We start from the raw sequence: 57238 nt of genomic DNA on the forward strand, positions 1-57238 counted from the left end.
GAGCGCCTGCACTCGACGCTGCATTACGTAAGTCCGATGCAATACGAGCAGAACTGGCAAAGGCAACAACCCTAGATACTCGACCCCGACGCCGGGTTAAGGGATACGTTTCTCGGGGGCAAGGTCACCATTCGTGTAGGTGATTATGTCTTAGACAAACTCAGCGGTGAAGTTTTAGGGGAGTACACCACTCACCCAATGCCCGAGGTTCCTTATGATTATCCATCTGCTCGAAACTGCAACCTTCCACCTAAGCCTACTATCTGTCTCCTTACCCCTTGCGAGCAATCTCCTAATAAGCAGACTGTAGCGACAACAAAAATCAAAGTTAAGAGAGGGCCTAAGCCTAAGACCATGCTCAACCCTTATGCTAAGCACTTCAAGGTGGCACACAGCGAGGAGCATCCTTGGCTTGATGATTACGTCTACGGCTCCTGTATGACAGCAGGGGGAGTTAGCAATGGTACAATGAATACTAGCCCCTCTCATGTACTGAACGCTTGTATGCTAGACATCGTGAGCACTGAAATAGTCATAGCCACTATCCACCTAGAAGGACTCACACCCATGAGTCCCCAGCAAGCACGCAGAGTATGTCAATGCGCTAGACACGCAATCAGTGGTATGAGCTTCTTCCTTGAGCGTAACCCTAGCATCAAAGGGCTACTAGAATTTGAAGTTAACTTCGCTGACTTCTACCTTTCCCTATCCAAACATTAATACGCTCGGATATATAGAGAGGAACTATCCTCCTTCTTACGATAGACCTACCAGTCTACGAATGTGACACACAGAGACAAGGGGAGCTACCGCTCCCTCTCTGACATATTTAATACGCTCGGATATAGAGAGACATCGAGATACCTGTCACGCAGTGACGCTTAGTGATTACTCGCTGAAGAACAGCCTAGCTATAGGCTAGGACTTAATACGCTCGGATATATAAGGAACTTATAGATGCCCCTTGAACTGATCAGCGTCAGTATTACTTTTTCCCAAAAATCCTTAAAGACTCCTTAAGAGAAATTGGGAAACCTTAGCGTCAGCAAGCTGACAGGTGCTATTCCCTTCTTAGGAAATTAATCTAGACACCATCCTTAGACTACCATCTACCGATGGACCTACTTAAAAGCAAAAGCAACGTCAGCGTAGCTGACAAGAGCACGCATAAAAGAGAGGATCAAAAGCGAACTACCTACCAGTATGTATTGCTCTTGATCTTTCTTTATTGCGTATGCCACTACGTGGCGTGCTCTTGCTTCTGCTGTCACGCAGTGACTCCTGCTGAAAGCCCACTACTAACCTCACACACTTAAAGAGAACAACATGAACATTCAAGACAAACACAAACAGCAATACGTAGAAGCTTACTCACACATTGAGCTAGCCAAGACACTTGGAGTTAGTCTAGCCCTGCTAGATAGCCATGCAGAAAACCAAGGATGGAAAGAGGAGCATCGACTCTACTGGTTCGACAAGTCACTTGAGTCATTGAAGTATGCGCTTAACGAAGGAAGCATTCCTGCTGTCAAGGAACTACTTAAGATTGCTGGTGTAACCAGACCAGTGGGCCGACCAAAGAAACAAGACATTGAAGGCCATCTAGCTAAGGAAGCCAAAGTGACCGAGGAATGGGAAGCTGACTTCCGAAGACTGACCCTAGTGTCACCAAACTGAGAGAATTATTTATTAAAAGAGGTGGGGTGCATTGCATTTTTAGGCGTACAACCATATCAGCCTATTGCTGCACGGCATCAAAACGAACCTCGGTCAGCAGATTACTCCCACCTTTAGAGGTCAAACATAATGTATACTTTTGCAGGAACTTACTTTCTGAAGCTAACCATCTGCATAGCGATGCTTTGACCTCATTAACCTCGAGACTTTTAGCCCCATAGTGGTCGCGCAATAAATCCTGAACCATTCCAGCAGCCAAATCAGGCAAGCTTAATAAGTCATTAAAGTATGAGGACTCTTCGAACGACTTTGCAAAGCCAACTAACTCAAATTTCTTTCCTGAATATTGATGAAGCATCGTCATGAGATGGTGCTGAGCATGCTTAAAATTTGCGCCATTACCATCTTCGTTTATGGCATCCCTGTCGCTCTGCCAAAATATTTTATGCCGCTCCTCACATAGCAAGTCAAGTAGCAACACGAGCGGCCCATAAATACGATACATTTTTTCTAACCGCTTATACTTCCACTTACCTGCCCCCACTGCGGCCGCTGATTTCTCTAAATTTTCTTGACCACTTTTCTTATCCACACCAAACATCGTGGAAATAGATGCATCTATGGCCACAGTAACAAGAATACCATGCAGAAAGTTATTAGCTGCATTCAAATACTCCGTAATTGCTCTGCTCGTAGGACCGTAATTGATATCTTTGAAACTTATCTCAGTGGTACCCAAACTAAACTTAGACCTAATCAACCTACTCTTTTCATTGAAGCAGCCAATCTTGTCGGCAGATACAAAGAGAAAAGAATAGGTACGAAACGCAGCACCTGGGTGCTCACCACCGTAATCGGAGAATACAAAAACACCTTTGTCTTCTGAGAAATCTGGCAACGACCCTAGGCTTTCGAGCTGCATGGCAAGTAGGTTTAGGTAGCCAGTCCAACCGTCCTTGGATTTGCTCAGCCTGAAAGGTCCCGCTTTGTAAGGGGGAAGACTGAAGACCATCGAACTCGCTCCTTGGATCGCAATGATTGGCTGAGTGTAGCGGTTTCTAGCAGAAATTTCCGTGACGCAATGCATAAGAAAGGACAGCCCCTAACCCCCTGCCTACCCCTCTCGCCTTGATGGCCCCACGCACACAGAAATTGGCCCTTGCCTTGAGCGTCAAGAAAATTCCACAGAGGGGTTGGGTAGCGTTCAGCCCACAGCAGGCACGTAGCTCAGTTGGTTAGAAGCCTGCCATTGTGAGGCCACGAACAATGAGCACCACCTTAACAAGAAGGTGTTCAAGTCATACAGATCAGTAGGTTAGCCATGGTCGTTCACATTTACTCGTGTGAATGCCACTGTGAACGTTCGTGTGAACGACGATTTGAACGAGAACGGACGTTCCCATTGCGGTGTGTGAACGATGCCTATAGATTGTGAACGTTTTCTCAAGGCAACAAAAAAGGGAACCCTTTCGGATTCCCCTCTCGACCGCCCAGCAGAGCGGATTTTGTCTGGTAGGCGCGATTGGACTCGAACCAACGACCCCCACCATGTCAAGGTGGTGCTCTAACCAACTGAGCTACGTGCCTGCTGTGGGTCGGCATTCTACGGATATTCGAATGCCTGTCAAACGCTTTTTTGCAGTAACCCTCTGAATACCTGAAATTTTTAGCTCCGACCTCAGAGATCCGCTCTGATCAAGCGGCATCCTTGCGAATCCAGCCTGACGCTCGGTCATCTTCCGAACCCTACCTAGCAACTTTACTAGTATCGCTCATCATTAAGCAGTCATAACCTTGTTGGCGCACATACATCTCGAGATTCAATGTAGATACCTATATTGGAGCGCCACAACTTATCAAGCCGCCCAGGAAATCCGATGAAAATTTATGTAACAACATTAACACTCTATAAATTCACGCTTGAGGTGGAGTCATCCGATACCATCGAAAACGTCAAATTAAAGATACAGGACAAGGAGGGTATACCACCCGAGATCCAGCGGCTAATATTTGCAGGCAGGCAACTGGAAGATGCGCAAACGCTGTCAGATTACAATATCCAGAAAGAAAGCGAACTGCAGTTGTTCTTTAGGCTCACCAGTGGAACTGTTTTAGAGCTTTAACCAAACTATCAGCGGTGTACCCATTTCTTCGGTGTTACAGAAAAATTCTGCTGCGCACGGCGAAAAAACAAAAAAGGGTCAGCCTCTCGGCTGACCCTTTTCTTACCGCCCAGCAGAGCGGATTTTATCTGGTAGGCGCGATTGGACTCGAACCAACGACCCCCACCATGTCAAGGTGGTGCTCTAACCAACTGAGCTACGTGCCTGCTGTGGGTCGGCATTCTACGGATATGCGAATACCTGTCAATCTGTTTTTTTGCTAACCCTATGAAATACAGCGTTTTTTGCCAATCTACAGACAATGGCTCTTTTTGCCTGCTGCTGGCAGAGCTTTTATATCTCGGGTACGATTGCCGCCATCGTCAAGAATATTAAACGGAGTCTCAGGATGGCAAATACGTCCTATCCGCAGTCCTACTACGCCGCTTCAGCCAATGCCGCCCCGGAACGTCCCGCCTTGCAGGGCGAGGTCGACACTGACGTGTGCGTCATCGGGGCTGGCTATACAGGCCTGTCCAGCGCGCTGTTTCTGCTGGAAAACGGTTTTCGGGTCACGGTGCTGGAAGCGGCGAAGGTCGGGTTTGGCGCATCGGGCCGTAACGGCGGGCAGATCGTCAACAGTTACAGCCGCGACATCGATGTGATCGAGCGCACTGTAGGGCCGCGCCAGGCGCAGTTGCTGGGGCAGATGGCATTTGAGGGTGCGGCCATCATTCGTGACCGGGTTTCGCGCTATGGCATTCAGTGCGACCTGAAGGACGGCGGTGTGTTTGCGGCGCTGACCAGCAAGCAACTGGCGCACCTGGAAGCCCAGCAACGGCTCTGGGAACGCTACGGCCATAGCCGCCTGGAATTGATGGACAAGCGCCGGATCAACGAAGTCGTTGCCTGCGATCAATACATCGGTGGTTTGCTGGACATGACCGGCGGCCATATTCACCCGCTCAATCTGGCGCTGGGCGAAGCGGCGGCGGTCGAAACCCTGGGCGGCACGATTTACGAGCAGTCGGCGGCCATTCGCATCGAGCGCGGTGCCAACCCTTTGGTCCATACGGCGCAAGGCAAGGTCCGCGCCAAGTTCATCATCGTGGCTGGCAACGCCTATCTGGGTAACCTGGTGCCGGAACTGGCGGCAAAATCGATGCCGTGCGGCACTCAGGTGATTACCACAGAACCGTTGAGCGATGAGCTGGCCAAAACACTTCTGCCGCAGGACTACTGCGTCGAGGACTGTAATTACCTGCTCGATTACTACCGCCTCAGCGCCGACAAACGCCTGATATTCGGTGGCGGCGTGGTGTATGGCGCACGAGATCCGGCCAACATCGAAGCCATTATTCGCCCGAAGATGCTCAAGGCATTTCCACAACTCAAGGACGTGAAGATCGACTACGCGTGGACCGGCAATTTCCTGCTGACCCTGTCTCGCCTGCCGCAGGTTGGCAGGCTTGGCGACAACATCTATTACTCGCAGGGTTGCAGCGGGCATGGCGTGACTTACACGCATCTGGCGGGCAAGGTACTGGCCGAGGCATTGCGCGGTCAGGCAGAGCGCTTTGATGCGTTCGCCGACCTGCCCCACTACCCTTTCCCTGGCGGGCAGATGTTGCGCACACCGCTTACCGCGTTGGGTGCCTGGTATTACAGCCTGCGTGACCGGCTGGGTTTTTAACTTCCCTGACAGTAAAACGGCACCTGATCGGTGCCGTTTTTGCGCGTGCCGCGTTTATTTCATTTAACGCCTCGTGCCAGCGTTCGTTTCGCCTCACCCGCCGCCTGCTCCTGCCCGGACTTCGACAAAGCTTCAGCCGCCTGCAGCCAGCGCTGCTGATCGACATTGGCGGGCAACTGCCGAGGCGACTGAACCAGCACCGCCCAACTGCCGGCCGCTTTCCACGCCGATGTGAAGCTGCTGAAACTCATTGAATAGCGACGATCCATGCCCGCATTCAACAACACGGTCTCCTTTACCCGGTTGTAACCGATCAACACGGCGTAACGCGGGCCTTTCCACAGTGCAGAACCCTGGGCAAAGCGCAGCATCACCGGATAGCCCGCGGAAACCTGAGTCAGCAGGTCCTGCAATTGGCCATCAAGCGGATAGACCATGAACCCGTATTCCCGCGCGACCTCCTGCATATTCTGCTCGAGGTGGTCTTCGGCACCCGGCAATTGCAGCGGTTTGTCGAGCAAGCCGGGCGTGGTCTGTACCTGTTGGTTGGCCAGCATGCTTGCCAGCACCATTGGCCCGCTCTGGTAGGCGTTACCCCGGAAGAACGGCACCGACGTCAGTTCGACCCGGTCCGGAAGGCGTTTCATCTCGGGCGTGACCATTGAAGAACAGCCGACAAGCCCCATGAGCAAGGCTAAAACCAGCCATGAACGTAATGCACCGGCATTACCGGAATAGAAAGAGACCGACAAGATGTTCACTCGCTTAAACTGATGCCGGGCAACCCACGACCCGGCCTGGACACCGATCATAGAGCTCTGGGAGTTCAGGGTATAGTCAGGCACTGCGGCTCATCGGGCAGAATGGAAAAAATAGTTCATAGCCCTGCGCCATTGGTCAATTAACCGAAACATGCTCAGTACTAGACTGTCAGTTATCAAGACCGCAACAAAAGCAGGAAATGTGGAGGCACTTATGAGCCTGGAACTGACAATCGTGATGCTGCTCGCTTCGTGGCTTGCCGTAGCCAGCGCCATGCTGTGGGGCGTGATGCGCATATCCCGCCGCCATCACCAGCCGCGCAGCGCATCGCCACCTGTGGCAAAACGGCCGAGCCTGGTAAAGGCTGTCAAAGTACCCGCTGCTGTGGCCAGCTGATAGTTCGTCGTGCCGCTCGGATACAATTGTCGGCAGTGAAAATGCAAAAAGGTCGACCCGGTTCACCCGGGTCGACCTTTTTTCAGCCTGACCTGCTATCAGTACGCGGACACCTGAGCAGCAGCCTTTCTGCGTCTTGCTCTGCGTACCAGCATGTTCAAGCCTTCGATGGCTGCCGAGAAGGTCATGGCAGCGTAGATGTAGCCCTTGGGCACATGAGCGCCAAAGCCTTCGGCGATCAGCGTCATACCGATCATGATCAGGAAGCCCAGGGCCAGCATGACCACCGTCGGGTTTTCGTTGATGAACTTCGCCAGCGGGTTGGCGGCAACAAGCATCACGACGACGGCGGTGATTACAGCAATGACCATGATCGGCAAATGTTCGGTCATGCCCACGGCAGTGATGATACTGTCGATGGAGAACACCAGATCCAGCATCAGGATCTGCACGATGGCCGCGCTCATGCTCAATGCCACGACCGAACCCAGGGCTTTCTCTTCCTCGGTCTTGACGTCCATGCTGTGGTGAATTTCCGTCGTCGCTTTCCAGACCAGGAACAGGCCACCGGCGATCAGGATCATGTCCTTCCATGAGAACGCCTGACCGATCACCTCGAATACCGGCTCTGTCAGTTGCACGATGTACGCCACGGTGCTGAGCAAACCCAGGCGCATCACCAGCGCCATACCGATACCCAGTTTGCGCGCCTTTTCTCGTTGGTGCTCAGGGAGCTTGTTGGTGATGATCGAGATGAAGATCAGGTTATCGATACCCAATACGACTTCCATAACCACCAGTGTTGCCAGCGCGATCCAGGCTGCCGGACTTGTTGCGAGTTCCAATAGGTATTCCATAGATCACTGCCCTGCCTGAGCCAATATTAGTTGTAAGTCAGCTTTATTTATCGGTCGTGTTTTCGGTTTCAGCCGAGCTTTGTGGTGGCTGCTGCACCGAAAGTTCCTGTTTTGCCTCATCAATCGCCTTGGTTGCGGCTTGATGGGTTTCGTCAATCGCTTGTTTTGCAGTGTCGGCTGCAGCACTCACCACATGCTTGGTGGACGACTCTATCTGATCGCATCCTGCCATTACCAGCAGCGAACAGCCCAGCAATGCAGCGTAAAGGGGTTTATTCATGGCTTCCTCGGTAAGCAAGGCTGGGCGGCGTGCTCCAGCCCGGCGTTGGAAGCGGATTCTAGACATTTTGAAACATACGGAAAATTCGATTTTATAAGGCTTATACTTCGGCTTTACCGAATCGGCAGAAATCATGCTCAATTACCGTCAGCTTCATTACTTCTGGGTGGTAGCCAAAACCGGGAGTATCGTGCGCGCCTGCGAGCAGTTGAATCTCACCGCGCAGACCGTCAGCGGGCAGATAAGCCTGCTGGAGGCGTCCTTGGGTGTCGATCTGTTCCAGCGCGTAGGTCGGCAACTGGAAATGACCGAGGCAGGTCGCTTGGCGCTGCCCTACGCCGAACAGATGTTTCAGTTGGGCAATGATCTGGAAAACCTGCTGCGCTCGCAGCCAGATGAACAACAATTGCGGCTGCGCATCGGGGTAGCTGATGTGGTACCCAAGTCCATCGTGTACCGGCTGATTGCCCCGACCATGAACCTCAGTGAGTCCATTCGCATCACCTGCCGGGAAGATAAACTGGAAAGGCTGCTGGCAGACTTGGCAATCCAGCGTCTGGATCTGGTGATATCGGACAGCCCCATGCCGCAGCACCTGGATATCAAGGGCTATAGCCAGAAACTGGGAGAATGCGGGGTCAGTTTTTTTGCGACCCGTGAAGTGGCAGAACGTATCGGGAGTGGCTTTCCGCAGTGCATGCACGGTGCGCCGCTGTTGATTCCAGGCCAGGAAACCGTCGTCCGCGGCAGGCTGATACGCTGGTTTGCCGAACAGAGCATCCAGCCGCGCATTATCGGCGAGTTCGATGACAGCGCGTTGATGAAGGCGTTTGGCAAATCCGGCAGCGGTGTCTTTGTTGCGCCCAGCGTCATCGCCGATGAGGTGCAGAGCCAGTATGGCGTACAAGTGATAGGCCACACCGATGCGGTGACCGAATCATTCTACGCCATCACCGTGGAGCGCAAGGTCAAACACCCCGGCGTTGTCGCCATCACCGAAAGCGCACGAAACCAGCTGTTTACCGACGCAGGTTAGGCGGCAAGCGGGCCGGAATCACGTCTGATCAACAGCACTGCCAGCACAATCGCAAGAGCGATAATGCCAGCGGCGGCGAAACCGACGTTACCCAGACCGAGATGATCAATGACCCTGCCGCCGATCATCGCTCCGATGCCGATGCCAAGGTTCGCCCCGGCGATGTTAAGCGACGCAGCGAACGCAGGTGCTTGCGGCGCGGCCTTGATCAACCGGACATGACTGACCAGAAACAAGGCTGCCTGGGTGATACCCCATATTGCCAGCGCGACGGGCAAGGCGAACACCGAATGAATGCTCGGCACCACAGCGATCATGCCGACCACCATGAAGGCGCAGAATACCAGGCTGGCAATCAGCGGATGCCGGTCAACCATGCGCCCGCCCAGCGAGTTGCCGAGCAAGCCGACCGCGCCAAACCCCATCAGGCACCAGCCCACCAGGTTGCCGTCGAACCCGGCGAGACGCTCCAGCATGTCCGCCAGATAGGTGTAGGCGGTGAACATGCCGCTGAATACCAGTACCGACAGCAGCACATGCCCCTGCATCATCCGGCTGCGCAAAATGCCGAACTGGTTGAGGATCGACACCGGGTTTTTCTTTGCAGCCGTTCGTGGCAGATAGACCGCCAGCAACAGTGCCTTGGCAAATGCCAGGCCAGCGAGCACCAGAAACGCACTGCGCCAGCCGAAAGCATCGGAAATCAGGGTGCCTATGGGAATGCCGAACACCGTGGCGCAAACGATGCCGAAACCGATTCTGGCAATCGCCCGACCAGCGAACTGCGGCCCGACGATGTCCACGGCGGTCTCACTGGCCAGTGCCCAGAACACAGGCAGCCCCAACGCAGGAATCAGCCGCGCCAGCCCCATCACGGCAATATTGGGTGCCAGCGCTGCCAGTGCATTTGAAAAGCCGAATAGCACAAGGATGCCGATAAACAGACGCTTGCGCTCGAAACGCGAGAAATAGGCAGTCAGAAAAGGACCGAACGCTGCAACCGTGAATGCGAACAGGGTGACCAGCAGCCCCGCTTGCGAAACCGTCACATCCAGATCGCGGGCAACCGCAGGCAAAAGACCGACGATGACGAATTCTGTAGTCAGCACGGTAAAACCGGCGGCCGACAACAGAAGTATGGGCAACAACATGAATACTCCGGAAAAACACTACAGCCCGAAAAACAGGGCTGACACCCCGACAACTCTCGTTCCCACGCTCCGCGTGGTAATGCATTTCGTGACGCTCTGCGTCAGCCAACGCGTGCCAATGCGGAGCATGGGCACGATAGTCAGTCGGATTTGTGCATAACGCCGAGGGGCGAGAACATCAGCGAGGCTTCAGCCTCGCACGCTTTAGAACTTGCCCATGAAGTCACGCTTGCCGATTTCAACGCCGTTATGGCGCAGCAGGTCGTAAGCGGTGGTGACATGGAAGAAGAATTGTGGCAAGGCGTAGCTGAGCAGATAAGCCTGACCGTTCAGACGCTTTTCCTTTTCAGTGCCGGGGCGCAGTACGATTTCGATACCTTCCTTGCCGTCGATCTGCTCGGGCGTGATGCTGCCGATGAACACGAGCGTCTTGGCAAGCAGTGCCTGCAGTTCGGCAAAGGTGGTTTCGGTGTCATCGTATTGCGGGATCTCGACGCCTGCCAGGCGGGCCGAAGCACCCTTGGCAAAATCGACGGCAATCTGCACCTGACGGGTAAAAGGCAACATGTCCGGGAACAAACGCGCCTGCAGCAGCGCTGGCGGCTGGATTTTCTTCTCGGTCGCGTAGGCTTCGGCCTTGGTCAGAACATCGCTCAGCGCATTGAGCATTTGCTGAAAGACAGGAATGGAAGCGGCGTACAGGGAAATAGACATGACATATCCTGATTGAGAAAGGCGCAATTATAGACCCACCTGACGGCAAACACCGTGACACTTTTCGGCGACCCTGCAGATCAGTGCAACAGACACTGGCAATAATGTGCGCCACGCCCTACGCTGATCCACCGCCATCACTCAGGGAAGCGTCATGTCCATTGAATCGCCCTCCTCCGAATCCTCCCCGAATGCCGAGGCCCTGCAACTCAACAGCACTGAAGTGCGTGTTCTAGGCTGCCTGATCGAGAAACAGGCGACCAACCCGGAAACCTACCCGCTGACCCTTAATGCACTGGTGCTTGCCTGCAACCAGAAGACCAGTCGCGATCCGGTCATGAACCTGACTCAAGGCCAGGTCGGTCAGAGCCTGCGCGCTCTTGAGAGCCGAGGCCTGACGCGTCTGGTGATGGGCAGTCGCGCTGATCGCTGGGAGCACCGGATCGACAAGACCGTTGAGCTGGTCCCTGCGCAGGTGATACTGACCGGCCTCTTGCTGCTGCGCGGCCCGCAGACCGTCAGCGAACTGCTCACGCGCAGTCACCGCATGCACGATTTCGAGGACAGCGAACAGCTCGTCCATCAACTGGAAAGGCTCATCGCCAGAGGCCTGGCGATGCTCGTACCCCGCCAGTCCGGCCAACGGGAAGATCGTTACATGCACCTGCTGGGCGATCCGGAGGATCTGCAGGAGCTGCTTGCAGCCCGTCAGCAAGCGCCTGAGCGTAACGCAGCAAACCCTGCTGCCAGCCAGCGTCTTGATGAGCTGGAAGCGCGCGTCGCCGCCCTTGAAGAGCGCCTTGCCAGACTGGAGTGATGCCCGGCGTTCCCCGTCCGGCCCGGCGCGCACGCTAAGGCTATACGCCCCTGGCGAACGCCGCGGCCTGTTTATACTGCTCATCGGTCGGGCGAACGCCGGTATACAGTACAAACTGCTCCAGTGCCTGGATCGCCGCGACTTCATCGCCGCTCACGACACGCTTGCCCAGGCGGCGGGCAGCCTGGATCAGCGGCGTTTCGGCCGGGGTGGCCACAACATCGAAAATCGTCTCGGCCGCATCGATGGCCTGCAAGTCAAACGACAACTCGTCAGCCTGGGCACCTTGCATGCCTAGCGGCGTGACGTTGACCAGCAAGGGTGGTCGCACGCTTCCCAGCTCCGCCTGCCAGCGAAAGCCACACGCCTCGGCCAGGCGTCGACCGGCCTGCTCGTTGCGGGCCACGATCAGGCCATCGGTGAAACCCGCATCGCGCAACGCGAACGCTACTGCCTTGGCCATGCCCCCGCTGCCACGCAGGGCAAATGCGCTGCGAGGGACGGCGTGGCTCTCCATGAGTTGCGCAACCGCGATGTAGTCCGTGTTGAACGCCTTCAAATGCCCATCAGTGTTGACGATAGTATTGATCGACTGGATGGCAGCGGCGGAAGTATCAAGCTCATCGACCAGTTCAATACAGGCTTCCTTGAACGGCATCGAAACCGCACTGCCGCGTATCCCTAGCGACCGAATGCCCGCCACGGCAGCGGCAAGGTCAGTGGGTGAGAAGGTCTTGTAATAGAAGTTAAGGCCCAACTGCTGATAAAGATGATTGTGGAAACGCACGCCAAAGTTGCCGGGACGGGCGGCCATGGACATGCACAACAATGTGTCTCTGTTTGCAGTAATGGGCATACAGGTTTCCTCCAGACGGTAATAGCTTGAATATTCGATAAAAGCGTATGCTACGCACCAGTGAACGCGAGGACACGCGCCGCACACCTTACATAAAATTTACTCAGCACTTTCGCAGATTCTTACAATTTCGATGTCATAGTGTTACCCCGTGGCAGTGCTTGAGAGTGATGCAGGCGCGCGACAACGGGTTGAGAGCGAGGAACAATCATGATTCGTCAAATCCCCAAGATCGCCTTGTTTGTAGGTGCCCTGGCCCTTGCTGGCCAGGCGAATGCTGACCGTGGCTGGGGTGGCCCTGCCGTGGTAGGTGCTATCGTAGGCGCTGCCGTTGTCGGGGCGGCGGTATCTTCAAGTCGCGATAGAACAGTGTACGTAGAGCGCGAGCCGGTTTATGTGCAACAACAGCCGGTCTACTACGCACCACCACCGGTCTATTATCAGCCGGCCCCGGTCTACCAGGTTGTCGAGCGCTACCCACCGCCTCCACCGCCAGGCTACTACCATCGCTACGGGCCACCACCAGGCCCGGGCTATTACTACGGCCCGCCACGCGGCCGCTGGTAACCGAACAAAAAACCCGCCTTTTCAGGCGGGTTTTTCATTCGTGTGCTCACACTATCGCCTGCCGTTGCAATGTACCCGACCCTCGTTGTTATCAATGACCACTATTGAGAGTGTCGATTTCTACCTTTCCCGATCGGCCTCTACAGTAGCTGCATGGATTGAGGAGGCAGTTATGACCAAGGTACACATCATGTCCGTCGTCGGAAGTGCAGTTCCAGCGCCGCTCAGAGAGCGAGGTCTGCTGGCCTGCTGGTACCTGATTCAGGACGGCGAGCCGGTCAGCGGCCCTCTGGCGTCTTTGCCTGTCGCCGAAGAGTTGTCCCGGCAAATGCAGTGCCAGCCCCTCAACAGCTGATTTTTTCTGCGAACCTCGTGCGTTGCTCCGCACATCCCATTGCCCGCCTCTTTAAAGGCGGGTTTTTTTTGAGCCTGGGGAAACAGACGATCAACCTCAGCCGCGCTCGGCCATAGCGGCATTGACCTGACAGCGATGCGCCAGCTTCTGCAGGCGTTTTTCCAGTGCCATGAACACCACACGATCGGTCCGACCACTGTCGAGTTCATCGATCAGGTCATTGGCAACCTGACGCAACTCGTGAGCCAGCACCACGCGATCATCGTTCAAGTCCTGTTTGTGAGACTCGAACAGGCGATGCAGGTAGTCCTGCAACGTGTATTTCAAGCTGTGGCGGTCAGTGGCACGCAGGTGCGTCAAGTTGAGACTGATACGGCCCTGCAATTCGCTCAGTTCGCCACACAGATACTGCATGCGCCGGGCATAGCCTACTTCGCGGTCACGTATCTGCTTGCGAGCCTGCTCTGCCTCCTGTTTGCGCTGAATGGCGGGTACAGCCACGGCAACCATCAAGCCCACGATCAGGCCGATGGCCTGCATCCAGCCTGCCCAGTCACTGGGGCGCGATGTAAAGCCGACACCCAGCAGCAGGATGACAACCAGCGAAGCGATGATCACCAGTACCGCGTAATCCTTGCTGACAAACCCCTTGAGCATTGCATGACTCCTTGAATCGGTGACCTGAATGGCATGGAATGCTAATCGGTGCAGGCCTTTCACACCACGACTATTCAATTGTGGTTCGGTTTTAAACAGGTTTGAAAGCAAAAAGCCACTTAACCGCAACTTAACGAAATCCCGTTTCCTGCATTTATTCATGAAACGCCCTGCGACACCCATCGACATACCGCAAAGTCTGCTCATAAAATGCAGCGTTTTGACGCGATCCCTTCCATTACCTTCTTTATCGAGTGAGCCTTGCTCTTGAAAATTCGTCTGTCTCTTCTGGGCCTATTATTTGTACTTACCGGCCCGGCGCTTTCCACTACCACGCTGGCAAACGAATCCGCTGTTCTGAATCGTGATCCTTCCAATCTGCACCTCGCCTCAGGCAGCGCAATGGTCATCGACCTGCAATCCGACAAGGTCCTGTACTCCAGCAACCCGGACGTGATTGTGCCGATTGCCTCGGTTACCAAACTGATGACCGCGATGGTAGTCCTTGATGCCAAACAATCGATGGACGAAGTCATACCGGTCAATATCTCCCAGACCCCGGAAATGAAAGGTGTGTTCTCCCGGGTTAAACTCGGCAGCGAAATGAACCGCCGCGACATGTTGCTGATCACTCTGATGTCGTCGGAAAACCGCGCTGCGGCGAGCCTGGCGCACAGCTATCCCGGCGGTTACCCCGCGTTCATTCTGGCGATGAATGCCAAGGCCAAGGCACTGGGCATGAAACATACCGCCTATGTCGAACCTACCGGCCTGTCGGTTTACAACGTATCGACCGCACGTGACCTCACCAAGCTGGTGATGGCGGCACGCAAATACCCGATGCTCAGTGAACTGAGCACCACCGAGCAAAAGACGGTGACGTTCCGCAAACCGACCTACACCCTGGGTTTCAGCAACACCGACCACCTGGTGCGCAAGGACAACTGGGATATCAAGCTGACCAAGACCGGCTTTACCAATCAGGCTGGCCACTGCCTTGTGCTGCTGACCAGTATGGCCAGCCGTCCGGTTTCCGTGGTTATTCTCGATGCGTTCGGCAAGTACACCCACTTCGCCGACGCCAGCCGCATACGCAAGTGGATGGAAACCGGCCAGAGCGGCCCGGCACCTGAAGTTGCCCTGCAGTACAAGAAAGAAAAGAATCTGGTCATGAGACAGACCGGTATTCAAGCCAAGGACTGACGGGTACGTGCAACAAAAAAACGGTCGCGATGCTTGCACATCGCGACCGTTTTTATTTACCCGTTGCGCACTCAGTTGTACTGAGTGACCAGCTTGGTGTTCAGGTAAGCCTCAATGGCCTCTGTGCCGCCCTCGGAACCGTAACCGGAATCCTTGATCCCGCCGAACGGGACTTCCGGCAAGCCGATGCCCTGATGGTTGATCGACAGCATGCCCGCCTCAATGTAAGTACTCAGCGCCTGAGCGGTCTTCATCGAGGTCGTGAACGCGTAGGACGCCAGCCCGAACGGCACCCGGTTGGATTCGGCAATCGCCTCTTCAACCGTGTCGAACGGCACCAGCAGCGCAACCGGCCCGAAAGGTTCTTCGTTCATGATGCGCATTTGCGGTTTCAGGCCACTCAATACGGTTGGCTCGAAGAAATAGCCCGGCCCCTCGACAGCCTTGCCTCCGGCAGACAAGGTTGCACCGCCACGCACAGCGTCTTCGATCAGATCGACCAGCGCAGGAATACGTCGCTCGTTGGCTACCGGCCCCATTGTGGTGCCCGCCTCCAGACCGTTGCCAACCTTGATTTCGTGCGTCAGGCCCACGAACTTCTCGGTGAAGGCGTCCAGTACCTTGCGCTGAACCAGAATCCGCGTTGGCGATACGCAGACTTGCCCGGCGTTACGGAACTTGGCGGTCGCCAGAACGCGAGCTGCGAGGTCGATATCAGCGTCATCGAACACCAGCGCTGGCGCATGACCGCCCAGCTCCATGGTTGCCCGCTTCATATGTTTCCCGGCCAACGCAGCCAGTTGCTTGCCGACCGGTGTTGAACCGGTAAACGTGACCTTACGAATCACCGGATGCGGGATCAGGTAGCTGGAGATTTCAGCCGGATCGCCGTAGACCAGACCAATCACGCCTGCCGGAACACCGGCATCGGCAAACGCCCGAATCAGCTCGGCAGGCGACGCCGGGGTTTCTTCCGGAGCCTTGACGATGATCGAGCAACCGGCTGCCAGTGCAGACGACAACTTGCGCACCACCTGATTGATCGGAAAATTCCACGGCGTGAACGCCGCAACCGGACCGACCGGCTCCTTAATGACCTTCTGCTCAATGGCCACGCCGCGGGAAGGCACGATCCGGCCATAGCTGCGACGCCCTTCCTCAGCCAGCCAGTCGATGACATCAGCGGCAGACAGGGTTTCCATCCGCGCCTCGGCCAAGGGCTTGCCCTGCTCCTGGGTCATGAGCCGGGCAATGTTATCGGCACGCTCGCGAATCAGGTTCGCGGCTTTCTGCATCAGCTTGTAGCGATCATAGGCCGAGGTCGCGCGCCAGGTGGCAAAGCCACGCTCGGCCGCCGCCAGGGCTTCGTCAAGGTCGGTGATACCGGCATGCGCCACACTGCCCAGCGACTGGCCGGTTGCAGGGTCTATGACCGGAATGGAGCGGCCATCGCGGCTCGCGCGCCATTGGCCATCGATATAAAGCTGTACGTCTGGATACATGAAAAATCTCCATAGGTAATTGGAAAAACCGGCGTGGCTGAGCGATCAGATTCGCTGCTCGGCACCAGCCATCGGTAGAGGGGCGTCGATATCGTGCTCGCCGCCCATGGCCTCGTATTTCTTGCGCAGGGCCCTGAGGTCCTTCTGCGTGAGGCCGTCGAGGTTCAGCAACGAGTTCTGCGCATCCTTGGTCACGCGCAACAGCTCGTCGACTTTCAGGTGCAGGACATCGTTGTCACGGTTCTGCGTGTTCTGGATCAAGAACACCATAAGGAAGGTAATGATGGTAGTCGACGTATTGATGATCAACTGCCAGGTATCGTTGTAGTGAAACCACGGACCAGTGAATGCCCAGAGGCAGATCAGCACGACGGCTGAAGCAAAGGTGGCCGGGCTGCCCGCCCATTTTGAAAGGGACTGGGAGAATCTGGAGAACTTCATCAGCAACTGCCTGAACACGGGGTGTCTTACATGGACACCACTAGCGCCTTGAAATTTCCTGCAACAGGTCGACCTGTTCAGCTGACTGACAGACTTTAACGCCTATTCAAAACTGGGAGGACGTGTGTCCGCCCTTCTCACCGGGCGATGCTTCGCGGCTGAAATAACGTGCCGATGCTTCAGAAACGGCACCCGCCAAGGCACCGTTTCAACCGCGCAAACGTTCCATGAATTTACAGAATCGGCTTGCCGCCCGTCACTGCATAACGCGACCCGGAGATGTAACTGGCTTCATCCGAGGCCAGCAGCACGTAGATCGGCGACACTTCCACCGGCTGACCTGGACGGCCCAGCGGAGTCTCGCTGCCGAAGCTTTTGACATCTTCGTCGGTCATGGTCGCCGGGATCAGTGGCGTCCAGATCGGACCTGGAGCAACGCTGTTCACGCGGATACCCTTGTCGCCCAGCAACTGCGCCAGACCACCGGTGAAGTTGGCAATCGCGCCTTTGGTGGTCGCATACGCTAGCAGCGTCGGTTTGGGCATGTCCGAATTGACCGAACTGGTATTGATGATCGAGCCACCCCGCGGCATATGCGGAACCGCAGCCTTGCAGATGCGAAACATCGCCGTGATGTTGATATCGAAGGTCTTGACCCACTCTTCGTCGGAGATTTCTTCCAGCGTTTCGTGATTCATCTGGAATGCGGCGTTGTTGACCAGCACATCGATACGGCCGAATTCAGCCACCGTCTTGCTCACGATGTCTTCGCATTGCTGCTTCTGCGCCAGATCGCCCGGCAACAGCAGGCATTTGCGGCCCGCCTCTTCGACCCAGCGCTTGGTTTCTTCCGCGTCCTCATGCTCGCTCAGGTATGAGATCGCGACCTGCGCTCCTTCACGTGCAAAGGCGATCGCGACTGCGCGGCCGATGCCGCTGTCAGCGCCGGTGATCAGCGCGATCTTGCCCTGCAGACGCCCGGAGCCCTTGTAGCTTTTTTCGCCGCAATCCGGATAGGGGTCCATCTTGCCCTGCAACCCCGGAACCTCTTGCGGCTGACTGGCAAACGGCGGCTTTGGGTATTCTTCGTTCATCTGAATAACTCTCCCTGGCTCAATAAAAACTGACTGAATAAACACAGTGCTGCCCCTTGTCGCCGGGCACCGCCACAGACGACAAGGGAGTTGATCCACTACAGCAATCAAGCACCCGGCTTGAGAACCACTTTGGTCCAACCGTCATCACGCGCGTCGAAATGCTGATAGGCCGCAGGACCTTCCTCAAGTTTCAGACGATGGGAAATGATCTGCGAAGGCTTGGCACGATCATGGTGAATCAGCTCGGCCAGACGGCGGTTGTAGGCCTTGACATTGGCCTGCCCGGTGCGGATCTGCTGGCCTTTGAACCAGAACGAGCCGAAGTCGAAGGCCATTTTGCCTTCCTTCGCCAGATCGTTATGCGCGCCCGGGTCCTGTGGCACGAAAACACCCACGACACCGATACCACCAGTGGCCTTGGTCGAGGCCACGAGGTTGTTCATGGTGACGTGATTGGCCTCATGACCATGACGGTCGCAACACTGATAACCCACGCATTCGCAACCGCGGTCGGTGCCTTTGCCATTGGTCAGATTGAGAATCTGATCCACCGCACCCTGCTCCAGCGAATTAATCGGCGTCGCGCCCATTTTCGCTGCAAGCGCCAGGCGATCCGGGTGGTTGTCGACCACGAATACTTGCGAAGCACCCTTGATCATTGCCGAGTGTGCAGCCATCAGACCAACCGGACCGGCACCGTAAATGGCAACACTTTCGCCCGGCAGCAGGCCCGCCAGTTCAGTGGCATGCCAGCCGGTAGGGAAAATATCCGAGAGCATTACGTAATCGTCTTCGCGCTCGGCAGCGTCTTCGGGTAACAGCAGGCAGTTGAAATCTGCATAAGGGACGCGCAGCAACTCGGCCTGCCCGCCTTCGTGGTCACCCATGTCGGCAAACCCGTAGGCCGCGCCAGCGCTGCCGGGGTTGGCGGTCAGGCAATAACCCGTCAGGCCTTTCTCACAGTTTTCGCAAAAACCGCAGCCAATATTGAACGGCAGGCACACCCAGTCACCCGCCTTGATGCGGTCGACGCCTGCGCCGATCTCGATGACCTGGCCCATGTTCTCATGGCCAAAGATACGCCCGGTCTCGAACGACGTACGACCTTCGTACATGTGCAAGTCCGAGCCGCAGATATTTGTGGAGGTCACTCTAATAAGAGCGTCCGTTGGCTTCTCTATCTTTGCATCCGGTACGTTTTTGACACTGACGTCACGCGGACCGCTATAGACGATGGCTTTCATAGTGGGGCTCTCCTGAAGTAAAAATTCGATTGAGCTTTTTACGACTCACCGAATGTCTGTCACGGGAGGAACCGTCATGTTCAAAGCGATTGCCTTCACACCTGACGAGTGGTCGCCGACAAGATCGACGCAGAGCTGTTTGCAACTACGCATTTGCGCCAGATCAGCCGACCGGCAATGACCGGTGCGAGCCGCAAATAAGCATTTGCACGCCCAATCTTATGGTATACCATCATACGAAATACAAAAGCACTCGCTCCGGGAGTCGTTCATGAGCTTTGAAATTCGCAAGATCGTCAATTACACCGAAGAAACCTTCATCGAAGGCGGCAAGGCCACCGACAAACCGGTCACCATGATTGGCTTGGCGGTGGTGATCAAGAATCCGTGGCTGGGCCGCGGATTCGTCGAAGACCTGAAACCGGAGATTCGTGCCAACTGCTCGGATCTGGGTGAACTGATGGTCAAGCGCCTCACTGATGCGATTGGCGGCGCCGAAAAAATCGAGGCCTATGGCAAGGCCGCGGTGGTCGGCGCGGACGGCGAAATCGAACACGCTTCGGCAGTGATCCATACCCTGCGCTTTGGCAACCACTACCGCGAAGCGGTCAAGGCCAAGAGCTACCTGAGCTTTACCAACAAGCGCGGTGGCCCAGGCACGTCCATCCAGATTCCGATGATGCACAAGGATGATGAAGGCCTGCGCTCGCACTACATCACGCTGGAGATGCACATCGAAGATTCGCCCCGTGCCGACGAAATCATCGTAGTCCTTGGTGCAGCCGACGGCGGACGCCTGCACCCGCGGATCGGCAATCGCTATATCGACCTGGAAGAACTGGCTGCCGAAAAGGCTCAGTAATCCATATAAGTAATCCATAAAGGCTGTGATCCATTCCTTTTTACCTCCGCGCAGGAGCGATCCATGATTCAGCTCACCGCTGAACACACCCCGGCGGGTACCAGCTATCTGGCTACCGGCCAAGGCCATCCCGTGGTGTTGATTCACGGGGTGGGCCTGAACAAGGAAATGTGGGGCGGCCAGATCGTTGGCCTGGCCACGCATTATCAGGTAATCGCCTATGACATGCTCGGCCATGGCGCTAGCCCGCGTCCGGACCCGGACACTGGCCTTCCGGGCTATGCCGAGCAACTGCGTGAGTTACTGGAGCATTTGCAACTGCCTCAGGCGACGGTCGTCGGTTTCTCGATGGGCGGGCTGGTGGCGAGGGCGTTCGCGCTGGAGTTTCCACAGCTTCTCGCCGGGCTGGTGATTCTCAACAGCGTGTTCAACCGCAGCCCGGAACAGCGAGCAGGCGTCATTGCGCGCACCAGCCAAGCCGCTGAGCACGGGCCGGACGCGAACGCAGGCGAGGCTTTGTCACGCTGGTTCAGCCGTGAGTATCAGGCGGCCAACCCGGCACAGATTGCGGCCATTCGGCAGAATCTGGCCAGTAACGATCCGCAAGGCTACCTGACTACCTACAAGCTGTTTGCTACCCAGGATATGTACCGAGCCGAAGATCTGGGCGATATTCGCGCACCGACCCTGATTGCCACTGGCGAACTTGACCCTGGATCAACGCCGGAAATGGCCCGTGAACTGGCCATGCGCATCAGCGGTGCCGAAGTCGCGATACTGCCCGATCAACGCCATATGATGCCGGTTGAGTCGCCGCGCCTGGTCAACCAGGTGTTGCTCGACTTCTTTGAAAAAACCGGTCTCGACAAATTGGCGACTGCCCACAACTCGATCAAGGGGATAGTTGCATGAGCCTTACCCGCTTTCAGATGTGCATCGACGGTCAGTGGGTCGATGCGTTGTCCGGCAAGACTTTCGACAGCCTCAACCCGGCGCTGGCTGAACCGTGGGCGCAACTGCCCGACGCCGACGAAGCCGATGTCGAACGGGCCGTACAGGCTGCTCAGAAAGCCTTCGAGGGCCCAGCGTGGCGAGGCCTTACTGCCACGGCACGCGGCAAGCTGCTGCGCAAACTGGGCGACCTGATCGCCGAAAACAAAGAGCAATTGGCGCAGCTGGAAAGCCGCGACAATGGCAAGCTGATTCGCGAAACCCGCGGTCAGGTCAGTTACCTGCCGGAGTTCTTTCATTACACCGCCGGGCTGGCTGACAAGCTTGAGGGCGGCACCCTGCCCCTCGACAAGCCGGACCTGTTCGCCTACACCGTGCATGAACCGATGGGCGTGGTCGCCGGAATCATTCCGTGGAACAGCCCGCTGTACCTGACCGCCATCAAGCTGGCCCCGGCGCTGGCGGCGGGCAATACCATCGTCCTCAAGCCTTCGGAACACGCCTCGGCCACCGTGCTTGAGCTGGCGCGTCTGGCGCTTGAAGCGGGTATCCCGCCCGGTGTGGTCAACGTCATCACCGGTTACGGCCCGACCACAGGCGCGGCCCTGACCCGCCATCCTCTGGTGCGCAAGATTGCCTTTACCGGTGGCGCGGCCACGGCTCGCCACGTGGTGCGCAGCAGCGCCGAGAATTTCGCCAAACTGTCACTGGAACTTGGTGGAAAATCACCGAATATCATTTTCGCCGACGCCGATCTGGACAGCGCCATCAATGGTGCGGTCGCAGGCATCTATGCAGCGTCCGGGCAAAGCTGTGTGTCCGGCTCGCGACTGCTGGTGCAGAACGAAATCTACGATGAATTCGTCGAACGCCTGGCCGAGCGCGCCAGTCGTATCCGGATCGGCAATCCGCAGGATGAAACCACCGAAATGGGTCCGATGGCCACGGCCCAGCAACTGGCCGTGGTAGAAGGTCTGGTGGCGGACGCGCTGGCCGAAGGTGCACGCCTGCGTCTGGGCGGCAAGCGCCCGAAGCTGGACAGCAAAGGCTGGTTCTATGAACCTACGCTGTTCGAATGCGACCGCAACTCGATGAAAATCATGCAGGAAGAAGTGTTCGGCCCGGTGGCCTCGGTGATTCGTTTCAAGGACGAAGCCGAAGCGCTGGCCATTGCCAACGACTCACAGTTCGGCCTCGCCGCCGGAATCTGGACCCGTGACCTGGGCCGCGCGCATCGCCTGGCGCGGGATATTCGCTCGGGTATCATCTGGGTCAATACCTATCGTGCCGTGTCAGCCATGGCGCCTATCGGTGGTTTCAAAAACAGCGGCTACGGCCGCGAGAGCGGGATAGACTCCGTACTGGCCTACACCGAACTGAAAACGGTGTGGATCAACCTTTCGCAGGCGCCCATGCCTGATCCATTTGTCATGCGTTAACGAGGCCGCTGCGATGATCGAACCGAGTATCTACAAAGAAGTCATGGCGTCATTTCCTTCAGGCGTCACGATTGTCACCACGCTGGACACCGAGGGCAATCTGGTCGGTATCACCGCCAGTGCGTTCAGCGCGCTGTCCATCGACCCGGCGCTGGTGCTGTTCTGCCCCAACTACGCATCGGACACTTACCCGGTGCTGCGCGACAGCAAGAAATTCGCCATTCACTTGCTGTCTGCCGACCAGCAGGTCGAAGCCTACGCGTTCGCCAGCAAGGGCAAGGACAAGACCAAAGGCATCGAGTGGCACTTGAGCGAGCTGGGTAACCCGCTGCTGGGCAAGGCAACGGCTATCATTGAATGCGAGCTTTGGCGCGAATACGACGGTGGCGATCATGCGATCATTGTCGGCGCAGTGAAAAATCTGATTTTGCCAGCGGTCCCGGTCACACCGATGGTTTATCACCGGGGCAAGATGGGCGCGCTGCCAGCCATCGTCTGAGGCTGCGCCAGGCGGTTTTGGTGGTTGCAGGCATCGGCGTGATAAACTCGGCCGCGACCCGGGTCATGCGTCCGGGCCATGCAGCAGCCCGCGTGGTTCGTGGGCTGCCGACATGAGCGAGACTTTGTTTCCAGCCACGGTTTCCAGTCACGTTTTTACTTTGACAGCCCCATTCCGAGCACACCCGATGAAACGCCTGCCACTCGATGACACCTTCAAGGTCAACCGCAACCCCGTCACCCTGCGGGAGATTGTGCTGGACAAGCTGCGCAGCGCGATCATGAATTTTCAGCTGCTGCCGGGCGATCGTCTGGTCGAGCGTGATCTGTGTGACCGTCTGGGCGTCAGCCGCACCTCGGTGCGCGAGGCGCTGCGCCATCTGGAATCCGAAGGCCTGGTCGAGTTCGCCGATGCCAAAGGTCCGCGCGTTGCCATTATCACCCTGGCAGACGCGTGCGATATCTACGAGCTGCGGTGCGTACTGGAGGGCCTGATTGTTCAGCTGTTCACCCTGCGCGCCAAGCCCAAGGACATTCGCGCACTGGAAAAAGCCCTGGAGGAAAATCGCCAGGCGCTCAAGGAAGGCGAGCTGCAGCAAGTGATCGATTCGGTTCAGGGTTTCTATGATGTGCTACTGGAAGGCTCCGGTAATCACGTCGCCGCAACACAGCTGCGTCAGTTGCAGGCGCGCATCAGCTATCTACGCGCCACCTCGGTCTCCCAGGAAAACCGCCGCGGTGCGAGCAACAAGGAAATGGAACTCATGGTCGAGGCCATCAAGAGCGGCGACCCGATGGCCGCGCATCAAGCCTCGGTCGATCACGTGCGCAACGCCGCACGCGTGGCACTGGAATATTTGAAATCCAAGCAGGACGAAGACACCAAAGTCCGCGAAATCATCGCGCCCGTGGCACTCAAAGAACCCCGCATAGGGCGCTGACATGGTCACACCGCGCTTCTGCCCTCAATGCGGATGCGCTGACCTGGCTCAGCGCGTCCCCGAAGGCGATACCCACACGCGTTTGATATGCGGCGGCTGCCAGTACATTCATTACGTCAACCCGAAGATAATTGCCGGATGCATCATCGAGCAGGAAGGCAAATATCTGCTGTGCCAACGCGCCATCCCGCCGCGCCCCGGCACCTGGACACTGCCTGCCGGGTTCATGGAAAGCGGCGAAACCACCGAGCAGGCGGCGCTGCGTGAGGTCTGGGAAGAAACCGGGGTGCGTGCCGAAATCGTCTCGCCCTACTCCATCTTCAGCGTGCCGCGGATAAGCGAAGTCTACATCGTGTTCCGTGCCATCGCCCTGGAAGTCACCGGCCAGTTTGGCCCGGAAACCCTGGACTACCAATTCTTCGCCCCTGAAGACATCCCGTGGGACAGCATCTATTACCCCGCCATCCGCCAGATACTGGAACGCTATATCGAAGAGCGTCAGGCGGGGGTTTATGGCATCTACATCGGCAACGACGACACCGGCAAGGTCCACTTTATTCGTTAAACGCAGCTCCAGGCGAAGCAGTCCGGGCCGCACCTGGATTTTGCCTACGGCTCAAGGCTGCCCCTCAACTATCACGATTTCGGCCTTGGCTGCGCCCTGTCGATGGCTCATGGCGTTCTGGTATTGCGGCGAGTGATAACAGGCAACAGCCTGTTCGTACGACTCGAATTCGATAATCACCGTGCGTTGTGGCGTCGCGCGCCCTTCCAGCGCTTCGGAACGCCCGCCCCTCGCCAGAAATTTGCCACCAAACAGCACGAACGCTGCCGGGGCACGCTGGGTGTATTCACTGTACTGCTGAGGGTCGGTTACATCGACGTGTGCAATCCAATAAGCCTTCATCGTGATCTCACTGTTTCAATGATCGGGAATCTGTGAAATATTCTGTCTTATGGTATACCACGATTCATCTGCCCATAAAACCGGATACTGAACATGGCATTCGACCGCATCGAAGACATCATTGAAGACTATCGCCAGGGCAAGATGGTTTTGCTGGTTGATGACGAAGACCGGGAAAACGAAGGCGATCTGCTGCTTGCCGCCGATTGCTGTTCAGCACAGGCAATCAGCTTTATGGCCCGGGAAGCACGCGGGCTGATTTGCCTGACGCTGACCGATGAACACTGTCAGCGTCTGGGCCTGGAGCAAATGGTGCCGAGCAACTGCAGTGTCTTCGCCACCGCGTTCACGGTGTCCATCGAAGCGACAACGGGCGTTACCACCGGCATCAGCGCGGCAGATCGTGCGCGTACCGTTCAGGCCGCCGTCAACCCGCACGCAGTACCGGAAGACCTGGTGCAGCCGGGTCATATCTTCCCGTTGCGCGCGCGTGACGGCGGTGTTCTGACCCGAGCCGGCCACACTGAGGCGGGTTGCGACCTGGCCAGGATGGCTGGCTTTACGCCTGCGTCGGTCATTGTCGAAGTCATGAATGACGACGGCAGCATGGCAAGGCGACCCGATCTGGAACTGTTCGCCGAGAAACACGGCATTCGTATTGGCACCATCGCCGATCTGATCCATTACCGGATGAGCACCGAGCACACCATCGTCAGGATCGGCGAGCGCGAGCTGCCCACGGTGCATGGCACCTTCCGCCTGTTCAGCTACGAAGACCGTATCGAAGGTGGTGTACACATGGCCATGGTGATGGGTGATATCCGCCGTGACGACGCTACTCTGGTGCGCGTGCATGTGGTCGACCCGTTGCGCGACCTGGTGGGTGCCGAATACACCGGCCCGTCGAACTGGACGCTCTGGGCTGCGCTGCAACGGGTGGCGCAGGAAGGTCGCGGCGTGGTCGTGGTGCTGGCCAATCACGAATCCTCACAAGCGTTGCTGGAGCGAATTCCGCAACTTACCCAGCCGCCCCGCCAATACACCCGCTCGCAATCGCGTATCTATTCCGAGGTTGGTACTGGCGCTCAGATCTTGCAGGATATGGGTGTCGGCAAGCTGCGCCACCTCGGCCCACCACTGAAATATGCAGGTTTGACCGGCTACGATCTGGAAGTGATTGAAAATATTCCGTTTCCCGGCTGACCGACAAAAGTACCACGGGCACGCCCCAGGGCCTGCGCTCGGCAGTCGCATGGGTTTACCGTAAAAACACCCGATGAAGGCATTTTGACAGGGCAAAACGCTTGCAGAAAGTTTGGAATACCATAATATGACATTCCATAAATACGCGACTGGGCCAGGCGCGCCCGGCAAGGGACAGCATTAATAACAGCACCTGACCTGTACCAGATTTCAAGGCCCATTGGACCTACTGCTCCCGATTACGCGGGCAAGAAAAGCCCGCTCAAAACACAACAAATGAGGGCGTGAAAATGGTGTTGAACAAACGTGCAGCAGCAGTTCTGGCGGCCGGCGTGCTGGCTCTTTCGAGTGTCGCCGCGACCGCCGCCGAGAGCGTTAACTTCGTCAGCTGGGGCGGTTCCACCCAGGACTTCCAGAAACAAGCCTGGGCAGCTCCGTTCAGCAAGGCCAGCGGGATCACGGTCGTGCAGGACGGTCCCACCGACTACGGCAAACTCAAGGCCATGGTCGAAAGCGGTAATGTTCAGTGGGACGTTGTCGATGTCGAAGCCGACTTCGCCCTGCGTGCCGCCAGCGAAGGCCTGCTGGAGCCTCTGGACTTCAACACCATCAAACGCGACGAGATCGACAAGCGCTTTGTCACCGACCACGGTGCCGGTTCGTTCTTCTTCTCCTTCGTGCTCGGCTACAACGAAAGCAAGGTGGGCGCCAAACCACCCGTCGACTGGGCCGCCATGTTCGACACCAAAACCTACCCCGGCAAACGCTCGCTGTATAAGTGGCCAAGCCCTGGCGTGCTTGAACTCGCCCTGCTGGCCGACGGCGTAGCACCTGACAAGCTCTACCCGCTGGACCTCGACCGCGCCTTCAAGAAACTCGACACCATCAAAAAGGACATCGTCTGGTGGGGCGGCGGCGCGCAGTCTCAACAACTGCTGGCCTCTGGCGAAGTGTCGATGGGCCAGATGTGGAACGGCCGGGTCTATGCCCTGCAACAGGACGGCGCACCGGTGGGTGTGAGCTGGAAACAAAACCTGGTCATGGCTGATTTTCTGGTCGTGCCAAAAGGTGCAAAAAACAAGGATGCCGCGATGAAGTTCATCGCCAATGCAACCAGCGCCAAAGGCCAGGCAGACTTCTCCAACCTCAGTGCCTATGCCCCGGTCAATACCCAGAGCGTTGCGCGCCTGGACTCTACGCTGGCACCTAACCTGCCGACCGCCCATGTTGCCGATCAAATCACTCTCGACTTCGCATACTGGGCCAAGAATGGCGCGGACATTGCGACACGGTGGAACGAATGGCTGGTCAAGTAAAAATGACAGCGGTCGCTCCTCGTCAACCCATCCCGGCCGGTGGTGCTCCCCGCACCGCCGGCGCGGCACACGACAAGGCGACGAGCATGCAGCGATCTCCTTCCCTCGCTCAGCGCTGGCGTGGCAGCCGCAATCTGCTTCCGGCGCTGATCTTTCTCGGACTGTTTTTCTTCGCTCCGCTGATCGGCCTGCTGCTGCGCGGCGTGCTTGAGCCGGTGCCTGGGCTTGGCAACTACGAACAACTGTTCGCCAACTCGGCCTACTCGCGGGTGCTGCTCAATACCTTTTCCGTCGCCGGGCTGGTGACCTTGTTCAGCCTGCTGCTGGGCTTCCCGCTGGCCTGGGTCATCACCCTGGTACCGCGTGGCTGGGGACGCTGGATTCTGAACATTGTGCTGTTGTCGATGTGGACCAGCCTGCTGGCGCGCACCTACTCATGGCTGGTGCTGTTACAGGCGTCCGGGGTGGTCAACAAGGCGCTGATGGCGATGGGCATTATCGATCAGCCACTGGAGATGGTACACAACCTGACCGGCGTGGTGATCGGCATGAGCTACATCATGATTCCGTTCATTGTCCTGCCGTTGCAGGCGACCATGCAGGCCATCGATCCGATGGTGTTGCAGGCCGGTTCGATCTGCGGTGCCAGCCCATGGACCAACTTTTTCAGGGTATTCCTGCCGCTGTGCCGTCCGGGACTGTTTTCCGGGGGCCTGATGGTGTTTGTCATGTCGCTCGGTTACTACGTTACCCCGGCGCTGCTGGGTGGCGCGCAGAACATGATGCTGCCCGAATTCATCGTCCAGCAGGTGCAGTCGTTCCTCAACTGGGGGCTGGCCAGTGCCGCCGCTGCGTTGCTGGTGCTGATTACGCTAGTGCTGTTCTACTTCTACCTGAAGCTCCAGCCGGAATCCCCGGTCGGTGCCAGTAACGCGAGGTAAACCGCAATGCTCCTGACACCCAATGCCATGAGCCCCGGCCTGCGTACGGGTCTGTACCTGACCACTGGCCTGATCGCGCTGTTTCTGTTGCTGCCGATCCTGTTCATCGTCCTGCTGTCATTCGGTTCATCACAGTGGCTGGTATTTCCGCCTCCCGGCTGGACACTGAAATGGTATCAGCAGTTTTTCTCTAACCCGGACTGGATGGCGGCCGCCATGTCCAGCTTCAAGGTCGCGATTCTGACCACCATTGCCTCGGTGGCGCTGGGCCTGCCCACCGCTTTCGCGCTGGTGCGCGGCCGTTTCCCCGGGCGCGATTTTCTGTACGGCGTCTTCACCTTGCCGATGATTGTGCCACTGGTGATTATCGCTGTTGCCGTGTACGCCCTGTTTCTCAAGCTCGGTTACACCGGCACATTATTTTCCTTCGTCGTCAGCCATGTGATCGTCGCCTTGCCGTTCACCATCATCTCGATCATCAACTCGCTGAAACTGTTCGACCAGTCCATTGAAGATGCCGCGGTAATCTGTGGCGCGTCACGCTTGCAGGCGATCTACAAAGTGACCTTTCCCGGCATCCGTCCGGGCATGATGGCTGGCGCGCTGTTCGCGTTTCTGGTCTCGTGGGATGAAGTGGTGCTGAGCGTGATGATGGCCAGCCCGACCCTGCAAACCCTTCCCGTAAAAATGTGGACCACCCTGCGTCAGGACCTGACGCCGGTCATCGCTGTTGCCTCAACGCTGCTGATCGCCCTGTCGGTGCTGATCATGTTCATCGCCGCGACCCTGCGTCGCCGCAACGAAGCCAGGAGTACTTCATGAGTGCCGTGATCAAAGGCCCCGCCCATCAGGATCAGAAAACGCTGGTCAGCCTGTGCAACCTGAACAAGCACTACGGTGACTTTGCCGCTGTCGACAACATTTCCCTGGATATTCAGGACGGCGAATTCCTGACCTTTCTCGGCTCCAGTGGCTCGGGCAAAAGCACCACGCTGTCAATGCTCGCCGGTTTCGAGACGCCCAGCTCGGGCGAGATTCTGGTCAGCGGCAAATCGTTGGTCAATGTGCCACCGCACAAGCGCGACATCGGCATGGTGTTTCAGCGCTACTCGCTGTTCCCGCACCTGTCGGTACGCGACAACATTGCTTTTCCGCTGGCGATCCGCAAGTTGCCTGCGGCTGAGCGCGAGAAGAAAGTCGATGCGATGCTCAAGCTCGTCCAGCTGGAAGAATTTGCTCACCGCCGCCCTTCGCAACTGTCCGGTGGCCAGCAGCAACGAGTCGCCATTGCCAGAGCGCTGGTCTACGAGCCACGCATCCTGCTGATGGACGAGCCGCTGGGCGCACTGGACAAGAAGCTGCGTGAAGACCTGCAGGACGAACTGCGTCAGTTGCATCGTCGGCTGGGCATCACCATCGTCTATGTGACCCATGATCAGGAAGAAGCCATGCGCCTGTCCCAGCGCATCGCGATTTTCAGCCACGGCAAAATCGTCGGTCTGGGCTCGGGTTATGACCTGTATCAGGACCCGCCAAATGCCTTCGTTGCGTCGTTTCTCGGCAACTCGAACTTCCTCAGGCTCAAAGCACAGGGCAACGCCGTGGCAACGTTCGAAGGCCTTGAGCTGGCGATTCGCCTGACCCCGGGCCTGAAGACCGATCAGGACGTTCTGCTGATGGTTCGCCCGGAGAAAGCCCAGGCGCTGAGCGTTGAACAGGCCGCTGCCATAGCACTTGAAGCAGGCTGGAACGAAGTGGGTGCCAAAGTCACTGAGGTGCTTTTTCTCGGCGAGAGCCAGACCTGTTCGGTGGTCACCACAGGCGGCACTGCCATGACTGTCAAAGCGCTTTCAGCGACCGGCATGCTGCTCCGGGCTGGCGACCCGGTGCGGGTACGCTGGGCCGCTGCCGACGCGTGTATCTACACTGAATGGACGGACAGCGACCTTAACAAGGCAGCAGGGGCGCACTGACGCCGGTCTGCACGGATCAGTGGTTCGCCGGTGACGGATGCAAGGCGAGGTAGTCACGCAGAAACTCCACCGTGACGCGGACCTTGGCCGAACTCATCAGCGGCGAGGTATGCACCGCCCAGATGTCTGCATCCTGACGATAATCCGGCAGCACCTGAATCAACCGGCCTTCGGCCAGATCAGTACGTACATCCCAAAGCGAACGCAGCAACACGCCGCGCCCGTCCAGGCACCACTGGCGGGCGATTTCGCCGTGGTTGCTGGAAAGGCTGCCGGTCACCTTGACGGTTTCAGCGCCTTGCGGCCCGTTGAGATGCCAGATGCCGAACGGCCGGTCGCGCTCCTTGATGACCAGGCAATCGTGGTTGGCCAGCTCACCGAGACTCAATGGCACCCCATGATGTTTCAGGTAAGCGGGGCTCGCGCACAACACGCGCCAGTTGCTGGCCAGGTGTCTTGCACGCAGATGCGGGGCAATTTCGTTGCCGACGCGGATGTCCAGGTCGACGCCCTCCTCGATCAGGTCGACCAGCCGGTCCTGAATGTCCAGACGTATATCCAGCTTCGGATAAAGCGCAGCCAGCTCTGACAAGGCAGGCGCTACGAAACGGCGACCGAAGCCCTGGCTGCTGACCACTCGCAGCAAGCCACTGGGCTCGCCGTGCAGCGCAGCAACTTCGTCGCCCATCTGCTGCACCGACTCCAGAATGCCCTTGGCCCACTCATAGACCCGCTCGCCGTCTTCGGTAATCGACACTTGCCGCGTTGAGCGGTGCAACAGCACCACGCCCATATTCTGCTCCAGCAGTTTGACCCGCTTGCTGACATACGCAGCGGACATGCCCAGCTCATTGGCGGCACCCACGAAGCTTGAGCGTCGAGCAACGTGGATGAACACGTTCAGGTCATCAAGGTTTGGATAATTCATGATTCGTGTTTTCTAAATCCATTAATCCACTGATTATCTTTATATCGTGTGCTTATAGCATGGATGACCTGTGTGACTCATCCCTGACGAACCGCCCGACAAGAGTGCCCGACATGAACAAAAAGAAACTGCGTATTGCTGCCATCGCCGGTGACGGCATCGGCCTTGAAGTAATGCCCGAAGGCGTACGCGTGGTTCAGGCTGCCGCCGCGAAACACGGTCTGGAACTGGAATTCGAATATTTTGAATGGGCCAGCTGCGATTACTACCTGGAGCACGGCAAGATGATGCCGGACGACTGGTTTGAACAGCTCAAAGGCTTCGATTCGATCTTTTTCGGTGCTGTGGGCTGGCCGGAAAAAGTGCCAGACCACATCTCCCTCTGGGGCTCACTGCTCAAGTTTCGCCGCGAGTTCGACCAGTACGCCAACATCCGTCCGGTGCGGCTGTTTCCCGGCGTGCCCTGCCCGCTTGCCAATCGCGAACCGGGCGACATTGATTTCATCGTAGTGCGGGAAAATACCGAAGGCGAATACTCATCGCTGGGCGGGATCATGTTTGAAAACACCGAAAACGAGTTCGTGTTGCAGGAATCTGTGTTCACCCGTCGTGGTGTCGACCGTATTCTCAGGTTCGCTTTCGAGATGGCCAGCAAACGCGAGCGCAAGCACGTGACTTCCGCGACCAAATCCAACGGCATGGCGATAAGCATGCCCTATTGGGACAAGCGCACCGAGGCGATGGCCAGTCAGTACCCGGACATCAGTTGGGACAAGCAGCACATCGATATTCTGTGCGCGCGCTTCGTGCTGCAACCCGAGCGCTTCGACGTGGTGGTGGCATCCAACCTGTTCGGTGACATCCTCAGCGACCTCGGCCCGGCGTGCGCTGGCACCATCGGCATTGCGCCGTCGGCCAACCTCAACCCGGAGCGTAATTTCCCCTCGCTGTTCGAACCGGTGCACGGCTCGGCGCCCGATATCTTCGGCAAGAACATCGCCAACCCGATTGCGATGATCTGGTCCGGCGCACTGATGCTGGAATTCCTCGGCCAGGGCGATGAACGCTTCACAGCGGCTCATGACGAGATCATCACCGCTATCGAGCAAGTGATTGCCAGTGGCGACGTCACACCGGACCTGGGCGGCAAGCATTCGACCCAGGAAGTGGGTGCAGCGATTGCCGGACGGGTATCTGCCGCGCAGTAACTGCCGACGTTACCTCATCCGGCTTGCGGCGGTCTGGCCTGTTCTTCCAGTAACTCCACGAAGCGAGTCAGGCTGCGCGATACAGTGCCTCGACGCCAGATCAGCCAAGTGTGCAGGTAGCGAAACTTTTCGGACAACCGCCAGACACTGACCGTGGCACAACCGGGCATGCTCTCCAGCATGCTGCGTGGCATCAGCGCCAACCCGGCACCGGCGCTGACGCAGGCCAGCATGCCGTGGTAAGACTCCATTTCGTGGATCTTGCCCGGCACTGCAGCGTCCTCGGTAAACCAGCGTTCGAAGTGGTGCCGGTACGAACAGTTGGCACGAAACGCGTAGATGCTTTCACCGCTCACATCCCGCCCGCGCTTGACCGGCGCGTGGTTGAGTGGCGCGATGATGACCATTTCCTCTTCGAATACCGGCACACCCTCGAGTGATGGATGCAGCACCGGCCCGTCGACAAACGCAGCAACCAGGCGCCCGGCAAGCACACCGTCGATCATGGTGCCGGACGGCCCGGTGGACAGGTCCAGTTCGACCTTGGCATTTTGCTGGTTGTAGACCGCCAGCAGCGCAGGAATCCTCACGGCCGCCGTGCTTTCCAGCGAGCCCAGTGAAAAAGGCCCTTGTGGTTCTTCGCCGGAAACCGCCAGCCGCGCTTCCTGTACCAGATCCAGTATGCGCCGCGTGTAATCGAGAAAATTCCAGCCGGCAGGCGACATTCGCAAACGGTGTTTTTCGCGAATGAACAGGTCTACGCCCAGATCCTGCTCCAGCTGTTTGATACGCGTCGTCAGGTTCGAGGGCACGCGATGAATATGCTGCGCAGCGGCGCTGATGCTGCCGTGTTCAGCCACCGCCTTGAACATCTCCAGCTGAACCAGATCCATTTCATTCTCCAATCATGAAAGATACGCTAATTATTATTCAGTTTTGGAAAGCATTGCACGCCTATATTCTGGTTCCACTTCCCACCTCAACAGGATGGCGCAATGACTACTGTCACCAGCAACACCCACGCAATCTCGATCAACCCCGCCTCAGGCGAACAGATCGGCCACTATGCCTTCGAATCCGCCGCCACGCTGGATCGCAGCCTGTCGCGTGCGGCTGCCGGCTTTGCGGGCTGGAAGCGCACACCGGTCCAGCAACGTGCGCAACTGATCATCGCTATGGGCCAGGCCCTGCGCGACGACGCCGAAAACATTGCACAGATGATCAGCCGGGAAATGGGCAAGCCCGTGGCGCAGGCCAGAGGCGAAGTCGAGAAATGCGCGCAGTTATGCGATTGGTATGCAGCGCAAGGCCCGGCAATGCTGGTGGCCGAAGCGACTCAGGTCGAGCATGACAAAGCTCGCATTGAATACCGCCCGCTGGGCCCTGTTCTCGCGGTGATGCCGTGGAATTTCCCGATCTGGCAAGTATTGCGCGGCGCAATTCCGACCCTGCTGGCGGGTAATACCTACGTACTCAAGCACGCGCCCAACGTTATGGGTTGCGCTTATCTGATGCTGAGAGCTTTCAAGCGTGCCGGTTTCCCGGAGGGCGTGTTTGAAGTCATCAACGTCACCGCCGAGGGCGTCTCGAAGGCCATTGCCGATCCGCGCATTGCAGCCGTCACGCTGACCGGCAGTGTTCGCGCGGGCCAGGCCATTGGTGCTCAGGCCGGTGCGGCGCTCAAGAAGTGCGTGCTGGAGCTGGGCGGTTCCGACCCGTTCATCGTGCTCAATGACGCGGACCTCGATCAGGCTGTGAAAGCGGCTGTCATCGGTCGTTTCCAGAACACCGGGCAGGTCTGTGCGGCGGCCAAGCGTTTGATCATTGAGCAAGGTGTGGTCGAGGAATTCACGCGCAGATTCGTTGAGCAGACTCGCCAGTTGGTGATCGGCGATCCGTTGTCCGGCGAGACCTACATTGGTCCGATGGCACGCTTTGATCTGCGCGATGAACTGGATGCTCAGGTTCAGGACACTCTTGCCGAAGGCGCAACGCTGTTGCTGGGCGGCAAGAAGGCTGATGGCCAAGGCAACTACTACGAGCCGACCGTACTGGGCGACGTGACCGACCAGATGACTTCTTTCAGACAGGAGCTGTTCGGCCCGGTAGCATCGATCATTACCGCCCGCGACGCGCAGCACGCTCTGGAGCTGGCCAATGACAGCGAATTCGGCCTGACCGCGACGGTCTACACACGTAATCTGCAGTTGGCAGAGCGCATGACCGAAGAACTGGAAACCGGCGGTGTGTTCATCAACGGCTACAGCGCTTCAGACCCACGCGTGACGTTTGGCGGCGTGAAGAAAAGCGGCTTTGGCCGTGAACTCTCGCACTTCGGTGTACGCGAGTTCTGCAATGCACAGACCGTATGGCGGGATCGTCACTGAGGGTTGGGAGAGTGCCCGCTTGGCCATGCTGGAGCGTGAGGAACGATGGGCGTCTGGAAAACACCATCGTGCCAATGCTCCGCGTTGGCATGCATTGGGTGACGCTCCGCGTCACAGATCTGCAGCCTGGCTCAGTATCGGGCGCAAATGAGTATCAGGCTTTGGTCCCGCCTGTTTCTCAGGCAGGATTGAATGATGCACCATGGCTGCAATATGACGCAGAGCGTCACGAAATGCATTACCACGCGGAGCGTGGGAACGAGCATTATCGGGGGTGTCAGCCCTGTTTTTTGGGCTTTTCAAGTCTGGAGTGACGATGAGCGCTCTGCGTCCGGTCTTCGCAACAGCGCAGAGTGATCATTCGTCGCCCGTTTCCACCACCGCAGGCTCACCAATCGTATAGAAATGCCCGCCCGCCACGTAATGAAGGCTGCGCCATTTCGGGTCGGCCTTTTCAAATTCCCAGTGCCCGTCATTGAACACACGGGTGTCAGCCCAGGCGCCGATGACCTCGCCAATGAACAGGTCGTAGGTCTGTTGATTGTGCGGCTCCGGGATGACCTTGCAGACCAGCCAGGCAGAGCAACCGACAACCAGCGGCGTGACATGATCTTCAATCAGAAACAGGTCGACATTGGCTTTATCAAGCTTGTCCGGGGTGAAGACCTTGCTCTGGGTGCCGACGTCGAAGGTCATCTGCAATTGATCCAGATTGGGCACCTGCAACGCAAAATAACCGCTCTTCTCCACCAGCCCGCGGGTTTTGGTCATCTTGTCGATCACCAGTGTCACCTTGGGCGGCGAGAAATCCAGCGCGCAGGCCCATGCTGCAGACATGACGTTGTGAGTGCCTTCATGAGTGGAGGACACCAGCACCGTCGGGCCGTGATTGAGCAGACGGTAGGCTTTTTCCAGCTCGACAGGACGAATGTGATTGTCCACTTGAAACCCTCGAAAACATGATTCGTACCGCTACCGGCAGAGCAGCGAAATAAGGCATTCTGCGTACGCCAGCCGTACTGCATGGTGTGGCTGCACGCGCCCCCTCTCACGACTCATAAGGCATCGGATTGAGCAGCATAGACAGCCAGAACCCCAAAGTGTTCGCCCTGGTACTGGCGGCAGGCCGAAGCAGGCGTTTTGGTGGCGATAAACGACAGGCTGCATTGCCCTGTGGACGTACCTTGCTGACCGCAAGTCTTGAAAACGCTGGAAAAGAATTCAGCAACGTGGGGCTGGTACTGCGTACCGACGATGACGCTGAAGCACTGGGTATTCCCGCACACGTAACAATCATCCGCAGCGAACATGCCGACCTGGGCATGGGCCACAGTCTCGCCAGCGGCATTGCCGCCGTAATGGACTCCGCTGCCGAAGCCGTCGCCATTCTGCTTGCAGACATGCCCTGGATAACGCCGCAGACCCTGCGTGACCTGGCCGCACTGGCCAATCCTCAGCGCATTACCTTGCCAATGCATGGCGGCCAGCGCGGCCATCCGGTGATCATTGGTCGGCAGTTCTGGCCGGCACTGCTGACGCTGGAAGGCGATCAGGGCGCTAAGGCCCTGATCATGAACAACCCTGAGGCGTGTGACGTACTGAATTGCGATGACCCTGGCATTCTGCGCGACGCCGACACACCGTCAGCGCTGGCGCAAGCCTGTGCGCAACACCTTAAACCTCGGCACGACTGACACCGTTGGCCACACGCAGGATGTCAGCCATCACCGCAATAGCGATTTCGGAAGGCGTCTTGCTGCCCAGGTTCAGGCCAATAGGCGCGTGGATGCGGTCCAAGACCTGGGCATCCAGCCCGCCGATCCGACCCAGACGCTCCAGACGTTTGCTGCTGGTGCGCATAGAACCCATCGCACCTATGTAGAACGCCTGGGTGCGTACGGCTTCGAGCATGCTCAGATCGTCCAGCTTCGGATCATGGGTCAACGCCAGTACCGCCGTCGAACTGTGACAGCCACCTTCGGCAATGAACACCGCAGGTAATACACCGCGCACCTCGACACCCGGCATCGAAAACCCTGAGGTGACCTCGATACGCGGGTCACAGACGATGACTTCATAGCCCATCGCGACGGCAAAACTGGCGCAGAACTCTGCCACCGGCGATAGCCCGGCGAGCAGTACGCGATACACCGCCCCCATACGAATGCTGATGCGTTCGCCGTCCACCTGCACCCGCGCCTCGCCCATTGTTGCAGGCCCGATTTCTCTCTGACCACTGCCCAACTGCACCTGCCTGCTGACCAGCTCACGTCCAGCGAGCGCCTGCTCGATAGCCCCCAAATGTGCATCCGCTTGCGGGCTCGGTGCGATGAACTCGATCAACACATCCAGCACACCACCGCACGGCAAGGCCCGCGTTGGCGCAAAACCGCCGTCGCCGTAGCGAACTATCTGATTGACCGGCTGAAACTGCCCAGCGGCGACCCGTTCGAGAAAGTCCTCCTCCACGCAGCCACCAGACAGGGAACCGCGGTGCTCACCGCTGCTCAGCGCCACCAGCATCGCCCCGGGCCCGCGCGGGGCCGAGCCGAACGTGGAGAGAACCGTGCACAGCCAGACTGCTTTGCCGCCAGCCAGCCAGTCACGAGCCTGTTGTACCACCTGCAAATCAAGCTGTTTCATTGCTACAACCCTGCCATCAGTTTTTCCTTGCTGATCGGCAGGCTGCGCACCCGTTTGCCGGTCGCGTGATACACCGCATTGGCCACGGCAGCCGCCAGCCCGGTCACACCGATCTCGCCGATGCCCCGCGCCCCAAACTCACCCAGGTTGTAGTCCGGATAATCGAGCAGCAAGACGTCGATATCCGGCTGATCCGCATGCACCGGCACTACGTACTCGGCATAGTTGTTATTGACCGGCATACCACTGCGCGGGTCATATTCACCGGCTTCGAACAACGCCATGCCGATGCCCATCACGATTGCGCCCTCCACCTGATTGCGCGCTGCCAGCGGGTTGATGACCTTGCCCACGTCGATGGCGCTGACTACCCGAGACACGCGCAGGCTGGAAATGCCAGGATCCCAGCGCACTTCGACAAAATGCACACCGAACGAGCGGAAGGAATACTTGCCCGCCTCAGGCATGCCACTTTGAAAATCACCCTCAGCGCGCGACAGGCGCTGCCCCTTCAGCACATCGACAAAGCTGGCGCGCTGTTCGCCGATCACCAGTTGCCCGTTTTCGACCTTGATCGACTCGGCGTCCTGCCCGGCGAACACCGCATCCTTGCTCACAGCGTACTGACGCAGCTTCTGCAACGCTTCACGCGTGGCCCCGGCAATCGCCGGCATTACGCTGGCGGTCACCCATGAACCACCGGAAACGGGGCCGGCCGGGAATGACGAACTGCCCAGCTCCACTTCAACACGCTCAACGGGAATGCCGGTCAACTGGCTGACGGTCTGCGCCACGATGGTGTATGTGCCGGTGCCGATGTCCTGCAAGCCACACTGGGCCAGCGCGGTACCGTCAGAACGCAGAACGACCCGCGCATCGGTGGGCACCTGATAGGCTTCCCAGTTGCAGGCGCCCATGCCGTAACCAATGATCTCATCACCTTCACGCATTGAGCCGATATCGGCCTTGCGCGCGTGCCAGCCGAATCGCTCGGCGGCTTTGTCGATGGCTTCCGGCAGGTGATTGCTGGACCACGGCAAGCCGACGCTCTGATCCTTGTCGGCCAGGTTCAGCTTGCGAAATGCCAGCGGGTCCATGCCACTGGCCAGCGCCATCTCATCAATGGCCGACTCCAGCGCAAACAGGCCCGGTGCCGCACCCGGCGCGCGCATTGAGGTTGGCGTACCCCGGTTGATAGAGCTGATCTTGTGGCTGACCAGCACGTTGTCGCAGGCATACAGACTTTTGGTCACGCCACCGCAGTTTTCGGTGTAGTCATCCAGCATCGAGGTGTTGTTGAACGACTCGTGACGGATCGACACCAGCTTGCCGCTGGTATCGGTGGCCAGACGCAAGCGCTGGCGGGTCTCCGGACGATGGCCCACGGTGGTGAACATCTGCGCACGCGGCAACACCAGCTGCACAGGGCGCCCGGTGACTTTGGCTGCTGCGCACGCCGCGACCGAATGCGGCCACGGCCACAGCTTGCCGCCAAAGCCCGAGCCTATGAACGGTGCGCGCACTTCAACGCGATCAGGCGAAAGGTCGAAAACGTTGGCCAGCAGGTTACGGTGGTTGACCACGCCCTGAGTGCTCTCGTAGACAAACAGCTTGCCGTCCTGCCACCACGCTGTGCTGGCGTGCATCTCCATCGGGTTATGCACTTCAACCGGCGTGGTGTAAGTCTGATCGACTTTGACTTTTGCACTGTCAAACGCGCTGTCCGGCTTACCCCGGTTGTGCCCAGCACCTCCATCACGGGCACCGTTGACACGCATGCCTTCTTCAAGGTCCTTGACCGCCGGGCGCTCGTCATACTCGACCGTTACGCGGTAGGCTGCCGCCCTCGCCTGCTCGAAGCTCTCGGCAACCACCAGCGCCACAAACTGGCCGGGGTAATAGATACGGTCATCTTCGAACGGCAGGCGATGCTCGTCCGCCTTGCTCGCCGAGAGCATTTTGGCAAAGCTCAGCTTGGTGTTCGGGGTACGGTGCAAAGCAGGAAAATTGCCATGATGGAAGATGTCGACCACGCCAGGCATCGCCTTGGCCTGCTGATCCTTCACTGCAACCACGCGCCCGTTGGCAATCGTGCTGTAGACGCCGTAGGCATACAGCATCTTGCCCATCGGGTGGTCAGCGGCATAGCGCGCCTGACCACTGACTTTCTTGCCGCCGTCAATACGACGCTGCGGCACACCAATGATGTTTTCGCTCATGAGAGATTCCTACGCCGTGAGGTCACGAAGATTGCGGACGATGACCTGCTGACCCAGCGGGATCTTGAAGGCGTTATGTTCATAGGCACGGGAGCCCTTCATGGCCAGCGCTGCGACCCGCGCAAAGGTGTCCATGTCAGCACGCTGACCGATCAGTGCGCGTTCAGCTTCCACCGCCCGCCATGGCTTGGTGCCCACGCCACCCAGCGCGATACGCGCATCGGTAATACGTTTGCCGTCCATCACCAGAATTACCGCACTGGACGCCAGAGCGAACTGGTAAGAGGTACGGTCGCGCAGCTTCAGGTAAGACGAGCGGCTGCCTGACAGCGGCGCGTCGAGGGTCACATGGGTGATGAGCTCATGGGGTGCCAGGGCATGTTCGCGCTGCGGCGTATCACCGGGCAGCAGATGAAAGTCGGCAAAAGGAATGTTCCGCGAGCCATTGGCACCCTGAACGGTAACCTGCCCGCCGATGACCGCCATGCCGACGCACATGTCCGAAGGATGCGTGGCAATGCAGTGATCGCTGGTGCCCAGCACCGCATGCACACTGCGGTTCATGCCGCCGATAGCCGCACACCCGGAGCCCGGCTGGCGCTTGTTACAGGCTGAAATACCATCGCGAAAATACGGGCAGCGCACCCGCTGCATGACATTGCCGGCGGTGGTGGCCTTGTTGCGCAACTGGGTCGAAGCACCTGCCAGAATCGCTTCGGCCAACACCGGATAGCGCTGCTGTACCAGTGAATGCCTGGCCAGATCAGTGTTGCTCACCAGCGCGCCGATGCGCAGACGCCCATCGGGCAACGACTCGACCTGTTTTAGCGGCAGATGATTGATGTCCACCAGTTGCTGCGGTTGCATCACATCCAGCTTGACCAGATCAAGCAACGTGGTGCCACCTGCCAGATAGAAGCGCTGCCCCTCACCCGACGCAGTGCTGAATGCCTGCGCGGGCGATGCAGCCCGAGCGTAATCGAACGTTTGCATCAGGCAGCCCCTCCCATTTTCAAACGCGCAGACTGCACGGCCGACAGAATGTTCTTGTAGGCACCGCAGCGGCAGATATTGCCGCTCATGGCTTCTCTGACGCTGGCGTCATCGGAAGGGATGTTCGGGTCCTGGAGAATCGCGACCGCGCTCATGATCTGTCCGGACGTGCAATAACCGCATTGATAGGCATCGTGCTCCCAGAAAGCTTCCTGTACCGGGTGCAGCTTGCCGTTGTCGGCCAGGCCTTCGATGGTGGTGATGCTGTCGCCCTGATGCTGGACGGCAATGGACAGGCAGGAATTGATCGCCACGCCATTGACCAACAGCGTGCAAGCTCCGCACTGGCCATGGTCGCAGCCTTTTTTGGTGCCCGTCAGTTGCATGCGGTCACGCAGCACGTCGAGCAGAACGGCGTTGGCCGGAACGTTCAGGGTATGAACCTGGCCATTGACCTTCAACTGGATGCGCTGCTCGCCCGCTGCGGGCGCGTCACTGTCTTCGATTACAGGAGCCACCGGGGCTGCCTGCAGCATGCCGTCGGCGGGAATCCAGGTAGACAGCGTGGCCGCAGCAATGCCGGAAGCACCGAACTTCAAAAAGTTTCGGCGCGAGGGCTGCACGGCACTGCTGTCCACAGCAGAATCCTTGTGCTTCTTGGGTTCACTCATCAGGGTCACTCGGTAATAGCCGACGCTGCTGTAAAGCGACGGGCGTTATTGTCTGGTCAGCGGCCTGGGCGTACTCCTGCTCGACGGCGTGCTGCCTTGATCTTTCATCGGGCTTTTATGGGTGATCAGAGCCAAAACGCTATCACCGGTTAAGTGTTTAACTGGCCAGCGATGGTAAAGTTCCAACTGTTTGACGGGCGTCTGTATCCGGAGATTACGGCCACCTCACACCACAGCCGTGTGTTGACACTAGCAGGTGGTCGGGATGCTGATTAGCCAGGCAAATCCACAAACCCTTGTGAAACTGGCTCATGAATGCAGTGCGGCAGGTAAAAATGTATGCGGGCGACGGGGTAAGACCGGCGGATTGCCACTTTTCTGGCAGGCGGCTAAAGACCCGAGCATAAACGACGATATAGAGGGGGGGCACGCTGTGAAGCGTCTAAATCAAGGCATTCGCGCCCGATTTGATGATGGCATCTCGCAACCGAGGTGCACATTATGCGAAAATGCCGCGTCTTTGCCGGTATGCCACCTTGGGAATGTCGCAGCACGCGTGCATTAAATTGCACATCAGGCGTGCCTTCATGCCCCGATGCGGCGTCTCAGACTCCGTGAACAAGCTGACCGGGTGTGTTTTCTGGAGGGTGCCGAGGGGAGAACATTCCCGGGCGCCGCCGCACATCAACAGAGCAAATGTCACTCATGACGCTGAATCCAATGATGATAAGAAGTCAGCGCTGCAGGACATAAATTGAGGTCTCGAGCGGTATTATATTGGCCTTGTATGTCCACCTCTAGTCCCTGTGGGTGCGAGCGTTTGTCGCAGGCTTCGATGCATGTGACAGGCCGTTTCTTCAGGAGTAGTCGGCGGATGGCGTTTATCAGATGGATGACAGAATGTTTAAAAAAGTGAACACGGCCCTGCTGGGTCTGGCCATTTCCATGGGCCTGATGCCCGTGCAGGCGGCTGAAACCAAGAAAGTCGACGTATTGCTCGTCGGCGGCGGCATCATGAGTGCAACGCTTGCGGTCTGGCTCAACGAGCTGGAGCCGAGCTGGTCGATGGAAATGGTCGAGCGCCTCGATGGCGTGGCCGAAGAAAGCTCCAACGGCTGGAACAACGCTGGTACCGGCCACTCGGCCCTGGCCGAGCTGAACTACACCCCGGAAGACAAGAACGGCAACGTTGACATCTCCAAGGCCATCGAGATCAACGAAGCGTTCCAGATTTCCCGTCAGTTCTGGTCGTGGCAGGTCAAGACCGGCGTTCTGAAGAACCCGCGTTCGTTCATCAACTCCACGCCGCACATGAGCTTTGTGTGGGGCGACAACAACATCCAGTTCCTGCGCAAGCGTTACGCAGCATTGCAGGCCAGCCCGCTGTTCAGCGGCATGCAGTACTCCGAAGACCACGAGCAGATCAAGAAGTGGGTTCCATTGATGATGGAAGGTCGTGACCCGGCGCAGAAGCTGGCCGTGACCTGGAGCCCGATCGGCACCGACGTCAACTTCGGCGAGATCACTCGCCAGTTCGTCGGCAACCTGAAAGCCAAGTCCAACTTCAACCTGCAGCTGTCGAGCGAAGTCGAAGACATCAATCACAACGACGACGGCACTTGGCGCGTCAAGTACAAGAACCTGAAAGACGGCACTGTTACCGAGACCGACACCAAGTTCCTGTTCATCGGCGCTGGCGGTGCTGCCCTGCACCTGCTGCAGGAATCCGGTATTCCTGAAGCCAAGGAATACGGCGGCTTCCCGGTCGGCGGTTCGTGGCTTGTGACCGACAACCAGACTCTGGCCATGCAGCACATGGGCAAGGCCTACGGTATCGCGTCGACTGGCGCGCCACCCATGTCGGTTCCCCACCTGGACACCCGTGTTCTGGATGGCAAGCGCGTAATCCTGTTTGGCCCGTTCGCGACCTTCTCGACCAAGTTCCTGAAAAACGGTTCTTACTTCGATCTGCTGACCAGCACCACCACTCACAACGTGTGGCCGATGACTCGCGTTGGTATCGAACAGTACCCGCTGATCGAATACCTGGCAGGTCAGGTAATGATGTCTGACGATGATCGCTTCGCTGCTCTGCAGCAGTACTTCCCGAACGCCAAGAAAGAAGACTGGCGCCTGATGCAAGCCGGTCAGCGCGTACAGATCATCAAGCGTGACGAAGAAAAAGGCGGCGTTCTGAAGCTGGGTACCGAAATCGTTGCTTCCAAGGACGGCTCCATCGCCGGTCTGCTGGGCGCATCGCCAGGCGCTTCGACTGCAGCGCCGATCATGCTGGGCGTGCTTGAGAAGGTCTTCAAGGACAAGGTAGCGACTCCGGAATGGCAGGCAAAGCTGCGCCAGATCGTGCCTAGCTACGGCACCAAGCTGAACAACAACCCGGATCGCGTTGCCGAAGAATGGGCTTACACAGCCGAAGTCCTGCAACTGACTCCACCGCCGCCGGTGAACAAGACAGGTAATGCTCCAACACCTGCACCTGCTGCCCAGCCAGCGAAAAGCAATCCAGCCAGTGACATGGCGCTCTAAGGCTTTCACAGCTTGAAGCAAAGCCCCGCCAGACAATGTCTGGCGGGGCTTTTTTTGTAATTGGCACCTGCTGGCCGAAAACACAGTTAAAACCACGCATCCTCTTGCCACCTGTTATGGTGGCAAGCTTCCTACACTCTCTGGCTTGCATCAGCAGGGCTGCCTTATTCAGGTCTCCACGCCGCACCTTCGCGGCAACCTCGCATTTTCTTGCGCTGTCCACCCGGACCGCTGGCCGTTCAAAGTCTTGTTGCGGCTGACAAAAACCTGTCCGACTCGCTCTTTGTGCCTGACGACTGCATGTCGTACCAAGGAGGCGGCAGGCTGTTTCCGGTTGAAATACCCTATGGAGTTCACGCAAATGATCGAGCCCATTCTGGATGCAAGTCCTGATGCAGCGCTTGAAGCTGCGCTCGCCGAGTGTGCCAGTGAACCGATTCGGGTCCCCGGCGCAATTCAGCCCCATGGCGTATTACTCAGCGTTGCAGGCAATCCGCTGTGTATCGAGCAAGTCAGCGCCAACTGCGCAAACGAGCTCGGGCTGGACAGCGAGGCGTTGCTGGGCAGGCCTCTGTCAGTACTGTTATCGCCCGAGCAGGCGACAATTATCGAAAATGCGTACCACCACCCTGCTATCCCACACATTGATCCGATACGACTGACGCTGGGAAGCGCTCACTACAGTGCTTCGCTGCACCGTACCGATGACGTGCTGATTATCGACCTGGAACCCTTCATCGAAGCCGGCCACGAACAGTCCAGAATCATTACCCGTGTGTTGCGCAACCTGCAGGCAGCGACCACGCTGGAAACACTGTTCGATATCAGTGTTCACGAGATTCAGGCACTTACCGGTTATGAGCGGGTGATGATTTATCGGTTCGAGCCCGAGGGGCATGGCAAAGTCGTTGCTCAGGCGTTGACCGGGCTACTACCCAGTTACAGTGGTTTGAACTTCCCAGGCTCGGATATTCCTGCCCAGGCGCGAGAGCTGTATCGTCTGAACTGGATTCGGGTGATTCCAGACGCAACCTACGTTCCGGTCCCCCTGATACCAACACTGCGACCGGCAACAGGTCAGCCACTCGATCTGGGCTTCTCGACGCTGCGTAGCGTGTCCCCTGTTCACTGCGAATACCTCAAGAACATGGGCGTGCGCTCATCGATGAGCATCTCGCTGCTGGACGGCGGCGAACTCTGGGGCCTTGTTGCCTGCGGGCATTCTGAACCGCTGCTGGTGCCCAGAGAGCTGCGCGATGCCTGTGCAATGATCGGGCAACTGTTGTCGGTGAAAATTTCCGCAATTGTCGCAACGGATATCCGGCGCGGACGGGAAGAGAAAGTTGCCCTGCTCGGGCAACTGGCAGATGCAATGAGTCGTGCCGACCATGACATCCTCGACGGACTGGTGAGTCGACCCGAGCTGCTTCAGTCCTTGACGCTGGCAGACGGTGCTGCGGTTCTGATTGACGACCGGGTTCACCTGTTCGGCGTGTGCCCTACCACCGAGCAGGTGCAAGCGCTGTACCTCTGGATTCGGGACACAGGCCTGGCACGCCAGCAGTCGGCGCAGCGCGCGACAGGCTTGCAGGGGCTGGGCGTTTTTCATACCAACTCCATGCACAAGGAGTATCCCGAAAGCGCCGCCTACAGAGACGTCGCGAGCGGCGTCATAGCCTTTACATTGCCCAAGCCGATTGATAACGCGGTCATGTGGTTTCGTGCCCAACTCACCTCGACAATGAACTGGAGCGGTAATCCGGCCCATCATATGAGTACCAGCCCGGAGGGCTCCGCACCCCATCGCCTGCACCCAAGACAGTCCTTCGACGTGTGGGAACAGCAGGTGACAGGCATCGCCAGCCCCTGGTCGCGGGGCGATCTTTATGGTGCCGAAGACATCCGCCGCTCAGCCCTGGAGAACGACCTGGAGCGCCAGGTCCAGCGCGAAAAGGAGGCGGTGCGTTTGCGCGATGAACTGGTCGCGGTGGTGTCCCATGACCTGCGCAACCCGATGTCGATCATCATCATGCAGTGCGGCATGATGCAGCGATGGGCAATCGGCGATACGCACGCTGAAAACCGCAACATCCGGCGCGCACTGGGCACCATCGAGAAAGCGACAACCCGCATGAACAGTCTTCTTGAAGACTTGCTCGATACCGCACAGATAGAAGCTGGCCGTTATCAGCTTTCGCGCTTGCCGCTGGGTGTCACCAGCCTGCTTGAAGAGGCGTGCAGCCTTCTGGTCATGCTGACCACTGAAAAGAATATCGAGCTCAATTGCACCGCCGCGCAGGGCCTGGTCATCAATGCGGATCCGGAGCGAATCTTTCAGGTGCTTTCCAATCTGGTCGGTAACGCCATCAAGTTCACTACCAAAGGTGGCCGAATCAACATCGATGCGGTCGCCAGTGAAAATGAAGTCCTGTTCAAGGTCAGTGATGACGGGATAGGTATCCCGGCGGAACACTTGCCCTATATTTTCCAGCGCTATTGGTCTGTCAAGGAAGGCAACCCGCGAGGCAACGGCCTGGGTCTTTATATATGCCAGGGTATTATCACCGCCCACGGTGGGCGCTTGTGGGCCGAAAGCTCACTCGATTCAGGAAGTGTATTTACCTTCACGCTGCCTATGCATCAGGGGCAGGATATCGTTGGCGAGGCGACGTTTTTAAAACAGAGCGGCACGACTCATCGACTGGCGCAATCGATCTCCATCAAACTGGAGCGCCAGCAACTGGAAGATCGCCTGACCCGCGCGGGGCTGCTGAACGAACTGAACCATCGGGTTAAAAACACCCTGGCAACCGTTCAGGCCATCGCCTCCCTCACGGTCAACAGCTCTGCCTCACTGGAGTCTTTTCGCAAAAGCTTCGATGCACGTCTGTTTGCACTGAGCCAGGCGCATGATGCCCTGGCGCGGGCAGAGTGGATATCCACTGAACTGGTCGACCTGATCGAGCAGCTTCAAGCGGTAAACGCAGGGACGCACAAGATCAGCTTCACAGGCGATCCGGTCACTCTGGAGCCGCGTTTTTCATTGACGCTCTCAATGGTTCTGCACGAACTGATGACTAACGCGGTGCAGCATGGTGCACTTTCATCAACGGCAGGCCAGGTGACGGTGAGCTCCACCCTGGATGCCGGGCACAACCCTCCCACGCTGAAGATTGAATGGAAGGAAACGGGCGGCGCGCCCGTTGCCGCAAGCACAGTAAAAGGCTTTGGCTTTCGCTTGATACACCGAGTATCGAGCGGGAACTCAAAGGCAAGGCCGACATTCGGTTCGCCAGCACAGGCATCATCTGGTCGATGCTGATTCCCTGGCCAGACAAACCGGAAAGCAGCTTATGAGTTCAGAATCAGACGACCAGACCTTGCTCCCCAAAGTGCTCCTGGTCGAGGACGAGACAATGCTCGCAATGCTCATGGAGATGATGCTTGAGGACCTGGGGTTCGCGACCGCTTACCATGCCAGTTCGCTTGGCCAAGGCATTGAATACGCGCGCAACGGCGATTACGACCTGGCCATTCTGGATATCAATATCATCGGTGGTAACTCGTTCCCGATAGCAGCGGCCATTGCCCATCGCGGCATACCCTTCATGTTTTGCTCCGGGTATGGGCGACTGGGCATCCCCGAGGTATGGGTTGACCGGCGCTGCGTCGCCAAACCGTTCAGTGCAGAGCAGTTGAATGAGGCCTTGAGCGAACTGCTTCAGGCCTGACCAGGTCCGTTCTCAATCAGCCTGTTATCGGCTGGCGAAGGTTTACGCTCGCGGTAAGTCGCCACCCCCACCAGCACCAGCAACACCGCGAGCAACACGGCGGACGACCCTACCGTGCCGAAATCCAGCCCGCCCTTCTCGTAGGGCTTGGTCAGCACATCGCCAAACGTCGCCCCGAATGGCCTCGTCAACACAAAGGCTATCCAGAAAAGCATGATCGAGGACAGTCTGGTGGTGAAATGCAGGACAACGACTAACGCTATCGCAGAACCGATCAGCACCGCACCTCCGGCAAAGCCGAGCCCCGAGTCGTCGGCCAGGTAATCGCCGAGCGCTGTGCCCAGCGTGTTGGAGATGAGAATCGCGAACCAGTAAAAAAGCTCACCTTTCAGCGTCGAGACTCTGTCTACCGACAACGATTTCTCGCTGACATACCACGCGCAAAAAATGGCCATCAGCAGGGTAATCAGGATTGCAGAACCCGTCGCGTAGCCAAGCCCGAGTGTCCGGTCCATGAAGTCCGACATAGTGGTGCCTGCAGTACTGGTGGAAAGAATGACCAACCAGTAAAGCATCGGGTGATAACGTTTTGCGGCGAGCTGTGTCACGAGCGTGGCTACAAACAGGCTTATCAGTATCAGAGAGCTGATCGCATACCCGACATCAAGCGTCATCGACAATAAGTCGCCCGCCGTTTCGCCAAGTGTGGTCGCGCAGATTTTCATGATCCAGAACGCCAGAGTTATCTGGGGCAGTTTGTTCATCGTGTCTACCTGGATGATCAATGGAGGCGTGTTTCGCAGAGCGCGAATGTCGCCATGATCAGGCTCCAGATGTTTGAAATGTGTGAGGCCGAAATGAAAAACTGATTGAAGCAGACAGGGATTCGCATAAAAAACAGGCCGGGTTGCCCCAGCCTGTTCACATCACGAAGCGATCGTGGTTTCCTCTGGGCCCGGCCACTCGCTGTCCGGCACATCATAGATGTCGCCGTTCTCGACGCCGTCGATCTCGTACTGGGTCAGGTAGTCCCTGAGGTGATCGGAGAAGCGGTCAACGCGCGTTTCCTGCTTGCCCTCCTCGATCAGACCGGGAATCAGCAACGCCAGAGCGCCCACGCCGGCTGCGGCAATACCAAGGCTGCCAGCGAGCAGCGGCAAGGCACGGACCACGCTGCCCGTCAGTTGCAGAACGCCCGCAGCGCCTTCAGCTGCGGATGCCAGACCTGCCATAGCGCCGAGAGATCCGGCAGTGATGCTCATGCCACCGGCAACCAGCTCGCCTCTTCTGATCGACTTCACCCCATCAAAGATGCCGTAAGCACCCGCAGCCACACCGGCAAGTCCACCGAGCCCCTTCGCGGCGTTTTCCAATTTCGACAGGTTAGTCGTGATGTCCTTGTAAACGTCCGGTTCCAGTACGTCCTTGATGTCCTTGAACATGGTCGTGACGTTCTTGATGCCGCCCTCGACCAGCAACGTTGCGCTTTGTACCGAACCGGTAGTGATGTCGACAATTTGCCGATCAGTCAGGGCCCCCGCGCCATTTGCGCCTTTGGCGATGGTGATACCGGCCATGAACAGGCCGCTGACGCCATGCAGGACACCGGCACCGGAAGCGGCCTTTATCGACGAGTTATCGCTGAACAGGCCCAGCTCGGAAATGGACTTGGTGCCCTGACGCAGCAAATCCCAATTGCCCCTGAAAACGCCAAGAATCTGGTCAGACGTAGCGGGTTTGCCATCGGCATTCATCAGCAGTTCGGGGTTGCTCTTGCTGATCTCGTCGATCAGCGCCTTGACCTTCTCCTCATCCAGCGCTTCACTGCCTTCCTTGCCGAACGCTTTTTTCAGGTCCTCGAAGCTGGCATCGTTGAAGACGTTCTCCTGAGCAATCGCGGTGTAGTTCTCTGTCAGCTTGTCGTCGTATTTACCCGTGAACTCTGGGTTCAGCGCGGCGTTGTACATCGCCACTTCCATGCTGAACTGGCTGGTCGCCACTTCAAAGCTTTCAGTTTTCAACAGCTCTTTGAGGCGCTCACCGGACACCAGCGATTTTTCATAGAAGGCCTCGAAGTCCTTGTTATGCGAGGATTTCTGCACTGCTTCCTGAATTTCGCCCGGTTTGCTGAAACCCAGCGCGCCCTGAACGCTTTGCGCCGAGCTGTAGAACTGAGCAAGCGCTGTCTGCTGGTCGGTCTTGCCATCCTTGGTATTGGCGTCCCACAGCTTGTCCAGCGCAGCACCGGTCTTGATATCGTTGTCGTAAGTACTTTGCAGCGCGCGCTTGAGCCCGTCGCTGCCTTCCAGCACCTTGCTTGCCTCGCTGGTGGCATTCTCGTTATAGAACTTGACTACTGCGGCATCCTTTTCAAGCATCGTTATATGTTTGTTGACATCATCGAGCAGCTTCTGGGCATCGGGATGACTGCGTACATTGTTGGCGATCTGGACCTTGGATTTGTCGTCCTTCCACATCCCGGCACCGCTGCCCTGCACGATCAGACTCTGTGCAGCCTTGAGTTCTTGAAGTACTGCAGCCTTCTGCTCTGCGCTGTAATTTTGCGGGTTATCGAACACATCCTTGTTGAGCGGGTCGGTGTTGACCTTGTCCAGCAGATTGCCCTCGGCAACGGCTTCCAGCAATGTACCTACCGCCCCGACGTCCTTCGGCGAAGATGTCTTGATGAAGGCCTGAATGTCACCGCGGCTGGCCTTGCCATCTGTGCCCTGCTCCAGGGGACTCTTCGCATTGTCGAGCAACGCAAAGGCACCGGGTTGCGACCAGAAGTCCAACGCTTCCTTGACCTCGTCACTCAACTGAGGGTTTTTCTCTTTGTAGACTGTCAGTGCTTCAGCGTTGAAATCCGAAGAGCCGGTCTTGCCTTTGATCGCGTCGTAATTTTCGTCGATGATCGCCGCATATCTAGCGATCTGCTTTGAAGCCTCATCGGCGTCAGGGTTGGCCTTGAGAAAATCCTTGTAACTACCGATCTCCTCGGTCTTTTTCAGCTCGGGCAGCGCAGCGAAGCCCAGCTTGCCAAAATCCTGCAACCGTCCGGCCTCGGTGCCATGCTTTGCCTCGGCGCCCTTGGTGAAGCCATCAATGCTGCTGTTGAACACCTGGCCACCTGACTGAGCCTCGCCCTTCTCGTTGTACAGGGTCACCCGATCAAGCACCTGGGCCGCACGAAACGCGGCATTGGCATCTTTTTCGAAATCGCCGACCCGCTCCTTGAGCATGTCCTTGACGCCGCTCTGGTTGCCCAGATTCGTCAATAACGGATTAGCGTCGATGATCTCTGCGGCCGAACGCTTGTCATCCTTGGGCAACTCCCACAAAAAACCGAGTTTCTCGGCCTGTTCACGTGCTTCCTTGTTGTCACCCACTGATGACACATTGGTCATCTCGCCCTTGAGGCTTGCAAACCCGCCCTTGCCAAAGTCCTGCAGGCGACCGGCTTCAGTACCGTTCTTCGCCTCGCCACTTTTGGTGAAACCGTTGATGCTGCCGTTCGCTACATCGCTACCGACAATCCGCACGCCGTTGCCATCGAACTGTTCGATGTGAGCCAGCACCTGGGTCGCGCGATAGGCTGCGTCGGCATCACGCTCGAAATCGCCGACCTGTTCCTTGAGCATGTCCTTGACGTCACTCTGGTTACCCAGATTCTTCAACAACGGGTCGCTGTCGATTATGGTCTGCGCGTCGCGCTCGTCGCCTTTCGGTCGCTCCCACTGAATGCCCAGTTTCTCGGCCTGCTCACGGATGGCAGGGTCGTCAGCCGGAGATCGCACCTCATGCAGTTTGCCTTTCAGACTGGAAAAACCGAACTTGCCGAAATCCTTCAAACGACCAGCTTCGCTGCCATGCTTCGCGTCGCTGCTGCTGGTATACCCGTCGATGCGATTATTGCCGATGTCGTTGCTGGCCAGACGGTTACCATTGGCGTCAAAAGTCTCAATGTGTTCAAGCAGCTGCACAGCCCGGAATGCGGCGCTCGAATCCTTGGTGTAATCGCCCACCTGAGCGATCAGGTTCTCTTTGGCTTCGCCACGGTCGCCTCGTCCGCCCAGACTTTTGAGCAACGGGTTGTCGTCAATTATTTCCTGTGCAGAGCGCTTGTCATCTGAAGGTAACTCCCACTGGATACCGGCATCCCTGGACTGCTGCACGGCCTGCTCCCAGGCCTTGGCGTCTACCGGGTCTTTTGGCTTTTCAGTGGTGATTTTGCTGACGGAGGTCATTGTCTTTATCCTTCCATTGGTCACCAGAAAAATCACAGCGACAACTGCTGCCCGCGCAAAAGAACGAGCTGCGCCATGAGTCAGACTGGTGCGAGCTGGGCCTGACTAAAAGGCAGAGGCACGGGACCTGATCAAAGACCAGGCATCCGCTATCACACTCGATTAAATCGGACTTGCGTTAAGAAGGGATGACACAGACCGGAAAGTTACCTCGAACAGTTGTCTCAGCGCGCTCATTACGCAACGTGTTACGGGTAACAAGACGGTTTAGTTCTGATGACACGCTGACAAGTCATACAGCCTTGAAGGCACGGTCAATACAGCACATTGCCGGTTTTTCGCATGAATATCTCAACGGTCCAGGGCTCGAAGTCGTCGAACTCACCGAGACGCTTTATGAGGGTTGTAGAAAATTATCGATCAGTCGACAGACGGTACTCGGGTTGACCGGCAAATGGTGTCCATTACTACGGGCGTGGTTTATGCATGTCTAACTAAACGGTCACATCAGCTAATTAAGATTCAGCGTCCCACCCGAGCAGGCGCGTCAAGCTCATCGAGCTGACGTTACGGGATGTAAGCAGATCAAAAAAAAAAACGTTTACAGATCAATACCTCATGCTCCTGCAAGGTGCGGTAGCACAGCTGTTACTTCTGATACAGGTCTAAGCATGGATTTTGAAACAGGCGGCCCGGGTACAACGGTCGATATCAGAACACGTGACGCTCTCCAGGGGCAGGAAGCTATCCGCTTCGGCTCTTTTGTGCTGCACCCTCAGCAGCAGCTGTTGTTCAGGCACTCGCAGCCGGTACCGCTGGGCAGTCGCGCCATGTCTCTGCTGGTGGCATTCGCAACACGCCCCGGCGAACTGCTGGAAAAGGCCGAATTGCTGACACTGGCCTGGCCAAAGGCAGTGGTGGAAGAATGCAACCTGCGCGCGCAGATCGTGACGTTGCGCAGAGCGCTGGAAGAGCAGGACGATTTCACTTATATCGTCACCGTGCCAGGCAGGGGTTATCGATTCAGCGCACCGGTGAGCGTGCAACCAGCAACCGCTTCTGCGCTACCTGCACCTATACCTGCACCTACACCTACACCTACAAAGGACACATTTGCTGCGGCACCGGCGATAAAGCGCCAGGTGCTGGGCCGTGACGCGCTGATCCGGCAGTTGCATGAACTGACGCTGAAGCGTCGCTTGCTGACCTTGACCGGTCCTGGCGGTGTGGGCAAGACCACCGTGGCGCTGGCGCTGGCAGATAGCCTGGCTGCACATGCCTCGTTGAGCACCGCGTTCGTCGACCTGACGCCGGTCACCTGCGCTCAGCCTGTCGTGGGCAGGATTGCCTTCGCCCTGGGTTTAAGCACTGAAAACGAACAGCCGCTGCGTGACATCCCGCCCTCACTGGCAAAGCGGCCGCAATTGCTGGTACTGGACAACTGCGAGCATGTACTTGATGAAACCGCCTCTGCCGTAGAAGCATTATTGGCCAATGCCCCACTTTGCTGCGTAGTGGTCACCAGCCGTGAGCCCTTACGCGTACAAGGCGAATGGCTGCATGAACTCAGCCCCCTGCAAGTACCGGACGAAAACCAGACTATCAGCGCCGAGACTGCCATTGCCTACTCGGGTGTGGAACTGTTTGTCACACGTGCCCGAGAGCAGGACCCCGCATTTGTGTTGACTGACAGCGATACCGAAGCGGTCGCAGCCATCTGCCGCAAACTGGACGGCAATCCGTTGGCAATCGAGCTGGCCGCTGCACGCGTCAGGACATTCGGCATTGCCGATCTGGTCGGGCTGCTGGACGGCAGTTTTCGCTTGCAGATGACCGGACTGCGCACCGCGTTACCGCGTCAGCGTTCGCTAAGCGCCACGCTGGACTGGACCTACGGCATGCTCACCGAGCACGAGCAGGCACTCCTGCGTCAACTGTCCATTTTCAATGGCTCATTCACGCTTGATGGCGTCATGGCAATCGTCAATATCGGCTTGCCGGATGTACGCATGACGCTACCGATGCTGGAAAGCCTGCTCGACAAATCCCTGCTCGGAACCTTTGACCACAGCCAGGGCAAGCGCTTTCGACTGTTGGAAACCACGCGCCTGTATGCCCATGACAAGCTCGTTCAGCTCGATGATGTGCCGCGTTTGTGCCGGGCCCACGCCCAGTGGGCACTGCGCCTGCTCAACCAGGCCAGACTCGATCTCGATCAGCTGACACAAGACGTCTGGACCCAGCGCTACGCCGCAGAGATCGACACCATTCGCGCAGCACTGACCTGGGCCTTTTCAGCCGCGGGTGATCGACAACTTGGTGTAGAACTGACCCTGAGCAGCTCCCCCCTGTGGCTCAGGCTGTCGCTGGTGCGCGAGTACCAGGACTGGGTCAGCCTCGGTACACCGCGCCACGTCGAAGAAAAGGCGCAGATGGATCGTCGTCAGCGCATGCGCTTGTTGACCATGTCCGGCAGTATTTTGATGCTTACCTACGGTGCCGGGCAGAAAATGCGCGAGGTCTGGCAACAGGTCAGTGAGGATGCCGAAGCGCTCAACGACTCCGAGTATCGCCTGCGCGCTTTGTGGGGCCAATGGAACGACCACACCTGTAGCAACAGGCACCGCGAGGCTCAAGAGGTAGCCTTGCGATTCCTCGCGCTGGGCAGGGATTACAGAATCGCCGACTGCCAGTTGCTGGGCAGGCGAATGCGCGCCACCAGCGCGTTTTACATGGGCGATATGAAAACCGCCGGGCAGGCGATCGAAGAAGCTCTGGGCGCTTCAAGGTCTGCTTCGTCACATATCATCGACATGCATTTCGACCAGCGAATTGCCGCACAATCATTGCGTGCCCAGGTACAGTTGCTGGTTGGCAATACCGGCCAGGCGATGGTTGCCCTGGACACCAACGTGAAGCAGGCCATTGCCCTGAGTCACCCCGCGACGCTCTGGTATACCTTGGCCATCAGTGCGATACCCGCAACGCTGATTGCAGGCACGCTGCACAAGACACGTCACTTTCTGAACGTGCTTAAAAAAAGCAGCGAACGGCAACCGCTGCATATCTGGCGTCAGTTGACCAGTTGCTATGAGAGTATCCTGCTGATCCGTGAAGGCAACCCGGCAGCAGGCGTGCCATTGCTGGGAGAAGCCCTTCAACGGCTACGCAACCATGTGGAAACGCCGCTGTGTTCGATGCTGCACACCGAGTACGTATCAGGCCTGGCCGCGCTGCGGCTTGAACCCCTTGCGCTGGAAACGCTGGATGAAATTCACACCAACGCTGTTGAATACCATGATCGTTGGTATTTGCCGGAGGTCATGAGAGTCAAGGCACAGCTGATGCTCAGTCAGCCACACATTCATGCGCTGGAAGAGGTACGCAAGATGCTGACCCAGGCGCTGGACATCGCTCGGCAGGACGGTACACATTTCTGGGCGTGGCGCATCAACGCCGACCTCAACCGGCTGAAAATCGCGCCTGGTACACCAGCCCCTCGCCATTGCCCGGCGGTACATTGAAACACCGCGTCAGGCGTCAGATCAGCCGCTGCGCCACCAGCGCGTCGGCCACTGCCTGAAACGTATTTTCCGGCACCGGATCACCAGCTACGCTGCGCCGGGCGATCATTTCGGCGAGACTTGCGTCGGGCCAGCGGGCAATGCCCAGCGACAAGGCCTCTGCCAGCAAGGTGCTCGAATCCTGTGACGAGGCACGACAGACCACTATCGGCACAGGTGTCTCACCGCGCACATAGCGTACGCCCACCACCCAACCTCCGCTGTCGCCAATCATCAAGGAGGCGCGCCCCAACCCAAGCTTTGTGGCCAGTGCCTGCATTTCGCGACGCTGACGCTGGCGTTCGCGCTTGATCATGGGGTCGCCATCAATATCTTTGCGCTCGCGTTTCTGCTCGCTATGGCTCATTTTCATTTCACGGCCGAACAGCCAGCGTTGCATCAGCACGTCTACCGCGCCGACCAGCAGAAACGCTGCAAGCACGGTGAATACCAGTGGTTTGAGGGCCAGATAGAACGTCGACTCGATACAGCCTTCGCCGCATCGCGATGACTCCATCAGGGCCTGAAGCGCCTGGCGGCCGACGACGTAGAATGCCAGCGCCAGTAACACAACCTTGACCAGACCCTTCAGAAATTCGATCAGGTTGCGCATGGCGAAAATGCGCTTGAACCCCTCGGTCGGGTTGATACGTTTGATATCCGGCTGAATCGGCTCGATCGAAAACACCACGCCGCGCATGGTCACGATGTTAGTCAGGATCACCGCGCCGACAGTCACGGCTACCACTGGCACTGTAATGCCGATGACAATCTGCTCGGCGTGATCGAGCAGCCGTGGCCAGACCTCTGCAAACGGCTCGATATAGATCAGCGCAGTCAGATCTACCAGTGCCTCGACCTGCGCACGTGCCTTGGGCAGCAGCACCGAGATGCACAAGGTACACAGCAGGATGACCATACCCGACACCAGGTCCTGGCTCTTGGCAACCTGCCCCTTCTTGCGTGCATCGCGCAGCTTCTTGTCCGAGGCCGGCTGGCTTTTTTCCTCGCTCGACTCACTCATCCCGGGCCCTCGCTGGCCAGCGTTTTCAGAACCTCCACCGTTCCTCGAAATTGCGCCAGTTGGTCAATCATGACCGGAATCAGAAACCCGATATAAACCACCATCAACAGCGCAAAAAACAGGTTCTTGACCGGCAGTGAAAGGTCAAAAATATGCAGGCTGGGTGCCATGCGCGACAAGTACGCGAGCATCAGATCAGTGATCAGCATCGCAATCAGTAAGGGCGCGACCATCAGCACACCAATGCGCATCACCTGGTCGAGAATGGCCAGGATGGAGGTCAGGGCGGCGCTGCTGAACAACGGCGTGAACTCGGTAACTGGCCAGAGCTGATAGCTGTGGTAGTAACCGTCGACCATCAGAATAAAGCCGCCCGACATGAAAAACAGTGTAATGAGCATGACGGTCAGCAGCGTGGCCATCACGCTCGCTTCCCCCTGCCCCAAAGGGTCGACCAGCTGCTCCATGGTCGAACCCCGTTGCAGGTCGATCAGTTCGCCAGCCACCTCGGCAGCCCAGAACGGTATGCCGAACAACAGGCCGATCAGCAGCCCGATCAGCAACTCCTTGATCATCAGCCCCGCGAGGAAAAAACCGCTGTGCTCGGGCATAGAGGTGAACGCCGAGAACACCGGCAAGATC

General features: G+C 57.7%; 50 protein-coding genes, 2 tRNA genes and 1 pseudogene (1 of these 53 cut by a window edge). 27 read left to right on the forward strand and 26 right to left on the reverse strand.

Translation table 11 applies throughout. From position 1 onward, the window contains the following. Window positions 1-1326: 1326 nt before the first annotated feature. Window positions 1327-1677, forward strand: a complete 351-nt coding sequence (locus RGM3321_RS11435; RefSeq protein WP_060406195.1) for a hypothetical protein — start codon at window positions 1327-1329, stop codon at window positions 1675-1677. Between the two features lie 61 nt (window positions 1678-1738). Here RGM3321_RS11435 and RGM3321_RS11440 read toward each other — a convergent pair whose 3' ends face one another. After that, a complete protein-coding gene (locus RGM3321_RS11440; protein WP_244393140.1) occupies window positions 1739-2689 on the reverse strand; it encodes a hypothetical protein in 951 nt (316 codons plus the stop codon). 498 nt (window positions 2690-3187) lie between these two features. After that, a tRNA-Val gene (locus RGM3321_RS11445) sits at window positions 3188-3264 on the reverse strand. A gap of 290 nt (window positions 3265-3554) precedes the next feature. Here RGM3321_RS11445 and RGM3321_RS11450 point away from each other — a divergent pair. Beyond that, window positions 3555-3800: a ubiquitin-like protein gene (locus RGM3321_RS11450; protein WP_244393141.1), complete on the forward strand. Its 246-nt coding sequence runs from the start codon at window positions 3555-3557 to the stop codon at window positions 3798-3800. 129 nt (window positions 3801-3929) lie between these two features. Here the strand turns inward: RGM3321_RS11450 and RGM3321_RS11455 are convergent. After that, window positions 3930-4006 (reverse strand) — tRNA-Val (locus RGM3321_RS11455). Window positions 4007-4188: 182 nt separating this feature from the next. Between RGM3321_RS11455 and RGM3321_RS11460 the strand changes: the two genes are divergently transcribed. Next, on the forward strand, window positions 4189-5472 hold the full coding sequence (locus tag RGM3321_RS11460; RefSeq protein WP_244393142.1) for an FAD-binding oxidoreductase: 1284 nt from the start codon (window positions 4189-4191) through the stop codon (window positions 5470-5472). A 59-nt stretch (window positions 5473-5531) separates the two neighbouring features. Here the strand turns inward: RGM3321_RS11460 and RGM3321_RS11465 are convergent, their stop codons facing one another. Continuing rightward, window positions 5532-6227 carry a peptidase C39 family protein gene (locus RGM3321_RS11465; RefSeq protein WP_244393232.1) on the reverse strand — a complete coding sequence of 232 codons (696 nt, stop codon included), beginning with the start codon at window positions 6225-6227 and terminating at the stop codon, window positions 5532-5534. Between the two features lie 220 nt (window positions 6228-6447). On the opposite strand from RGM3321_RS11465, the gene RGM3321_RS11470 reads away from it, so the two are divergent. Next, complete coding sequence (locus tag RGM3321_RS11470) at window positions 6448-6630, forward strand: hypothetical protein (RefSeq protein ID WP_244393143.1); 183 nt, start codon at window positions 6448-6450, stop codon at window positions 6628-6630. 98 nt (window positions 6631-6728) lie between these two features. On the opposite strand, the gene RGM3321_RS11475 is transcribed toward RGM3321_RS11470, so the two are convergent. Further along, entirely contained in the window at window positions 6729-7487 is a 759-nt protein-coding gene (locus RGM3321_RS11475; RefSeq protein WP_244393144.1) for a TerC family protein, read from the reverse strand. Between the two features lie 43 nt (window positions 7488-7530). Continuing rightward, window positions 7531-7767: a hypothetical protein gene (locus RGM3321_RS11480; RefSeq protein WP_244393233.1), complete on the reverse strand. Its 237-nt coding sequence runs from the start codon at window positions 7765-7767 to the stop codon at window positions 7531-7533. 133 nt (window positions 7768-7900) lie between these two features. Here RGM3321_RS11480 and nhaR point away from each other — a divergent pair, with 133 nt between their 5' ends. Further along, the gene (nhaR, locus tag RGM3321_RS11485) at window positions 7901-8803 is read left to right on the forward strand and encodes a transcriptional activator NhaR (protein WP_244393145.1); all 903 of its coding nucleotides are present in this window, start codon (window positions 7901-7903) and stop codon (window positions 8801-8803) included. Here the strand turns inward: nhaR and RGM3321_RS11490 are convergent. Both RGM3321_RS11490 and RGM3321_RS11495 read right to left on the reverse strand, forming a co-directional pair. Beyond that, complete coding sequence (locus RGM3321_RS11490) at window positions 8800-9954, reverse strand: MFS transporter (protein ID WP_244393146.1); 1155 nt, start codon at window positions 9952-9954, stop codon at window positions 8800-8802. The two genes, nhaR and RGM3321_RS11490, sit on opposite strands and share 4 nt — an antisense overlap. Before the next feature lie 204 nt (window positions 9955-10158). Further along, window positions 10159-10668 (reverse strand): DUF1993 domain-containing protein, encoded by a 510-nt coding sequence (locus RGM3321_RS11495; RefSeq protein WP_244393147.1) that lies wholly within the window; start codon window positions 10666-10668, stop codon window positions 10159-10161. A gap of 154 nt (window positions 10669-10822) precedes the next feature. Here RGM3321_RS11495 and RGM3321_RS11500 point away from each other — a divergent pair, with 154 nt between their 5' ends. Next, a complete protein-coding gene (locus tag RGM3321_RS11500) occupies window positions 10823-11485 on the forward strand; it encodes a DUF480 domain-containing protein (protein ID WP_244393148.1) in 663 nt (220 codons plus the stop codon). Between the two features lie 40 nt (window positions 11486-11525). On the opposite strand, the gene RGM3321_RS11505 is transcribed toward RGM3321_RS11500, so the two are convergent. Then, on the reverse strand, window positions 11526-12341 hold the full coding sequence (locus tag RGM3321_RS11505; RefSeq protein WP_244393149.1) for a shikimate 5-dehydrogenase: 816 nt from the start codon (window positions 12339-12341) through the stop codon (window positions 11526-11528). A gap of 210 nt (window positions 12342-12551) precedes the next feature. Here RGM3321_RS11505 and RGM3321_RS11510 point away from each other — a divergent pair, with 210 nt between their 5' ends. Together RGM3321_RS11510 and RGM3321_RS11515 are read left to right on the forward strand one after the other, a co-directional pair. Then, the gene (locus RGM3321_RS11510) at window positions 12552-12908 is read left to right on the forward strand and encodes a hypothetical protein (RefSeq protein WP_002553616.1); all 357 of its coding nucleotides are present in this window, start codon (window positions 12552-12554) and stop codon (window positions 12906-12908) included. 172 nt (window positions 12909-13080) lie between these two features. Then, entirely contained in the window at window positions 13081-13263 is a 183-nt protein-coding gene (locus RGM3321_RS11515; protein WP_005743550.1) for a hypothetical protein, read from the forward strand. 96 nt (window positions 13264-13359) lie between these two features. Here the strand turns inward: RGM3321_RS11515 and RGM3321_RS11520 are convergent, their stop codons facing one another. Next, window positions 13360-13920 carry a hypothetical protein gene (locus tag RGM3321_RS11520; RefSeq protein WP_057442399.1) on the reverse strand — a complete coding sequence of 187 codons (561 nt, stop codon included), beginning with the start codon at window positions 13918-13920 and terminating at the stop codon, window positions 13360-13362. 261 nt (window positions 13921-14181) lie between these two features. On the opposite strand from RGM3321_RS11520, the gene pbpG reads away from it, so the two are divergent. Next, on the forward strand, window positions 14182-15123 hold the full coding sequence (gene pbpG / locus RGM3321_RS11525; RefSeq protein WP_244393150.1) for a D-alanyl-D-alanine endopeptidase: 942 nt from the start codon (window positions 14182-14184) through the stop codon (window positions 15121-15123). 71 nt (window positions 15124-15194) lie between these two features. Here pbpG and RGM3321_RS11530 read toward each other — a convergent pair whose 3' ends face one another. The 4 genes from RGM3321_RS11530 to RGM3321_RS11545 all read right to left on the reverse strand — a co-directional run bounded on the left by RGM3321_RS11530 (window position 15195) and on the right by RGM3321_RS11545 (window position 19407). Continuing rightward, window positions 15195-16625, reverse strand: coding sequence for an NAD-dependent succinate-semialdehyde dehydrogenase (locus RGM3321_RS11530; RefSeq protein WP_244393151.1), 1431 nt, complete (start codon window positions 16623-16625; stop codon window positions 15195-15197). 45 nt (window positions 16626-16670) lie between these two features. Next, window positions 16671-17066 (reverse strand): low affinity iron permease family protein, encoded by a 396-nt coding sequence (locus RGM3321_RS11535; protein ID WP_016982075.1) that lies wholly within the window; start codon window positions 17064-17066, stop codon window positions 16671-16673. A 233-nt stretch (window positions 17067-17299) separates the two neighbouring features. Further along, a complete protein-coding gene (locus RGM3321_RS11540) occupies window positions 17300-18160 on the reverse strand; it encodes an SDR family oxidoreductase (RefSeq protein WP_244393152.1) in 861 nt (286 codons plus the stop codon). 107 nt (window positions 18161-18267) lie between these two features. Further along, entirely contained in the window at window positions 18268-19407 is a 1140-nt protein-coding gene (locus RGM3321_RS11545) for a glutathione-independent formaldehyde dehydrogenase (RefSeq protein WP_244393153.1), read from the reverse strand. Between the two features lie 271 nt (window positions 19408-19678). Here RGM3321_RS11545 and RGM3321_RS11550 point away from each other — a divergent pair, with 271 nt between their 5' ends. The 6 genes from RGM3321_RS11550 to RGM3321_RS11575 all read left to right on the forward strand — a co-directional run bounded on the left by RGM3321_RS11550 (window position 19679) and on the right by RGM3321_RS11575 (window position 24663). Next, window positions 19679-20269 carry an amino acid synthesis family protein gene (locus RGM3321_RS11550; RefSeq protein ID WP_244393154.1) on the forward strand — a complete coding sequence of 197 codons (591 nt, stop codon included), beginning with the start codon at window positions 19679-19681 and terminating at the stop codon, window positions 20267-20269. A 63-nt stretch (window positions 20270-20332) separates the two neighbouring features. Next, window positions 20333-21181: an alpha/beta fold hydrolase gene (locus tag RGM3321_RS11555; RefSeq protein ID WP_117139924.1), complete on the forward strand. Its 849-nt coding sequence runs from the start codon at window positions 20333-20335 to the stop codon at window positions 21179-21181. Further along, the gene (locus tag RGM3321_RS11560) at window positions 21178-22659 is read left to right on the forward strand and encodes an aldehyde dehydrogenase (protein WP_244393155.1); all 1482 of its coding nucleotides are present in this window, start codon (window positions 21178-21180) and stop codon (window positions 22657-22659) included. The genes RGM3321_RS11555 and RGM3321_RS11560 overlap by 4 nt, the downstream gene beginning before the upstream one ends. A gap of 13 nt (window positions 22660-22672) precedes the next feature. After that, on the forward strand, window positions 22673-23158 hold the full coding sequence (locus RGM3321_RS11565; protein ID WP_244393156.1) for a flavin reductase family protein: 486 nt from the start codon (window positions 22673-22675) through the stop codon (window positions 23156-23158). Between the two features lie 187 nt (window positions 23159-23345). Then, complete coding sequence (locus RGM3321_RS11570) at window positions 23346-24098, forward strand: GntR family transcriptional regulator (protein ID WP_002553605.1); 753 nt, start codon at window positions 23346-23348, stop codon at window positions 24096-24098. 1 nt (window position 24099) lies between these two features. Beyond that, window positions 24100-24663: an NUDIX hydrolase gene (locus tag RGM3321_RS11575; protein ID WP_044319295.1), complete on the forward strand. Its 564-nt coding sequence runs from the start codon at window positions 24100-24102 to the stop codon at window positions 24661-24663. A 51-nt stretch (window positions 24664-24714) separates the two neighbouring features. Here RGM3321_RS11575 and RGM3321_RS11580 read toward each other — a convergent pair whose 3' ends face one another. Beyond that, window positions 24715-25005 (reverse strand): DUF1330 domain-containing protein, encoded by a 291-nt coding sequence (locus RGM3321_RS11580; protein WP_058401436.1) that lies wholly within the window; start codon window positions 25003-25005, stop codon window positions 24715-24717. A gap of 93 nt (window positions 25006-25098) precedes the next feature. Here RGM3321_RS11580 and ribBA point away from each other — a divergent pair, with 93 nt between their 5' ends. The 5 genes from ribBA to RGM3321_RS11605 all read left to right on the forward strand — a co-directional run bounded on the left by ribBA (window position 25099) and on the right by RGM3321_RS11605 (window position 30438). Beyond that, complete coding sequence (ribBA, locus tag RGM3321_RS11585; protein WP_244393157.1) at window positions 25099-26208, forward strand: bifunctional 3,4-dihydroxy-2-butanone-4-phosphate synthase/GTP cyclohydrolase II; 1110 nt, start codon at window positions 25099-25101, stop codon at window positions 26206-26208. Window positions 26209-26498: 290 nt separating this feature from the next. Further along, on the forward strand, window positions 26499-27524 hold the full coding sequence (locus RGM3321_RS11590) for an ABC transporter substrate-binding protein (RefSeq protein ID WP_244393158.1): 1026 nt from the start codon (window positions 26499-26501) through the stop codon (window positions 27522-27524). Next, window positions 27509-28465: an ABC transporter permease gene (locus tag RGM3321_RS11595; protein WP_005743539.1), complete on the forward strand. Its 957-nt coding sequence runs from the start codon at window positions 27509-27511 to the stop codon at window positions 28463-28465. The genes RGM3321_RS11590 and RGM3321_RS11595 overlap by 16 nt, the downstream gene beginning before the upstream one ends. Window positions 28466-28471: 6 nt before the next feature. Continuing rightward, window positions 28472-29287, forward strand: a complete 816-nt coding sequence (locus RGM3321_RS11600) for an ABC transporter permease (protein ID WP_005733390.1) — start codon at window positions 28472-28474, stop codon at window positions 29285-29287. Beyond that, complete coding sequence (locus tag RGM3321_RS11605; protein WP_244393159.1) at window positions 29284-30438, forward strand: ABC transporter ATP-binding protein; 1155 nt, start codon at window positions 29284-29286, stop codon at window positions 30436-30438. Before RGM3321_RS11600 ends, RGM3321_RS11605 begins: the two co-directional genes overlap by 4 nt. A gap of 16 nt (window positions 30439-30454) precedes the next feature. Here the strand turns inward: RGM3321_RS11605 and RGM3321_RS11610 are convergent, their stop codons facing one another. Beyond that, the gene (locus RGM3321_RS11610) at window positions 30455-31366 is read right to left on the reverse strand and encodes a LysR substrate-binding domain-containing protein (protein WP_244393160.1); all 912 of its coding nucleotides are present in this window, start codon (window positions 31364-31366) and stop codon (window positions 30455-30457) included. Window positions 31367-31479: 113 nt separating this feature from the next. On the opposite strand from RGM3321_RS11610, the gene RGM3321_RS11615 reads away from it, so the two are divergent. Further along, entirely contained in the window at window positions 31480-32574 is a 1095-nt protein-coding gene (locus tag RGM3321_RS11615; RefSeq protein ID WP_244393161.1) for a tartrate dehydrogenase, read from the forward strand. A 14-nt stretch (window positions 32575-32588) separates the two neighbouring features. On the opposite strand, the gene RGM3321_RS11620 is transcribed toward RGM3321_RS11615, so the two are convergent. Further along, entirely contained in the window at window positions 32589-33467 is an 879-nt protein-coding gene (locus RGM3321_RS11620) for a LysR family transcriptional regulator (RefSeq protein WP_244393162.1), read from the reverse strand. Between the two features lie 102 nt (window positions 33468-33569). Between RGM3321_RS11620 and RGM3321_RS11625 the strand changes: the two genes are divergently transcribed. Next, window positions 33570-34961, forward strand: coding sequence for an aldehyde dehydrogenase family protein (locus RGM3321_RS11625; protein WP_244393163.1), 1392 nt, complete (start codon window positions 33570-33572; stop codon window positions 34959-34961). A gap of 357 nt (window positions 34962-35318) precedes the next feature. Here the strand turns inward: RGM3321_RS11625 and RGM3321_RS11630 are convergent, their stop codons facing one another. After that, window positions 35319-35903 carry a flavin reductase family protein gene (locus RGM3321_RS11630; protein ID WP_244393164.1) on the reverse strand — a complete coding sequence of 195 codons (585 nt, stop codon included), beginning with the start codon at window positions 35901-35903 and terminating at the stop codon, window positions 35319-35321. A gap of 128 nt (window positions 35904-36031) precedes the next feature. Between RGM3321_RS11630 and RGM3321_RS11635 the strand changes: the two genes are divergently transcribed. Then, the gene (locus RGM3321_RS11635) at window positions 36032-36655 is read left to right on the forward strand and encodes a nucleotidyltransferase family protein (protein WP_244393165.1); all 624 of its coding nucleotides are present in this window, start codon (window positions 36032-36034) and stop codon (window positions 36653-36655) included. On the opposite strand, the gene RGM3321_RS11640 is transcribed toward RGM3321_RS11635, so the two are convergent. Genes RGM3321_RS11640 through RGM3321_RS11655 form a run of 4 tightly spaced genes read right to left on the reverse strand, consistent with a single transcriptional unit; the run spans window position 36636 to window position 41487 of the window. After that, the gene (locus RGM3321_RS11640; RefSeq protein WP_244393166.1) at window positions 36636-37604 is read right to left on the reverse strand and encodes an XdhC family protein; all 969 of its coding nucleotides are present in this window, start codon (window positions 37602-37604) and stop codon (window positions 36636-36638) included. The genes RGM3321_RS11635 and RGM3321_RS11640 overlap by 20 nt on opposite strands. A gap of 2 nt (window positions 37605-37606) precedes the next feature. Continuing rightward, the gene (locus tag RGM3321_RS11645; protein ID WP_244393167.1) at window positions 37607-39823 is read right to left on the reverse strand and encodes a xanthine dehydrogenase family protein molybdopterin-binding subunit; all 2217 of its coding nucleotides are present in this window, start codon (window positions 39821-39823) and stop codon (window positions 37607-37609) included. Between the two features lie 9 nt (window positions 39824-39832). Then, a complete protein-coding gene (locus tag RGM3321_RS11650) occupies window positions 39833-40816 on the reverse strand; it encodes a xanthine dehydrogenase family protein subunit M (protein WP_244393168.1) in 984 nt (327 codons plus the stop codon). Continuing rightward, window positions 40816-41487 (reverse strand): (2Fe-2S)-binding protein, encoded by a 672-nt coding sequence (locus RGM3321_RS11655; RefSeq protein ID WP_244393169.1) that lies wholly within the window; start codon window positions 41485-41487, stop codon window positions 40816-40818. The genes RGM3321_RS11650 and RGM3321_RS11655 overlap by 1 nt, the downstream gene beginning before the upstream one ends. 900 nt (window positions 41488-42387) lie before the next feature. On the opposite strand from RGM3321_RS11655, the gene mqo reads away from it, so the two are divergent. The 3 genes and pseudogenes from mqo (at window position 42388) to RGM3321_RS11670 (ending at window position 47762) form a co-directional block, all read left to right on the forward strand. Further along, complete coding sequence (gene mqo, locus RGM3321_RS11660; protein ID WP_244393170.1) at window positions 42388-44031, forward strand: malate dehydrogenase (quinone); 1644 nt, start codon at window positions 42388-42390, stop codon at window positions 44029-44031. Between the two features lie 361 nt (window positions 44032-44392). Then, window positions 44393-47388, forward strand: a pseudogene (locus tag RGM3321_RS11665) (ATP-binding protein). Next, window positions 47385-47762 carry a response regulator gene (locus RGM3321_RS11670; RefSeq protein WP_244393171.1) on the forward strand — a complete coding sequence of 126 codons (378 nt, stop codon included), beginning with the start codon at window positions 47385-47387 and terminating at the stop codon, window positions 47760-47762. Before RGM3321_RS11665 ends, RGM3321_RS11670 begins: the two are co-directional and overlap by 4 nt. Here the strand turns inward: RGM3321_RS11670 and RGM3321_RS11675 are convergent. After that, complete coding sequence (locus RGM3321_RS11675) at window positions 47753-48526, reverse strand: hypothetical protein (RefSeq protein WP_244393172.1); 774 nt, start codon at window positions 48524-48526, stop codon at window positions 47753-47755. The genes RGM3321_RS11670 and RGM3321_RS11675 overlap by 10 nt on opposite strands. Window positions 48527-48688: 162 nt before the next feature. Next, window positions 48689-52009: a type III effector HrpK domain-containing protein gene (locus RGM3321_RS11680; protein ID WP_244393173.1), complete on the reverse strand. Its 3321-nt coding sequence runs from the start codon at window positions 52007-52009 to the stop codon at window positions 48689-48691. A gap of 671 nt (window positions 52010-52680) precedes the next feature. Between RGM3321_RS11680 and RGM3321_RS11685 the strand changes: the two genes are divergently transcribed. Continuing rightward, on the forward strand, window positions 52681-55533 hold the full coding sequence (locus RGM3321_RS11685) for a winged helix-turn-helix domain-containing protein (RefSeq protein ID WP_244393174.1): 2853 nt from the start codon (window positions 52681-52683) through the stop codon (window positions 55531-55533). 16 nt (window positions 55534-55549) lie between these two features. Here RGM3321_RS11685 and RGM3321_RS11690 read toward each other — a convergent pair whose 3' ends face one another. Both RGM3321_RS11690 and sctT read right to left on the reverse strand, forming a co-directional pair. After that, window positions 55550-56596: an EscU/YscU/HrcU family type III secretion system export apparatus switch protein gene (locus tag RGM3321_RS11690; RefSeq protein ID WP_244393175.1), complete on the reverse strand. Its 1047-nt coding sequence runs from the start codon at window positions 56594-56596 to the stop codon at window positions 55550-55552. Continuing rightward, window positions 56593-57238 carry the 3' portion of a type III secretion system export apparatus subunit SctT gene (sctT, locus tag RGM3321_RS11695; protein ID WP_244393176.1) on the reverse strand. Its footprint extends 173 nt past the window's final position, so the window shows 646 of its 819 coding nt (coding positions 174-819); its start codon lies off the right edge, out of view; it ends in the stop codon at window positions 56593-56595. Before sctT ends, RGM3321_RS11690 begins: the two co-directional genes overlap by 4 nt.

The organism is Pseudomonas sp. RGM 3321 (assembly GCF_022836805.1).
Classification (GTDB): Bacteria; Pseudomonadota; Gammaproteobacteria; order Pseudomonadales; family Pseudomonadaceae; genus Aquipseudomonas.

Excerpts from the sequence above, each read along its gene's own strand:
- RGM3321_RS11470 (WP_244393143.1), top strand. The coding sequence starts at position 6,448 with ATGAGCCTGGAACTGACAATCGTGATGCTGCTCGCTTCGTGGCTTGCC.
- mqo (WP_244393170.1), top strand. The coding sequence starts at position 42,388 with ATGTTTAAAAAAGTGAACACGGCCCTGCTGGGTCTGGCCATTTCCATG.
- RGM3321_RS11450 (WP_244393141.1), top strand. The coding sequence starts at position 3,555 with ATGAAAATTTATGTAACAACATTAACACTCTATAAATTCACGCTTGAG.
- RGM3321_RS11685 (WP_244393174.1), top strand. The coding sequence starts at position 52,681 with ATGGATTTTGAAACAGGCGGCCCGGGTACAACGGTCGATATCAGAACA.
- RGM3321_RS11440 (WP_244393140.1), bottom strand. The coding sequence starts at position 2,689 with ATGGTCTTCAGTCTTCCCCCTTACAAAGCGGGACCTTTCAGGCTGAGC.
- RGM3321_RS11565 (WP_244393156.1), top strand. The coding sequence starts at position 22,673 with ATGATCGAACCGAGTATCTACAAAGAAGTCATGGCGTCATTTCCTTCA.
- RGM3321_RS11620 (WP_244393162.1), bottom strand. The coding sequence starts at position 33,467 with ATGGATCTGGTTCAGCTGGAGATGTTCAAGGCGGTGGCTGAACACGGC.
- nhaR (WP_244393145.1), top strand. The coding sequence starts at position 7,901 with ATGCTCAATTACCGTCAGCTTCATTACTTCTGGGTGGTAGCCAAAACC.
- RGM3321_RS11550 (WP_244393154.1), top strand. The coding sequence starts at position 19,679 with ATGAGCTTTGAAATTCGCAAGATCGTCAATTACACCGAAGAAACCTTC.
- RGM3321_RS11495 (WP_244393147.1), bottom strand. The coding sequence starts at position 10,668 with ATGTCTATTTCCCTGTACGCCGCTTCCATTCCTGTCTTTCAGCAAATG.
- ribBA (WP_244393157.1), top strand. The coding sequence starts at position 25,099 with ATGGCATTCGACCGCATCGAAGACATCATTGAAGACTATCGCCAGGGC.
- RGM3321_RS11655 (WP_244393169.1), bottom strand. The coding sequence starts at position 41,487 with ATGAGTGAACCCAAGAAGCACAAGGATTCTGCTGTGGACAGCAGTGCC.
- RGM3321_RS11580 (WP_058401436.1), bottom strand. The coding sequence starts at position 25,005 with ATGAAGGCTTATTGGATTGCACACGTCGATGTAACCGACCCTCAGCAG.
- RGM3321_RS11545 (WP_244393153.1), bottom strand. The coding sequence starts at position 19,407 with ATGAAAGCCATCGTCTATAGCGGTCCGCGTGACGTCAGTGTCAAAAAC.
- RGM3321_RS11555 (WP_117139924.1), top strand. The coding sequence starts at position 20,333 with ATGATTCAGCTCACCGCTGAACACACCCCGGCGGGTACCAGCTATCTG.
- RGM3321_RS11690 (WP_244393175.1), bottom strand. The coding sequence starts at position 56,596 with ATGAGTGAGTCGAGCGAGGAAAAAAGCCAGCCGGCCTCGGACAAGAAG.
- RGM3321_RS11680 (WP_244393173.1), bottom strand. The coding sequence starts at position 52,009 with ATGACCTCCGTCAGCAAAATCACCACTGAAAAGCCAAAAGACCCGGTA.
- RGM3321_RS11590 (WP_244393158.1), top strand. The coding sequence starts at position 26,499 with ATGGTGTTGAACAAACGTGCAGCAGCAGTTCTGGCGGCCGGCGTGCTG.
- RGM3321_RS11460 (WP_244393142.1), top strand. The coding sequence starts at position 4,189 with ATGGCAAATACGTCCTATCCGCAGTCCTACTACGCCGCTTCAGCCAAT.
- RGM3321_RS11480 (WP_244393233.1), bottom strand. The coding sequence starts at position 7,767 with ATGAATAAACCCCTTTACGCTGCATTGCTGGGCTGTTCGCTGCTGGTA.
- RGM3321_RS11510 (WP_002553616.1), top strand. The coding sequence starts at position 12,552 with ATGATTCGTCAAATCCCCAAGATCGCCTTGTTTGTAGGTGCCCTGGCC.
- RGM3321_RS11560 (WP_244393155.1), top strand. The coding sequence starts at position 21,178 with ATGAGCCTTACCCGCTTTCAGATGTGCATCGACGGTCAGTGGGTCGAT.
- RGM3321_RS11625 (WP_244393163.1), top strand. The coding sequence starts at position 33,570 with ATGACTACTGTCACCAGCAACACCCACGCAATCTCGATCAACCCCGCC.
- RGM3321_RS11540 (WP_244393152.1), bottom strand. The coding sequence starts at position 18,160 with ATGAACGAAGAATACCCAAAGCCGCCGTTTGCCAGTCAGCCGCAAGAG.
- RGM3321_RS11515 (WP_005743550.1), top strand. The coding sequence starts at position 13,081 with ATGACCAAGGTACACATCATGTCCGTCGTCGGAAGTGCAGTTCCAGCG.
- RGM3321_RS11640 (WP_244393166.1), bottom strand. The coding sequence starts at position 37,604 with ATGAAACAGCTTGATTTGCAGGTGGTACAACAGGCTCGTGACTGGCTG.
- RGM3321_RS11535 (WP_016982075.1), bottom strand. The coding sequence starts at position 17,066 with ATGAAGTTCTCCAGATTCTCCCAGTCCCTTTCAAAATGGGCGGGCAGC.
- RGM3321_RS11520 (WP_057442399.1), bottom strand. The coding sequence starts at position 13,920 with ATGCTCAAGGGGTTTGTCAGCAAGGATTACGCGGTACTGGTGATCATC.
- RGM3321_RS11435 (WP_060406195.1), top strand. The coding sequence starts at position 1,327 with ATGAACATTCAAGACAAACACAAACAGCAATACGTAGAAGCTTACTCA.
- RGM3321_RS11605 (WP_244393159.1), top strand. The coding sequence starts at position 29,284 with ATGAGTGCCGTGATCAAAGGCCCCGCCCATCAGGATCAGAAAACGCTG.
- RGM3321_RS11595 (WP_005743539.1), top strand. The coding sequence starts at position 27,509 with ATGGCTGGTCAAGTAAAAATGACAGCGGTCGCTCCTCGTCAACCCATC.
- RGM3321_RS11570 (WP_002553605.1), top strand. The coding sequence starts at position 23,346 with ATGAAACGCCTGCCACTCGATGACACCTTCAAGGTCAACCGCAACCCC.
- RGM3321_RS11500 (WP_244393148.1), top strand. The coding sequence starts at position 10,823 with ATGTCCATTGAATCGCCCTCCTCCGAATCCTCCCCGAATGCCGAGGCC.
- RGM3321_RS11615 (WP_244393161.1), top strand. The coding sequence starts at position 31,480 with ATGAACAAAAAGAAACTGCGTATTGCTGCCATCGCCGGTGACGGCATC.
- RGM3321_RS11675 (WP_244393172.1), bottom strand. The coding sequence starts at position 48,526 with ATGAACAAACTGCCCCAGATAACTCTGGCGTTCTGGATCATGAAAATC.
- RGM3321_RS11610 (WP_244393160.1), bottom strand. The coding sequence starts at position 31,366 with ATGAATTATCCAAACCTTGATGACCTGAACGTGTTCATCCACGTTGCT.
- RGM3321_RS11645 (WP_244393167.1), bottom strand. The coding sequence starts at position 39,823 with ATGAGCGAAAACATCATTGGTGTGCCGCAGCGTCGTATTGACGGCGGC.
- RGM3321_RS11505 (WP_244393149.1), bottom strand. The coding sequence starts at position 12,341 with ATGCCCATTACTGCAAACAGAGACACATTGTTGTGCATGTCCATGGCC.
- RGM3321_RS11650 (WP_244393168.1), bottom strand. The coding sequence starts at position 40,816 with ATGCAAACGTTCGATTACGCTCGGGCTGCATCGCCCGCGCAGGCATTC.
- RGM3321_RS11490 (WP_244393146.1), bottom strand. The coding sequence starts at position 9,954 with ATGTTGTTGCCCATACTTCTGTTGTCGGCCGCCGGTTTTACCGTGCTG.
- RGM3321_RS11600 (WP_005733390.1), top strand. The coding sequence starts at position 28,472 with ATGCTCCTGACACCCAATGCCATGAGCCCCGGCCTGCGTACGGGTCTG.
- RGM3321_RS11575 (WP_044319295.1), top strand. The coding sequence starts at position 24,100 with ATGGTCACACCGCGCTTCTGCCCTCAATGCGGATGCGCTGACCTGGCT.
- RGM3321_RS11670 (WP_244393171.1), top strand. The coding sequence starts at position 47,385 with ATGAGTTCAGAATCAGACGACCAGACCTTGCTCCCCAAAGTGCTCCTG.
- RGM3321_RS11530 (WP_244393151.1), bottom strand. The coding sequence starts at position 16,625 with ATGTATCCAGACGTACAGCTTTATATCGATGGCCAATGGCGCGCGAGC.
- RGM3321_RS11475 (WP_244393144.1), bottom strand. The coding sequence starts at position 7,487 with ATGGAATACCTATTGGAACTCGCAACAAGTCCGGCAGCCTGGATCGCG.